The sequence below is a fragment of the Nostoc sp. UCD121 genome (genome assembly GCF_014222285.1).
Taxonomy (GTDB): domain Bacteria; phylum Cyanobacteriota; class Cyanobacteriia; order Cyanobacteriales; family Nostocaceae; genus Nostoc.
The window spans coordinates 1-54354 of sequence record NZ_JACKZS010000030.1 but is presented as its reverse complement, the minus strand read 5'-3'; the positions used below and the strand labels follow the sequence as shown (position 1 = coordinate 54354).

Annotated in this window: 43 protein-coding genes, 1 tRNA gene and 1 pseudogene; 27 read left to right on the top strand and 18 right to left on the bottom strand. The window is 41.4% G+C overall.

Going from position 1 to position 54354, the window contains the following annotated elements; translation table 11 throughout:
- Positions 1-26 precede the first annotated feature (26 nt).
- The 4 genes from GNF10_RS09405 (at position 27) to GNF10_RS09390 (ending at position 5251) form a co-directional block, all read left to right on the top strand.
- Positions 27-3032, top strand: coding sequence for an MFS transporter (locus tag GNF10_RS09405; RefSeq protein ID WP_185580301.1), 3006 nt, complete (start codon positions 27-29; stop codon positions 3030-3032).
- A 303-nt stretch (positions 3033-3335) separates the two neighbouring features.
- Positions 3336-3872: a general stress protein gene (locus tag GNF10_RS09400; protein ID WP_185580302.1), complete on the top strand. Its 537-nt coding sequence runs from the start codon at positions 3336-3338 to the stop codon at positions 3870-3872.
- Between the two features lie 69 nt (positions 3873-3941).
- Positions 3942-4619 (top strand): TrkA family potassium uptake protein, encoded by a 678-nt coding sequence (locus GNF10_RS09395; protein WP_012412607.1) that lies wholly within the window; start codon positions 3942-3944, stop codon positions 4617-4619.
- 74 nt (positions 4620-4693) lie between these two features.
- On the top strand, positions 4694-5251 hold the full coding sequence (locus GNF10_RS09390) for a DUF3124 domain-containing protein (RefSeq protein WP_185580303.1): 558 nt from the start codon (positions 4694-4696) through the stop codon (positions 5249-5251).
- 144 nt (positions 5252-5395) lie between these two features.
- On the opposite strand, the gene GNF10_RS09385 is transcribed toward GNF10_RS09390, so the two are convergent.
- From GNF10_RS09385 to GNF10_RS09375, 3 genes are all read right to left on the bottom strand, one after another.
- Positions 5396-5770 carry a hypothetical protein gene (locus GNF10_RS09385; RefSeq protein WP_185580304.1) on the bottom strand — a complete coding sequence of 125 codons (375 nt, stop codon included), beginning with the start codon at positions 5768-5770 and terminating at the stop codon, positions 5396-5398.
- Positions 5771-7324, bottom strand: a complete 1554-nt coding sequence (locus GNF10_RS09380) for a sodium:proton antiporter (RefSeq protein ID WP_185580305.1) — start codon at positions 7322-7324, stop codon at positions 5771-5773. It lies immediately after the preceding gene.
- 68 nt (positions 7325-7392) lie between these two features.
- The gene (locus GNF10_RS09375; RefSeq protein WP_185580307.1) at positions 7393-8394 is read right to left on the bottom strand and encodes a DUF389 domain-containing protein; all 1002 of its coding nucleotides are present in this window, start codon (positions 8392-8394) and stop codon (positions 7393-7395) included.
- A gap of 111 nt (positions 8395-8505) precedes the next feature.
- Between GNF10_RS09375 and GNF10_RS09370 the strand changes: the two genes are divergently transcribed.
- Together GNF10_RS09370 and GNF10_RS09365 are read left to right on the top strand one after the other, a co-directional pair.
- Positions 8506-10053, top strand: coding sequence for a sodium:proton antiporter (locus GNF10_RS09370; RefSeq protein WP_185580306.1), 1548 nt, complete (start codon positions 8506-8508; stop codon positions 10051-10053).
- Positions 10054-10260: 207 nt separating this feature from the next.
- Positions 10261-11814 carry a hypothetical protein gene (locus GNF10_RS09365; protein ID WP_185592256.1) on the top strand — a complete coding sequence of 518 codons (1554 nt, stop codon included), beginning with the start codon at positions 10261-10263 and terminating at the stop codon, positions 11812-11814.
- A gap of 235 nt (positions 11815-12049) precedes the next feature.
- On the opposite strand, the gene radC is transcribed toward GNF10_RS09365, so the two are convergent.
- Together radC and GNF10_RS09355 are read right to left on the bottom strand one after the other, a co-directional pair.
- Positions 12050-12781 (bottom strand): DNA repair protein RadC, encoded by a 732-nt coding sequence (gene radC, locus GNF10_RS09360; protein WP_185584661.1) that lies wholly within the window; start codon positions 12779-12781, stop codon positions 12050-12052.
- Between the two features lie 217 nt (positions 12782-12998).
- Positions 12999-13937 (bottom strand): phosphoribulokinase, encoded by a 939-nt coding sequence (locus GNF10_RS09355; protein ID WP_185584665.1) that lies wholly within the window; start codon positions 13935-13937, stop codon positions 12999-13001.
- A 656-nt stretch (positions 13938-14593) separates the two neighbouring features.
- Here GNF10_RS09355 and GNF10_RS09350 point away from each other — a divergent pair.
- From GNF10_RS09350 to GNF10_RS09340, 3 genes are all read left to right on the top strand, one after another.
- Complete coding sequence (locus GNF10_RS09350; protein WP_185584663.1) at positions 14594-15256, top strand: class I SAM-dependent methyltransferase; 663 nt, start codon at positions 14594-14596, stop codon at positions 15254-15256.
- A gap of 221 nt (positions 15257-15477) precedes the next feature.
- A complete protein-coding gene (locus tag GNF10_RS09345) occupies positions 15478-16863 on the top strand; it encodes an AAA-like domain-containing protein (protein ID WP_185580713.1) in 1386 nt (461 codons plus the stop codon).
- A 302-nt stretch (positions 16864-17165) separates the two neighbouring features.
- Positions 17166-18728: an AAA-like domain-containing protein gene (locus GNF10_RS09340; protein ID WP_185586799.1), complete on the top strand. Its 1563-nt coding sequence runs from the start codon at positions 17166-17168 to the stop codon at positions 18726-18728.
- Positions 18729-18767: 39 nt separating this feature from the next.
- On the opposite strand, the gene GNF10_RS09335 is transcribed toward GNF10_RS09340, so the two are convergent.
- Complete coding sequence (locus GNF10_RS09335; protein ID WP_185586796.1) at positions 18768-19196, bottom strand: type II toxin-antitoxin system HigA family antitoxin; 429 nt, start codon at positions 19194-19196, stop codon at positions 18768-18770.
- Positions 19180-19317 (bottom strand): annotated as a pseudogene (locus GNF10_RS37825) (type II toxin-antitoxin system HigB family toxin); the annotation flags it as partial. The pseudogene GNF10_RS37825 and the gene GNF10_RS09335, both read right to left, overlap by 17 nt.
- A 113-nt stretch (positions 19318-19430) precedes the next feature.
- On the opposite strand from GNF10_RS37825, the gene recQ reads away from it, so the two are divergent.
- From recQ to GNF10_RS09300, 6 genes are all read left to right on the top strand, one after another.
- Complete coding sequence (gene recQ, locus GNF10_RS09325; RefSeq protein WP_185586794.1) at positions 19431-21590, top strand: DNA helicase RecQ; 2160 nt, start codon at positions 19431-19433, stop codon at positions 21588-21590.
- Between the two features lie 95 nt (positions 21591-21685).
- Positions 21686-22258: a Uma2 family endonuclease gene (locus GNF10_RS09320; protein WP_185586792.1), complete on the top strand. Its 573-nt coding sequence runs from the start codon at positions 21686-21688 to the stop codon at positions 22256-22258.
- A 12-nt stretch (positions 22259-22270) separates the two neighbouring features.
- Positions 22271-23464, top strand: coding sequence for an MFS transporter (locus tag GNF10_RS09315; RefSeq protein WP_185591945.1), 1194 nt, complete (start codon positions 22271-22273; stop codon positions 23462-23464).
- A 752-nt stretch (positions 23465-24216) separates the two neighbouring features.
- The gene (locus GNF10_RS09310; protein ID WP_185587826.1) at positions 24217-24918 is read left to right on the top strand and encodes a hypothetical protein; all 702 of its coding nucleotides are present in this window, start codon (positions 24217-24219) and stop codon (positions 24916-24918) included.
- Between the two features lie 1244 nt (positions 24919-26162).
- Positions 26163-28112 carry a long-chain fatty acid--CoA ligase gene (locus GNF10_RS09305; protein ID WP_185584934.1) on the top strand — a complete coding sequence of 650 codons (1950 nt, stop codon included), beginning with the start codon at positions 26163-26165 and terminating at the stop codon, positions 28110-28112.
- Positions 28113-28154: 42 nt separating this feature from the next.
- The gene (locus GNF10_RS09300) at positions 28155-28604 is read left to right on the top strand and encodes a YlqD family protein (protein WP_012412623.1); all 450 of its coding nucleotides are present in this window, start codon (positions 28155-28157) and stop codon (positions 28602-28604) included.
- Between the two features lie 62 nt (positions 28605-28666).
- On the opposite strand, the gene GNF10_RS09295 is transcribed toward GNF10_RS09300, so the two are convergent.
- The gene (locus tag GNF10_RS09295) at positions 28667-29191 is read right to left on the bottom strand and encodes a hypothetical protein (RefSeq protein WP_185584933.1); all 525 of its coding nucleotides are present in this window, start codon (positions 29189-29191) and stop codon (positions 28667-28669) included.
- A 428-nt stretch (positions 29192-29619) separates the two neighbouring features.
- On the opposite strand from GNF10_RS09295, the gene GNF10_RS09290 reads away from it, so the two are divergent.
- A complete protein-coding gene (locus GNF10_RS09290; RefSeq protein ID WP_185584932.1) occupies positions 29620-30921 on the top strand; it encodes a dihydrolipoamide acetyltransferase family protein in 1302 nt (433 codons plus the stop codon).
- Between the two features lie 160 nt (positions 30922-31081).
- Positions 31082-31960 (top strand): Rpn family recombination-promoting nuclease/putative transposase, encoded by an 879-nt coding sequence (locus GNF10_RS09285; RefSeq protein WP_185584931.1) that lies wholly within the window; start codon positions 31082-31084, stop codon positions 31958-31960.
- A 304-nt stretch (positions 31961-32264) separates the two neighbouring features.
- Here the strand turns inward: GNF10_RS09285 and GNF10_RS09280 are convergent, their stop codons facing one another.
- Together GNF10_RS09280 and GNF10_RS09275 are read right to left on the bottom strand one after the other, a co-directional pair.
- Positions 32265-34211, bottom strand: coding sequence for a calcium-binding protein (locus GNF10_RS09280; protein WP_185584930.1), 1947 nt, complete (start codon positions 34209-34211; stop codon positions 32265-32267).
- A gap of 820 nt (positions 34212-35031) precedes the next feature.
- A complete protein-coding gene (locus GNF10_RS09275) occupies positions 35032-36213 on the bottom strand; it encodes an RtcB family protein (RefSeq protein ID WP_185584929.1) in 1182 nt (393 codons plus the stop codon).
- Between the two features lie 376 nt (positions 36214-36589).
- On the opposite strand from GNF10_RS09275, the gene GNF10_RS09270 reads away from it, so the two are divergent.
- The 6 genes from GNF10_RS09270 to GNF10_RS09245 all read left to right on the top strand — a co-directional run bounded on the left by GNF10_RS09270 (position 36590) and on the right by GNF10_RS09245 (position 42600).
- Positions 36590-37477: a class I SAM-dependent methyltransferase gene (locus GNF10_RS09270; RefSeq protein WP_185584928.1), complete on the top strand. Its 888-nt coding sequence runs from the start codon at positions 36590-36592 to the stop codon at positions 37475-37477.
- On the top strand, positions 37474-38202 hold the full coding sequence (locus tag GNF10_RS09265) for an HAD family phosphatase (RefSeq protein WP_185584927.1): 729 nt from the start codon (positions 37474-37476) through the stop codon (positions 38200-38202). Before GNF10_RS09270 ends, GNF10_RS09265 begins: the two co-directional genes overlap by 4 nt.
- A gap of 65 nt (positions 38203-38267) precedes the next feature.
- A tRNA-Ala gene (locus GNF10_RS09260) sits at positions 38268-38340 on the top strand.
- 149 nt (positions 38341-38489) lie between these two features.
- Positions 38490-39137: a Uma2 family endonuclease gene (locus GNF10_RS09255; protein WP_163936870.1), complete on the top strand. Its 648-nt coding sequence runs from the start codon at positions 38490-38492 to the stop codon at positions 39135-39137.
- A 405-nt stretch (positions 39138-39542) separates the two neighbouring features.
- Positions 39543-41081, top strand: a complete 1539-nt coding sequence (locus tag GNF10_RS09250; RefSeq protein ID WP_185584926.1) for an NAD(P)/FAD-dependent oxidoreductase — start codon at positions 39543-39545, stop codon at positions 41079-41081.
- A gap of 160 nt (positions 41082-41241) precedes the next feature.
- Positions 41242-42600, top strand: a complete 1359-nt coding sequence (locus GNF10_RS09245) for an FAD-dependent oxidoreductase (protein ID WP_185584925.1) — start codon at positions 41242-41244, stop codon at positions 42598-42600.
- A 96-nt stretch (positions 42601-42696) separates the two neighbouring features.
- Here the strand turns inward: GNF10_RS09245 and metX are convergent, their stop codons facing one another.
- The 3 genes from metX to GNF10_RS09230 all read right to left on the bottom strand — a co-directional run bounded on the left by metX (position 42697) and on the right by GNF10_RS09230 (position 46229).
- Positions 42697-43770 (bottom strand): homoserine O-acetyltransferase, encoded by a 1074-nt coding sequence (gene metX / locus GNF10_RS09240; protein ID WP_185584924.1) that lies wholly within the window; start codon positions 43768-43770, stop codon positions 42697-42699.
- Positions 43771-43904: 134 nt separating this feature from the next.
- Entirely contained in the window at positions 43905-45209 is a 1305-nt protein-coding gene (locus tag GNF10_RS09235) for an O-acetylhomoserine aminocarboxypropyltransferase/cysteine synthase family protein (RefSeq protein ID WP_185584923.1), read from the bottom strand.
- Positions 45210-45392: 183 nt separating this feature from the next.
- A complete protein-coding gene (locus tag GNF10_RS09230) occupies positions 45393-46229 on the bottom strand; it encodes an SGNH/GDSL hydrolase family protein (RefSeq protein WP_260446290.1) in 837 nt (278 codons plus the stop codon).
- Between the two features lie 485 nt (positions 46230-46714).
- Between GNF10_RS09230 and GNF10_RS09225 the strand changes: the two genes are divergently transcribed.
- Positions 46715-48349: an alpha-D-glucose phosphate-specific phosphoglucomutase gene (locus GNF10_RS09225; RefSeq protein WP_185584921.1), complete on the top strand. Its 1635-nt coding sequence runs from the start codon at positions 46715-46717 to the stop codon at positions 48347-48349.
- Between the two features lie 301 nt (positions 48350-48650).
- On the opposite strand, the gene GNF10_RS38455 is transcribed toward GNF10_RS09225, so the two are convergent.
- Both GNF10_RS38455 and zwf read right to left on the bottom strand, forming a co-directional pair.
- On the bottom strand, positions 48651-48785 hold the full coding sequence (locus GNF10_RS38455) for a hypothetical protein (protein WP_260445826.1): 135 nt from the start codon (positions 48783-48785) through the stop codon (positions 48651-48653).
- 95 nt (positions 48786-48880) lie between these two features.
- Positions 48881-50260, bottom strand: coding sequence for a glucose-6-phosphate dehydrogenase (zwf, locus tag GNF10_RS09220; protein ID WP_185584920.1), 1380 nt, complete (start codon positions 50258-50260; stop codon positions 48881-48883).
- Between the two features lie 529 nt (positions 50261-50789).
- Here zwf and GNF10_RS09215 point away from each other — a divergent pair.
- Complete coding sequence (locus tag GNF10_RS09215; protein WP_185584919.1) at positions 50790-51209, top strand: hypothetical protein; 420 nt, start codon at positions 50790-50792, stop codon at positions 51207-51209.
- Positions 51210-51532: 323 nt separating this feature from the next.
- Positions 51533-51667 (top strand): hypothetical protein, encoded by a 135-nt coding sequence (locus tag GNF10_RS38450; protein WP_256874564.1) that lies wholly within the window; start codon positions 51533-51535, stop codon positions 51665-51667.
- Positions 51668-51768: 101 nt separating this feature from the next.
- Here the strand turns inward: GNF10_RS38450 and GNF10_RS09210 are convergent, their stop codons facing one another.
- Complete coding sequence (locus GNF10_RS09210) at positions 51769-52335, bottom strand: hypothetical protein (protein WP_185584918.1); 567 nt, start codon at positions 52333-52335, stop codon at positions 51769-51771.
- Positions 52336-52462: 127 nt separating this feature from the next.
- The gene (locus tag GNF10_RS09205) at positions 52463-53743 is read right to left on the bottom strand and encodes an acetyltransferase (RefSeq protein WP_185584917.1); all 1281 of its coding nucleotides are present in this window, start codon (positions 53741-53743) and stop codon (positions 52463-52465) included.
- Here GNF10_RS09205 and GNF10_RS09200 point away from each other — a divergent pair.
- Positions 53742-53900, top strand: a complete 159-nt coding sequence (locus tag GNF10_RS09200) for a hypothetical protein (RefSeq protein ID WP_185584916.1) — start codon at positions 53742-53744, stop codon at positions 53898-53900. The two genes, GNF10_RS09205 and GNF10_RS09200, sit on opposite strands and share 2 nt — an antisense overlap.
- A gap of 33 nt (positions 53901-53933) precedes the next feature.
- Here GNF10_RS09200 and GNF10_RS09195 read toward each other — a convergent pair whose 3' ends face one another.
- The gene (locus GNF10_RS09195) at positions 53934-54161 is read right to left on the bottom strand and encodes a hypothetical protein (protein ID WP_114081550.1); all 228 of its coding nucleotides are present in this window, start codon (positions 54159-54161) and stop codon (positions 53934-53936) included.
- Positions 54162-54354: the final 193 nt, after the last annotated feature.

The window sequence follows — 54354 nt, the reverse complement described above, 5'->3', positions numbered from 1 at the left end:
GTGATACTACCAGAAAATAAAACTGCATGGAACTGAAAAATCACTGGTTTGCTGTAAATAAAGTTGTTTTACCACGACTACTACAGTGGGTGAATCTCCGGCCAGAGGAGAGTGAACGAACACAGCTAATGTTTATTTTTTACACAACTGTATGTGTAGGATTGCGGTGGGCAGAAGACAGTACGGTGGCGCTGTTTTTAGATGAATATGGGACTCATCTATTGCCGTGGATGTATATTGCCAGTGCCGTTATGAGCGCAGCACTGGTTTTTTTATACTCTTGGCTGCAAAGGATTTTTCCCTTACGCCGGGTGATTGTAGCGATCGCACCTTGCATGTTGATGCCATTACTTCTATTAGTTTTATTACGTTGGGGATCTCATGTTTCTTACCTGGTAGTTATTTCGGCCTTTCTGCTGCGGCTATGGGTAGATGCCCTTTATGTAGTCAACGATCTCAACACCTCCATTGTCGCTAACCAAATATTTAACATTCGAGAGATTAAGCGGACTTACCCACTTGTGAGTAGTGGACTTTTGGTAGCAGATGTAATTAGTGGCTTTAGTTTGCCTTGGCTAGTGCAATACACCTCGCTCAATAAGATCATCTTCATCGCCTGTTTAGTGATTTTATTAGGATCGGGGATTTTATTGTATTTAACTAATCACTATCGAGCGGCTTTTCCTGAAACCCCACAAAGACTAATTCCTGAAGAACAAGCTTCACGAGAGCGCTTTATTAAAAGTCCTCTGAAGCGCTATGTTTGGCAATTGTTTGCTTTTGTCGGTCTGTTGCAAGTCATTGGGTTGTTAATAGATTTTCAATATCTGCGCGAACTCCAATCCAATTTGGGCGACCGAGAACTCGCCAGTTTCTTGGGTCTTTTTGGTGGGATGTTGGGACTGTGTGAGTTGTTATTGCAGTGGTTTATTTCCAGCCGACTCATTGAACGGATGGGGGTATTTTTCACAGCGACACTTTTACCAATTACCGTAGGCTTTTCACTACCAGGAGTTCTGGTATTACTGCATTTAATTCCAGCCATCCAATCGCAAAGTTTTTTCTGGGGTCTGATAATTGTCAAATTCTGCGATGAACTTCTGCGCTACACCTTTGTGATGAGTAGCGGCCCCATCCTGTACCAACCGATTCCCGAGGCAATTCGCAGCCGGATGCAGACTTTATCTGGGGGAACAGCTGAAGCGATCGCTACAGGTTTGACAGGAGTACTAATTTTTGCAACTCTATTGTTTTGTAACCGCTTTGTACCCGTATCCCTGCAAAAGTGGGTGTTAGTAGCAGAAACAATGCTGATAGCTAGCACCTGTTTAAAAGTAGTTTGGGAATTGCGATCGCGCTACGTTGAACTGTTAGTCTTGAGTGTGGCACGGGGCCAGTTGAGTGCAACCAATGTCGGCTTACGCTTCTTTAAGCAGGGGGTAGTCAAAGCTTTAGCAGAAAAAGGCAGCGAGGCTGATAAACGCTCTTGTATTGAACTTTTAGCCCAAATTGACCCCCAAGGATGTGCGGAAGTTTTAGCGCCCCTGTTAGTTAAGTTAACCCCAGATTTGCAGCGCCAAAGTTTGGAAGTGATGCTGATAGCAGGTGCCAATCCCGCTTATCTATCCGCCATTCGTCCTTTGTTAGAACAACCCCAAGAAACTAACCCCGAAGTTTTTGCCCTAGCACTACGTTACGTTTGGCTAGCCGAACCAAATCCCAATTTAAGTATTTTAGAAGAATATCTCAACCCCCGCCAAAACTCACTCATCCGCGCTACCGCCGCCGCTTTAGTCTTACGTCAGGGAACGCCCATGCAAAAGGTAGCAGCTACCCAAACTATGCGCCGGATGTTAACTCATAAGAAAGAACGGGAACGGGTGAATGGAGTTAGAGCGCTTAGAGAAGCAGTTTATTTGCAGGCGTTGCGGATTCACATCCCGAATTTATTACAAGATGAGTCGTTACGGGTGCGCTGTGCTGTATTGGAAATGATTGCAGCAACCCATTTAGAAGAGTACTATTCGGCGCTGATTGCAGCACTTTATTACAAATCAACCCGCACTATAGCAATGTCATCCCTAGTGCGACTAGAAAATGAAGCGATAGAGATGCTGTTGCGGTTAGCTACCAATATTTACAAACCAGAAGTAGTGCGAATGTATGCTTGGCGTACCATTGCTCAAATTGGCACTCAGGAAGCATTAGAGACTTTATGGGAAAACTTGGAGGCATCCTGGGGTATAAATAGGGATCATATTCTTCGTAGCTTACTAAAAATACATAAACAACCAGGAATTAGAGGTTTAGTAGATCGGTTTTATGAAAGTCGGGTAGAAAATTTAATTGAGCAGGAATTAAAGTTTTTAGGCGAGATTTATGGTGCATATATAGACTTGAAAATATTAGATGAAAAAGAAAATCATCAATCAAGTGAAAGGATTGTGATTGTCTCTGAGTTACTGCAACGCGCCCTTTTAGAATTGGAATTGGATGTTAAAGAGCGGCTGCTACTGTTGCTCAGATTGCTTTACTCACCAGAAAAGATGCAGGCAGCAGCGTTTAATCTGCGATCGCTCTCAGTGGTAAACTTAGCACGGGGTTTAGAAATCTTAGAGCATACCGTAACTTTGCCTTGCAAGTCTCTATTGCTGAATATTTTAGATAACCGACCGCAATCAGAAAAGTTGCAATATCTTGTAGAAGCCAAGATCGTAGAATATGAGAATATGCTAGTTAGCGATCGCCTCCACAGATTGCTGATGTTGGGTAACTTCCTTTCTGATTGGTGTCTAGCTTGTTGTTTCCATTTTGCTCAAGTAACTCGCATCAGACTTACCAGTTCTGAGATATTAGTAAGTTTGCGTCATCCCACAGGCTTTGTTAGAGAAGCTGCGATCGCATATCTAAATATGGTTTCACATCGCGTTCTTTTGCAAATCTTACCCCAGTTACAAAAAGATCCACATCCTTTGGTAGCCGCTCAAGTTAAAGAGTTACTCGAAAAATACCAATTCAAAAATTACAATTGATATTATCTGTACTGAAATAATACTGTTGTTTACATTACTGGTAAGGTTTTTTAAAAGATATATTTATGTAGGCTGGGTGGAGTTAAACGCAACCCAACATTACCACCTTATTTATGTTGGGTTACGCAAAGCCTTCACCCAACCTACAAAACTGTTGCCTATTGCCTATCGCCTACTTATCGCGCTTGTACCAAACCAGATTGCCTTAACACTTTCTGGTCACATTTGTTGGTCAGACTGTGAATAAGTCAATCACCAGCAAAAGCTGTACAGGTTCATCAATGCTTTTGGGAGGCAAACAAAATGGCTTCTGGACAACTTCAACACGCTATTGGTATATTTCGCGATCGCCAAATTGCACTACAGGCACTCGACGAACTTAGAAGTAGTGGCTTTCCGATGAATGAGATTTCTGTAATCACTAAAACACCCAAGCTCAATGAGCAACTTGACAGTTCTGACACGAGTGAAAGTACTCTCACTCCTGCTGAAGGTGCTAAGGCGGGTGGATTAGCAGGTGCTAGGGCGGGAGGTTTACTTACCTTGGTTGCGGGTTTTGGTATTTTGCTTATTCCTGGTTTTGGCCCAGCACTAGCAGCTGAGTCTGTTTTAGCCACACTTTTAGGAAGTGGAGCTAGTGCAGCAGCTGGCGGTCTTATTGGCGCACTGCGGGGTTGGTTTCTTCCTGAAGAAGCCGCCAAACTCTATAATGACCGAGTATTTCAAGGCAATTATTTAGTGACAATAGAAAGTACAGAAGACAATATCCATCAAGCCGAACCAATTCTGAAGCGTTTTGGTATTCAAGAATGGCGTATTTTTGATATTCCCAGAAGTTGAACGTATATCTCTACTTTCCTAACTTGTAAAGTGGAATAGGAAGATCAAAAAAAAGTAAAAAGAGCAGCTATGTACGTACTAATAGGTGGAGCCGGCTTAGTGGGCTTAAGTTTGGCACAAAAACTCGTAGAGCTAGGACATACTGTTGCTGTAATTGACGTTGACCCTATCGCTTGCCGTTATGCCCGTGAACAAGTAGGAGCAATGGCTTTTGAAGGCAGTGCTGTGAGTACAGAAGTATTGCTAGAAGCTGGGATTCGCAAAGCAGGTTCCTTGGCAGCTGTCTTAAGAAGTGATGCCTTAAACTTGGCAATGGTAACTCTTGCTAAACACTACGGTGTCACCCATATTTTGAGCCGGATGCGTCACCCCGATTTTGCTGAACCACTGCGGATAGCTGGAGCCAACCATATTATCAGTACTGTGGAACTATCAGTTTCAACAATGGTGAATGCCATTGAGTATCCCCAAGTGGAATCAATGATGCATTTTGAGCAAGGACAGATTGAGGTTCTGAAACTTGCCATCCCAAACAATTGCTATGTTGCCGGTCGTAGTGTTGCCGAAATCGCTCAGGATGCCCGATTTCCTAGTGGTTCGCTAATTATTGGTTATCAATCCCATCCCCACGAAGATTTGATGATTCCTAACGGCAGTACAATACTGGAACCTCATTCAACAGTGTTGATTGTGACTAAACCAGGATCTTTACATCAAGTCATTGATTTTATTGAGCAAAGATGTTGAGCGCAATGCCTACCGAAACTCTTGATTAGGTGGGATTAGCTACCGATGTATAAAAATGGGTATAAATAATTTTGATGAAGCCGTATCCATATATTTTAGCGATCGCTGTTATTTTTCTTGTATCTTGTCAATCAACAAATATTTCATCCAAATCACAACCTAACGCCACTCAAGCAACCCCAGTTCAAAAAATAGTAACGCTAGATAAGAATTTTAAGATAGCAAGCGGTCAAACTGTTTATGTTCCTGTCTATTCACATATTTATCATCACAATAAGCAGGAGATTTTCGAGTTAGCGGTTACACTCAGTATTCGGAATACAGATTTGACCAATCCGATCGTTATTACTTCTGTGCGCTACTACAACTCAGAAGGGAAATTAATTAAACAGTATTTGGAGCGTCCTATTCAACTTGATGCGCTAGCTTCGACAGATTTTTTTATAAATAGAAATGATACCAGTGGAGGTTTAGGCGCAAACTTTATTGTCGAGTGGGTAGCTCAAACAGAAATATCCGAACCTATAGTGGAAGCAGTGATGATTGGTACTGACTTCCAACAAGGAATTTCTTTTATCAGTCCTGGTAGAGTAATTAAAAGTCAAAATAACTATAAGCGATCGCCTTCGTAATTCGTAATTCGTAATACTTCGGCTACGCTCAGTACAAGTTCGTAATTCGTAATTAAGTTTTTCTTCGTTTTCATGCTCTGTATAAGAATGCATTCATTGAGTCTCTGACTTAATGTCTTACAGGAAGCAGCAGATTTTAATCAATCAGCAAAAGCTCAGAGGTTCTTCGACAAAGCTCAGAGGTTCACTCGCAAAGCTCAAAGGTTCACTCACAAAGCTCAAAGGTTCACTCACAAAGCTCAGAGGTTCATCGACAAAGCTCAAAGGTTCACTCGCAAAGCTCAAAGGTTCACTCGCAAAGCTCAAAGGTTCACTCACAAAGCTCAAAGGTTCACTCACAAAGATCAGAGGTTCACTCGCAAAGCTCCAAGGTTCACTCGCAAAGCTCCAAGGTTCACTCGCAAAGCTCAGAGGTTCACTAACGAAGCTCAGAGGTTCATCGACAAAGGCCAGACTATTCCCAATTCCCAATACTTCGACTTCGCTCAGTACAAGTTCCCCATTCCCAATTCCCCACATTTAATCATCATCTAACTTCAACAATTGTTCATCAAGATTTTGTATCCGTCCGCGCACAATTTCTTCTGAGAGAATTCGCTTCCGCATCGCCTCATTGAGCGCTCCTTTTTCTGCTAGCAGTAAACGGCGGCGAATGGCATCAAGTTTAACACTGCTGTTACTTTTGCCATCCACATCATCAGGACGACGATTATAAAGTTCCCGCAGTGTCTTTTCTGCACCGGCAATTCGCACTTGATAAGCTGAACGCATCTCTTCATAAACAGCTTTTGGTAATACACCTGATTTCAACAAACTATCTAATTCATCCTGTGCTGCCTTACCCGTCATCAACTGCGCTTGTAACTCTTCAACCTGTTGTTGAGTTTCTGAAAATTTAGATAATTGTAAGCGTTTTACCACCCAAGGCAAACTTAAACCCTGTCCCACTAACGACACTAGCACACTACCAAAAACTAAAGCGATGAGAACATCTCGCCCTGGTAGTGTTTCTGGCAAACTCAACGCCAGAGCCATAGAGAGCGAGCCTTTGATATTACCTAAAAAGAGTAAATGTTGCCAACGTAATGGAATTGGACGGTCAATCAAACGAATCCCTGCTAGCAGAGGATAGACTGTAAGAACTCGCCCAACTTGATAAGCCAAAACTGCAAAGAGAATTGCAGGTAAAGTTCTCCAGAGCGTTACCAGGTCTATTTCTACACCAATTAGCAGAAAAATAAAGGTGTTGACAGTAAAACTGGCATATTCCCAGAAACTCAATAAGGTGATGCGACTAGAAGCAGAAGTATTCTGAGAAAGCCCTAAATTCCCGAAAATTAATCCAGCGACAACTACAGCGACAGCACCCGACACACCGAGAAATTGCCCAACTTGAAAAGTTCCCAATGCAACTGCAACTGTTAGTAATAAGCTGCTAAGGGCATCATCTAAACGGGCGAATACAGGTATGCTCAAGTAGCCCAAGACTAACCCTACTAGGCAGCCTCCTAAAGAGATAAATAGCAGTTGTTGGATTCCCTCTACAAAGGTGAGTGAACCTGTAGAATATACTTGCAAAATTAGGTTGAATGAAACTAGAGCAGCTGCATCATTAAATAAAGTTTCTCCTTCAACGATGGTGGAAAGCCGGGAGGGTACTGGTATTTCCTTAAAGACGGCAATCATGGAAACTGTATCAGTATTTGCCAGAATTACTCCGACAAATAACGCAGGTATCCAACTCAGTCCCAGCCCAAATTTTAACAGGGCGGCAATAATCCCACTCGAAAGCACAGCCCCAGGCCCAGCTAGCAGGGCAATTGGTTTAAACGTGCTGCGTAGACGGCTGACATCTGTATTAATGCCAGCTTCAAAGATGAGAATTGGTAAGAAAAGGTTCAAAACCAAGGTTGGATTTAAACCAATCGGACGAGATAACAATTCAGTGATTGGCAAACCTGCCAATACTAAACCCGTCACATAAGGGATTCGCAACCGCCGGGATAGCAAAGCTACTCCTGTAGCAAGGAGCAAGAGAATAATTGAAACTTTGACTAATTCGGTAACATCCACTATTACGATCTAAAGAGATTTGGACTTCACTGATAGATTCTCACTTTATTGCTACCAAATTAGCAACTTTAGGGCGTGGGTTCAGAACGTCGAATTTCTTCTACTTGACCAACTTCAAAAATTAAAGTGAATGCTTGCCCCATCTCTCGCTTGATAAATTCTTCTAATAATTCTACTTGCCGAGGTGTGACAGGTTCCCTTGCCCGGACACTCAAACGAACTTCTGGGGGATTTGTCAACCAATTAGTATTACTGTTAAGTAACTGCAATCGCCCAAAGGTGACAGTTCGATTCAATAATGCTTTTCGTAAGCTGGTTTCTAGTTGCGCTTGTCGTACAAGTCGGGCAAAGCTTACTCCCAAAGGAATTAGCAGGATAGCTGTCAAAGCCATAGTCCAAATTAGGGGTTGACGTGCCCGCGCCATTGAAGTGTAACCTGCTACCACAAATGTCACCATACAGGAGAGGGCAATACCTAGCAAGTTGGTGAGATAAAGTAGGGTTGCCCCGAAACTGAGTGACCAATTCCCTTGTGCCAAGCCTAAGCCAATCACGCAGACGGGAGGCATGAGGGCAACAGCGATCGCAGTTCCTGCTAAACTACCAGAGATTTTCGTCTCAATTTTGGCGTAACCACTAATACCACCAGCCGCAACCGCAATTCCCAAATCTAACAATGTTGGTCTTGATCGAGCCAGCACTTCACTACCATAACTGGGCAACCCCACCAGCCAACCCAGAGTCCAGGCGATCGCTATTGCTAACAGCGTACCCACTACTACAGCAACTACTCCCTTACGAAACAAAGTAATATCTGCTTGCAAAGCACCAAAAGCTAACCCGCGAATCGGCAACATTAGAGGGGCAATAATCATTGCGCCGATAATTACGGCTGCACTGTTAGATAATAAACCCAAAGTTGCGATCGCACAGGAGCTAATAATCAATATTATGTAAGCTGAGTCTAAGGCTGATTCTGCCAGCAAATCTGTTTGTAGCTGTTGGAGTTGTTCCGGTTGCGAACCCCGGCGACGGAAATTTTTAAATCGGTCTCGAATGTTATTACCCAAGACCTTCCTCCTGAATGTTCGGTTATCTCTAATTAAAGTTTCCCATTGAACCGGTGTCATCTGAAAATAGTCAGATGACGATAAATGTAAAATTATACCAGGAATTTACTTATGGTACTTGAATCAGCGATCGCCGAGGAAGTCATTACAAATAATCTCAAGCAGTTTCTGTTGGTACTTTCGGTATCTTTAGGTGTGGCGACACTACCGCAGGTATTTAGCTGGTTTCGCAATATTCCTTACACCTTACTACTGGTGATTGTTGGGTTAGGTTTGGCGTTTGTTGATGTCCGTTTAGTAACCCTTTCCCCCGAATTAATTTTGTTCATTTTTTTACCACCCCTGTTGTTTGAAGCTGCATGGAATTTGAAATGGCCAGAACTGAAGCGGGATTTAGTGCCGATTTGCCTGTATGCAGTGTTCGGGGTGGTAATTGCGATCGCCGGAGTAGCGATCGCTCTCAATCAATTCATTGGTATTTCTCTAACTACAGCTTTACTCATCGCCGTCAGCCTGTCTGCAACCGATCCTGTTTCTGTCACCGCTTTGTTCCGTCAACTCGGCGTAGGTAGTCGTCTTACCACCTTAATGGAAGGCGAAAGCTTATTCAATGATGGTATGGCTGTAGTTGCCTTTAGTTTTGTGGTGGCCTTATCTTTGGGAACTGTGGAATTGGAATTCCAGCCCATCTTATTGCAGTTATTCACAGTTGTTGGCATCGGTGTAGGGGTGGGGGCTTTCATTGGATTTGGGATTTCCTACCTCACCCAGCGCTTCGATTTGCCCTTAGTAGAACAATCCTTAACCCTAGTTTCTGCTTACGGCACTTACCTAATTATTGAAGACTTAGGTGGTTCTGGGGTAATTGGAGTTGTCACCACAGGTTTGATTTTAGGCAACTTTGGCTCTCGTATCGGCATGAATCCCCGCACCCGGATTATTGTCTCCGAATTTTGGGAATTTTTGGCGTTCTTTGTTAACTCCATTGTCTTCTTGCTGATTGGCGACCAAATCCGCTTTGCTAGTTTGGGCGAAAACTTGCAAATCATTATGGTGACAGTAGCAGCAATGATTTTGATGCGGGCAGTTGCTCTTTTGATTCTCAGCAAATTGAGTACTAGCATCACCAAATCGGATATTTCTTTACCAGAACAAACTATCCTATGGTGGGGCGGGTTACGCGGTTCCGTTTCCATTGCCCTGGCATTGAGCGTATCGACTATACTGCCAGAGCGAGAAAAAATCATCGCTACGGTGTTTGGAGTAGTTTTATTTACTCTTCTTGTTCAGGGATTGACCATCAAACCTTTGCTAGAAAAACTCAATTTGCTAGGTGATGCACCCTTACGTGAGCAATATTTAGAATTAGTTGCCCGTCATATTGCCTTAGAACGCGTTTTGCAACACCTCCAGGCAGACAAACGCCCCGGCATCGACCCAGAATTTCGCCGTTATCAGGAGACACTAATCAAAAGTGAACTTGCAGATTTACGGGCAAAAATTGACAAATTACAAGATGAATATCCCAATCTTCAGAGTTTTACAACAGAACAATTCCGAGGAGAACTGCTGGCAATTGAAGCAGATACTTATGCAGAATTTGTTAAGTCTGGTCGGTTAAATAAAGAATTAGCATCTATGCTTGAGGATGTTTTGTAGAAAGAATAATCAACAATAAGGTTGACCTCTTACCGTCCATCTATAGGCTATTTTTGCTCAGACAATCAAAATTGTCCGTAGGTCAAATTGTCAAATTTTCTTAATATTTAATAAATTATTGGTTAAGTAGCATTGAAAATTTATTTAATTCAGTGGTCAATAAATGTATACAATTTTCATGCGAATAAATTTCAGCTTAAACTAACAATGATAAACAAAAACCTCATCAAATATACTTCGAGACTACCTTTACATTCTCCTTGGTTTATTATCATTGTTTTTTCTGTTCTTGGTTTAATAGGTATTCTCAACCATTCGATGTGGCGAGATGAACTAAATCCTTGGCTTATTGTCAGAGATAGTAAATCTTTTGGAGATTTAATTGCAAATATTCATTATGAGGGTCATCCTGTTCTCTGGTATTTTTCTCTGGCAATTCTGAGAAAAATAGTAGATAATCCTATTATTATGCAAATATTTCATTTAGCAATTACAGTCGCTTCAGTTGTTGTATTTTGCCTATATAGCCCTTTTAACTATAAACAAAAATTTCTGTTTTCCTTTGGGTTTTTCCCTTTTTATGAATATCTTGTAATTTCTCGAAATTATGCCTTCAGTATGTTGTTCGTTTTTACATTCTGTACAATTTTTTCATCCCGAAAAAAAACCTATGCGTATTTGGCAATTTTATTGGCTTTATTAGCAAATAGTAGTGCTTATGGTTTACTCATATCATTTTCTTTATCATTAACTTTGCTAGCTGAATTTTGTTTTGATAGTAAACATCGCCAGCAGTATTTTAGTCAGAGCCAAAAACACGACTTATTTTTAAGTATTTCAATTATTATTTTTTCTTTTATTTTATCCATTTATATTCTTACTCCTCCAATAGATAGTTATCTTCATGGTGGGTTAAATAATGGTTGGATAGTTAAATTAGATATGCGTCATTTTTTGAGGAGCATAGGTAGAATATTTGGTAGCTATTTATTAATTATTCCTGCACACAAAAGATGGATAGATTTAATTGTTTGTGCGCTAATTGCTCTATTTGTTATAGTTTTAACTTTGCTTAAATTGTCTAAAAAGCCGATTCCTATCTTTTTCTACATTTTAGGCAATTGTGTAATATTTGCCTTTACATATTTGAGATTTCTCGGTATGCCTCGGCATTTTGGGCATTTATATTTAGTTTTTATAGCGGCTCTCTGGCTGGGAAGTTATTATCAAGATTCTCCACTTTTACTCAACAAGTTTTATGTTCGCCCAAATTCAATTGCATTTGTAAACAAATGGCATAATATCACTTTAATGCTGATTCTTTATACACAGTTTTTTGGAGGCATTTATAGTTTTTCAAGAGACTTAATTATACCTTTTTCTGCCAGTCGGGAAACAGCTCAATATATTCAAAAATCTGGATTAAGTAATGAGTTTATTGTTGCCAGCAGAGATGCAAACATGGCTCCTTTGTCAGGTTATTTACATCGAAAGTTTTACTATCCTCAGCTTCAAAAAATGGGAAGCTTTACACTATTTAAAAAAGGTCGTAAAGATGTCGAACAAGATGAAGTATTAAGCCAAATTAATTCTTTACTCAAAAATCAAGATGAGCAAAAGAAAATTTTGCTGATTTTAAATAAAAAACTGAACGTCAAACGCAATGATTTAAAGATTGTTCCGATCAAAGATTTTGAGAGAAGCTGGGTGGATGATGAACGATATTATCTTTATTGGGTAGATGATATCAAGTTCAGGTGATTACTTATCATAAAATTTATCAATGTAGGTTGGGTGGAACGGAGTGAAACCCAACACAAGCTTAGATCACATGTTGGGTTTCGTTCTTCACCCAATCTACAGATACTACAGATACTATAAGTGTTTAACCGAACCTGATATGAAGCATAAAGTATAGAAAAATAGACAATAGACAAAGACGTTTGAGATGATCATGATCTCCATCAGGGCAAATGTATCTAAATATTGATAATGATTAATCGCCTTGCGGATGTTCATCCCACAAGGTTGTTATTTCCCGTAAACTCTGATGATTGCCATTACCCAAAATCAGATGATCTAGTACCGGAATGCCCAAAAGCTGCGCCCCTGCTAACAACTGGCGCGTCAATTCTATATCTTCATGGCTAGGTTCAAGGTTCCCAGAAGGGTGATTGTGGGCAACTATTACCCGCGTTGCACCTTGACGAATAACTTCCCGAAAAATATCACGGGGAGAAGCTAAGGTTTCGGTTGCTGTGCCAATGGTAATTACTTGCGTACCTAGTAAGCGATTCTTAACATCTAATAGCACTACTGCAAAACGTTCTTGTGTCTGCCACATCAAATCTTGGCTGAGGGTAGCAGCAGCTGCAAGTGGGCTATCAATCAATGTTCCGTCATTCGGTCGAGATTGAAAAGCGCGTTTGCCTAATTCAATTGCTGCTAATATACTTGTTGCCTTGGCCGGGCCAACACCAGAAATTAGCATCAACTCTGCGGGGCTAACTTCTCGCAAAACCGCCAAAGGATCGCGTTGGTGTTTGCCTAATTCGCTCAAAATAAATTGTCCCAAACCCACAGCAGATAGTTTTCCTGGGCCTTGACCAGTGCCTAGAAGAATTGCGATTAACTCTGCTGTGGCTAAAATTTTGGCACCATGCGTCATTAATCGCTCACGCGGACGCTCATTTGTAGGTAGGTCGGCAATTCTGAGGCAATAGGTCATAAACAAAGAAAATCGTCACCACGCATCAAACTATCCTTAGTTATCCCTTGTTTGCTGTCAAAATCACCTTTATTTGAGAAAATCTTTAACCTTGGTAAGGTTATATGGGTAATTTCATTTGCAACTTTCAAAGAAAAAACTAAAAATAATATGATTTAGGGCGATGCCTACGGCGGTAAACTACGCTATGTTCGTTAAACCCCTCCATATTCCCTGATTATTGATAAATTTGCGTTGCTTTGAGCATGTGGTAGGTAATAATTAGCTGAGTCAGAGCAAGAGGGTAACTTTGCAGTGTTTCCCCGGTTGTACCAGCAATTTTACCCAGTTCGGGATTACTTTCGCGATCGCAAATATTTTGTAGATGGGGCATATCAGAACAAATAATATGCTCTAGCTTATTTACCTGTTCTAAGGTGGCATGACCATCAACTTCTAAGACATCTACCGGCTTACACATATCCCTGTCCAGCCCAAGACGGATGGCTGAGTCAGAATTGCCATAGCTAGAGTTGGTAATTGGAGTGAAATCTGGATGCGGAATTGTCGGACGCAGTACCAGGCGGACATTTAGGTGTCCATTGGTTTCATCATCTTCATCGATGGGTGGATAGAAACTAATGACTATATCAGACCATTGCCGTTGTGGACGGATAAATTGTGCTGAGTCTGGTTCGCGTTTGTCTAGTTCTGCTAGAACCTGTTCAGGTGTGTAACCCCGCTTTTGGGTATCTCGCTTGACTTTCCACTTAGCACGTAATTCTTCAGGTGGCGCAAGGTAGACTTTTACATCGTAACAATCACGGGCGGCACGAGTAGAATAACCGAGTAATCCTTCAATAATGACGAATTTACTTGGCTTGATATACTTAGGTGCCTCAAATGTCCCTGTTTTATGGCTATAAACTGGCTTAAGAATTGGTTGCCCTGTGCGTAGCAGCGACAGGTGTTGCTGCATAATATCCAGATGGTTGCAGTCCGGGTGGAGGGCAGTGATGCCAATTTCTGCACGTTGTTGGCGATCGTAACGGTGGTAATCATCTGTACAGATGATTGTGACATTTTCTGGGCCGAGTGCCTGAGCGATTCCCCGCGTTAGTGTTGTTTTCCCAGCAGCGCTGTCGCCGACAATACCAAGAATTATTGGACGGCTCATCATACCTCCCAGAATAAAAGTAAGTTTATTAATACAATTTCCCTACAATAGTTTTAATTCTAGAAGGGTTTAGGCAAGTAACTCAAGCAAAGCCTTGGTATGCAATATCTCTACATATAAAATATCTATGCGCTGGTTTATCAAGAAAGGCAGAGGGCAGATCGCGCAGCGTGTCGCAGACAAGGCAGGAGTTTCAGTTGGAATACTGTTTTCTGCTCTTTGCCCGTGACCAAAGCGAACTTGCGGTTTAAGACCCCCACCAAATTTTCTTGTTTTGTGGCCCCAATTAAGTATGGTATTGAATCCCCGAATATATTAAACCTTCTCTTCGAGAGGCTTCGCCATCTGCCTCTCAATGCCATCTACATAGCTGATGAGTCAAAAGAGGCAAGGGGGCAGGGGGTTACAGTTTGCCCCTGTGGATCGCAGGGAATCAACGTCCCATTTTGATAAAGCACGACGCTTGCCGGATCGAAGCTATTAACGCCTCCCGATTCTGACGGCGTTGGTGCAGGAAAGTGCCGATCTACAGTCGTCGCTATTGGATCTGTACAGTAGAGAATTTGGTTAGCATTGGCAGCTGCGTAGGGTTTTGAGTTGCGGACTTTAAACAGATAATTAGTGTGGGAGATTTAGGTAAAAGAAAAAGGCACGTTATGACTACTCAAACACTAGGACTCGAACAAAACCTTTATGACTATTTACTATCAGTCTCTCTTCGAGAACCAGAAATTTTAACCCAATTGAGGCAAGAAACAGCCCAGCATCCAGTAGGTAGAATGCAGATTGCTCCTGAACAGGGGCAATTTTTGGCGTTACTCGTGCAGTTGCTGGGAGCAAAAAAAACTCTGGAAGTTGGGGTATTCACAGGTTATAGTTCCCTGGTGGTAGCCTTGGCGTTACCGAGTGACGGCAAGGTGGTAGCCTGTGATGTGAGTGAAGAATTTACAACGATCGCTCGGCGTTATTGGCAGCAAGCGGGAGTGGCAGATAAAATTCAACTGCACATTGCCCCAGCTTTGGAAACTTTGGATCGGTTACTAGCAAAGGGAGAAGCGGAAACCTTTGATTTTGCTTTCATCGATGCAGATAAGAGCAACTATGATGGTTATTATGAGCGATCGCTGCAATTAGTGCGAAGAGGGGGACTGATTGCGATCGATAATGTACTCTGGTCAGGCAGGGTTGCCGACCCCAAAGTACAGGATAATAGAACTAAAAGGATTCGTGCCTTTAATCAAAAGCTGCATCAAGACCAGCGAGTTAGTCTGAGTTTAGTAGCGATCGCAGATGGTTTGACTCTGGCACTGAAAAATTGATGTCTTTCTAACTTTTCAAAACCCAATCCGCTTAGGTTAATACTTGACTTTCCCTAATCTTGCTTAAAAATAAGCAAGCTTTTTGAAGTAAGCAACATTAAATTATAGTTTAAAAAACTGTATTTTTAGAAATTTATTTTTCTTTTTTTAAGTATTTATTCGGTTGTATATTATTAATAGATCAAAATAGATAGCTATATCTAGTAATTGTTTAAATTTTAATGTCCGTGGAAGATATTCTGCAAGCAGTAGAAACAATTCTGCAAGATAAGCCTCTTGCTTCCATTCAGTGCTTTGTGCTGTCTCAGTCGTGGTTGGGCAAAACTTATGGTGAAATGGCAGAGGAATCAGGCTACCGCGACAATTATATCAAGGAAGTTGGCTCTGAGTTGTGGCAAGACCTTTCCATCGCACTTGGGAAAAAAATAACCAAAAAAAATCTGCATTTAGCCTTGAAGAAATACCTGCAAGAAAAAATAGGCGATCGGGAAAATCAGAGCCAACAAAAATTCAGTGAAGAACCTAACTTAGAAATGGTGTCTCCAGACTCGTTTTCAGCAAGCAAGATTGAATTTCCTAGCGGCCCCGTACCACTGGGTTCTCCTCTTTACATCAACCGTCCTCCTCTGGAAGAACTTGTTTGTAACGAGATTTTATACCCTGGTTGCTTAATCCGAATCAAAGCACCTAGAAAGACAGGGAAAAGTTCACTGCTCAACCGGATGATTGCTTATGCTAGAGAGCAAGGTTATCAAATCGTCTATTTGGACTTTCAAGAAGCCGATCAAGACGTTTTTGGTTCTCTTGATAAATTTTTGCGTTGGTTTTGTGTCAATGTCAGCAGACAGTTAAATCTCCTTCCCTCTCTAGATGATTTTTGGGATACGGAAATGGGCAGCAAAGTAAGCTGCAAAATCTATTTTGAAGCATATCTACTGCAATACATTGATAATAGTCCTCTAGTTTTGGCTTTGAATGAAGTCCATCGAGTTTTTGAACATCCCAATATTGCCCAAGATTTTTTGCCAATGCTGCGATTTTGGCACGAACAAGCAAAGCAGGATCAAATCTGGCAAAAACTACGGATGGTGGTAGTTCACACCACAGAAATATATATTCCACTAAAGCTTAACCAATCGCCTTTCAATGTTGGGATCACAATTACGCTCCCACCATTGACTCTCAATCAGGTACAGAATTTAGCATTGTCTTATGGACTAAATTGTGCAGACGGCTCCGAAGGCGCAAAACGCCTTGCACCCCTACAAGCAATGGTAGGAGGACATCCTTATTTGGTGAGCCTTGCGCTTTATCATCTATGTCAAGAGGAAATGACATTAGAGGTATTACTAGAAACTGCATCTACACCAGTGGGAATTTATAGTCAGCATTTACGGGAACTGTTGAGCTTACTGCAAAAAGACCCAAAATTAATGTCAGCTATGCAACAGGTAATTGCAACAGATGAAAAAGTAGAGCTAGACGCGATCGCTGCTTACAAGCTAGAAAGTATGGGTTTGGTTAAACTCAACGGTAATCAAGCTCATGTTATGTGTGAGTTATATCGCCTTTACTTTAGCCAACAGCTTGGAAAGCACTCAGGATAGTAATTGTTCTGGTAGACTGTTGAAAGATAAATAATCAAAATAAGTAATTCTCGTTCTTAAACCTCATCTATGTTGAAACCTAGAGTTTTTTAAAAGATATATTTATGTAGGTTGGGTGGAGTGAAAAGTAACCCAACATTACCACTTTATTTATGCTTATTTATGTTGGGTTACGCTATCACTGTACCCAAGCTACAAAACTACGGTTCTCAAGGTAGACGAGGTTTAATATGAATTTTATCAATTGTTCCGATAGAAATTTATTTATTAAGAACGAGAACTAATTTAAAATTTTAAATCAAATGAACAGTTATCGATATCAAGTTGGTGGCACTTTAACCAGTGACGCTCCTAGCTATGTTGAGCGCAAAGCGGATGTGGAACTTTACGAAGCCTTAAAGCAGGGTGAATTTTGCTACATCTTAAGCAGTAGGCAAATGGGCAAATCTTCACTTATGGTAAAAACCAAACATCGCTTGCAACAAGAAGGCTTTCGATGTGTCACCGTTGATATGACTAATATTGGTTGCGAAAATATAACTCCAGAACAGTGGTATAAGGGAGTTATAGGCGATTTGTGGCTGGGTTTTAAACTGTTAGGAAAAGTCAATTTAAAAACCTGGTGGCAAGAAAAAAGTGATATTTCTTTGGCTCAGAAACTTAGTCGGTTTATTTCAGAAATTCTGTTAGTTCAGTTTCCTAACGAAAGGCTATTCATTTTTATTGATGAAATTGATAGTATTCTCGGTCTCGATTTCTCTGTGGATGATTTTTTTAGCTTGATTCGGTTTTGTTATAACCAACGAGCAATTGATCCAGAGTATGAGCGGATTACATTTGCAATGTTTGGTGTTGCTACACCTTCAGACTTAATTTTATATCAAAATCACATTACAAAGTTTAATTTTGGTAAAGCTATCCGAGTAAATGGCTTTACATTTGAAGAAGCTCAACCACTATCTTTAGGACTGGATATTAAAGACAATCATCCCCAAAAAGTTTTGAAGGAAGTATTAGCTTGGACAAAAGGGCAACCATTTTTGACTCAAAAGCTGTGTCGGTTACTTGTCAGTTTATCTCAAGATGATGTGGGTAGGAAGTTAAAAATCCCCCCTGGTACAGAAGAATTTTGGATAGAAAATGTGGTGCGATCGCACATCATCGATCAATGGGAATCACAAGATGAGCCGGAGCATTTGCGGACAATTCGCGATCGCATCCTCCGAAACGAACAAATTGCCGCCAGATTGCTAGGAATTTATCAGCAAATCCTCCAAGGAGTGGAAGTACCAGCCGATGATAGTCGAGAACAAGTAGAACTATTGCTGTCTGGCTTAGTGGTTAAAAAGCAAGGTTTTCTCCAAATCAAAAACCGAATTTATGAAGAAGTTTTCAATTTAGAATGGGTTGGAAAAAAATTAGCTTACCTGCGCCCCTACTATGAAACCTTCAATGCGTGGATAGCCTCAAAGGAAAATGATGAATCTCGCCTATTGCGCGGACAAGCCTTGATTGATGCCCAAACCTGGGCACATGGCAAAAGCTTGAGCAATTTAGATTATCGATTTTTAGCTGCTAGTGAAGAATTAGATCGGCGAGAAATGCAGCAATCATTAGAAGCCGAACGTGCCAAAGAAGTTGAAGCACGACTTGCAGAACAACAAAAAAGATTAGCTCAACAAAAGAAAACTTCCACAATAGTCACACTCTTGCTAGCGGGTATGACAATCAAGTTGGTGATTTCTATAATGTGGGGAGTCTCGCTTTTACGAAAGATTGATGCTTTAGAATCACAGTTAAAATGCACTCAAGTAAAGCATCAGGGCAAAGTAATAAATGCAAATCCTCGGTTAGGTAGATGCTAACTGAATTGGGATAATCCCAAATGTGTAAAAACATAATCTTCAATTTTCTCGCTGCCCAAAGTCAAGAGCCGTTAGGGAAAGCCCATAATATTGCTCATTAAAAAACTTAGCTAGGGACTCAGCTTCAAATTGGGTAACTTTCCGTTGACCATTAACCACTTCCTTAACAATCTTAACAGAGCCAAAAATTTCGACTAAAGAAGTTGGTTCTACATCAAACTCATGCATCAGGGATTCCAAAGTAGCCACAGGTTTTGATTTACCCATCGAGTAATGATGTTCCTCGTAATTCTCAATTATAAGAACCAACAACTCAAAAAGCGCAGTTTCAGCCTCTGCCAACTCACCAGAAATCATCCCCTCTACTGCTGTTAAGGCTCTGTTATACTCCTGTTCTGTTTTAATGGGTTTAGGCTGATACTGAATCAGCAAATCAGTATAGGTTTTTTGACTAGAAGTAGGGATCATCTTTCCACCTTTCTTTATCGTATTCAGGATGGGTAAGAACGTATTTAATAAAAATTGTCTGGCTGGAATATCTAATATCTACAATCAAACGATATTTATTACCTTTGATGTTAAACACTGTAATACGACGCACTCCAGAAATGCAGCCCTGACCAAAGCAGCCGGTGATGTGAGTTAAAATTCTGATATCTTCAATAACTACTCACGCAGACAGCCCCCGAAAAAGCGATCGCTATGCTTCAGTATCCCCATCTCGAACAAGCGCTAAAATATCACTTCGGTTATGACAGATTCCGCCCCGGACAACGGCAAATTATCGAAGATGCGCTGCAAAATCGAGATTTAATGGTTGTGATGCCGACTGGCGGGGGAAAGTCTCTATGTTTTCAGCTACCAGCATTGTTGAAAAATGGACTAACTGTGGTGGTGTCGCCGTTAATTGCTTTGATGCAAGACCAAGTAGAAGCACTGCGAAATAATAATATTAACGCGACATTTCTCAATAGCAGTTTGAATGCTTACCAAGTGCGATCGCGGGAAGAAGCCATTCTCACAGGTAAAGTCAGATTACTTTATGTCGCCCCGGAACGTCTCCTCAGTGAAAGGTTTCTCCCGTTTCTCGATTTAGTTAAAGAAAAAATCGGTATTTCTAGCTTTGCTATTGATGAAGCGCACTGCGTTTCGGAATGGGGACACGACTTTCGTCCAGAATATCGTCAGTTAAAATCTCTGCGGAAACGCTATCCTGATGTTCCTACTGTTGCCCTCACTGCCACAGCAACCGATCGCGTCCGTAGTGATATCATTCAACAACTAGGACTAAAGCAACCTTGCATTCATCTTGCCAGTTTTAACCGTGAAAATCTTTATTACGAAGTTCGTCCTAAAACTAAATATGCTTACGCTGAATTATTAGAACTAATTCGAGAAACTGAAGGTTCGACAATTATTTATTCTTTAACTCGTAAAAAAGTTGATGAACTCACTTTTAAACTACAAAATGATAAGGTTGGTGTTCTGCCTTATCACGCCGGATTAACTGATGAAGAACGTAGTAGTAATCAAACGCGATTTATTCGAGATGATGTCCGGGTGATGGTAGCAACAGTCGCCTTTGGCATGGGAATTAATAAACCCGATGTGCGGCTGGTAGTTCACTTTGATATGCCCAGAAATATAGAAAGTTATTATCAAGAATCGGGTAGAGCCGGTAGAGATGGAGAACCATCTCGCTGTACAATCTTTTTCAGCTTTGGTGATGTTAAAACAATTGAATGGAGTATCGATCAAAAAACCGATCCTCAAGAACAGTTGATTGCTAAACAACAACTGCGACAAATGATCGATTACGCTGAAGGCACTGATTGCCGGCGAACGATTCAACTGGGTTATTTTGGCGAAAGGTTTCCTGGCAATTGCGGTAACTGTGACAATTGTCGTCATCCCAAACCCATGCAAGATTGGACAATTGAAGCTATGAAGTTTCTATCTTGTGTAGCGCGTTGCAAAGAAAGGTTTGGGATGCTACACATAATTGATGTGTTACGGGGGGCAAAAAAAGACAAAATTCTTCAGTACGAACACGATAAACTTTCTACCTACGGTATTGGTAAAGATAGAACTCTAGATGAATGGCGAATGTTGGGGCGATCGCTTTTACATCAAGGGTTAATAGAACAAACTAGCGATGGTTACTCAGTTTTAAAACTAAATGCCCACAGTTGGGAAGTAATGCGAAAACAACGCACAGTTTCCCTAGCTGTAACCACAGTTCAAAAGATTACCTGGGAACAGGGGAGTGAAAAAGCAGAAGTTGCAGAGATATTATTACAGAAGTTGCGATCGCTACGTAAAGAATTGGCTGATGAGCAATCTGTACCGCCTTACGTCATCTTCCACGATTCCACTTTAAAATTGATGGTACAGGTGCAACCCCAAAACTTAGCTGAATTTGCCAAACTTTCTGGTGTAGGTAGTCACAAACTCGCTCAATATGGCGAAAAGTTCATTACAGAAATTCGCGCCTACCGCCAAGAAAAAGGTTTGCAAAATAAATCTGCTACTTCCGTATCTTCTGCCAAATCATCTTCTTCTTACACCGAATTACAGACATTACAATTGCATCAACAAGGTTTAAATATTGCTCAAATTGCCAAAAAGCGGAACCTTAGTCCGGCAACAGTTAGCAATCATTTAGAAAAATTAATTGAGAAAAATCAGCCAGTTGATTTAAATCAATTAGTACCTTTAGAACATCAACAAAAAATTTGGCAAGTTTTAGAAGTACTCGGTGATATTTCCCTCACTCCTATCAAAGAGCAACTAGGCGAAAGCTACACTTTTGATGAAATTCGCTTAGTGCGGTGTAAGTGGCGGCGCGACAATCGCAAGTGATGATTGAAGAAGAACACAGAATACAGCATCAATTAGTATGAATGATGAATTCTATTTTATTTAAAATACAAAAGCAAGATTAAAGGAGTTACCTAATGAGTCAGATGCTTAATACAGGAGTACGCTGGACAACTCAGGATGTGGAATTATTACCAGAAAATGAAGGGATGCGCTACGAGATAGTTGATGGAGAATTATTTGTCAGTAGGGCATCTCATTTCAAGCATCAGCAAACTTGTGGCAAGATTTTTCTACAACTTGATCTTTGGTCAGATTCTACTGGTTTAGGAGAAGCTGTAATCAACCCCGGCGTTTTGTTTTCAGAATCAGATAATGTGATTCCTGATGTAGTTTGGGCTACTAAGGAAACCTTGGCGGTAATGTTGGATGAACAGGGACATTTAACTGGCGCACCAGATTTAGTAGTCGAAGTTCTGTCTGCTAGCAAGGAAGACCTAAGACGAGATAAAGAAGCTAAACTTAAACTTTATTCTTCCAGAGGAGTAAAAGAATATTGGATTGCTGATTGGCGATCGCGTAAACTAGAGGTCTATCGACGCGAACAAAGTCAACTTAGCTTGGTAGCAACCTTATTTAGTAGTGATAATATAAATTCTCCGCTATTGCCTGGTTTTAGCTGTACTGTAGACCAGTTTTTTCCTGTATAAATTTTAGGTGGAATGGAAAAACAAATCTCAAGTAACGCATTAACTAAACTCCAGGTACTGATTATGGCGATCGCATCTGGTGTCTGTGTTGCTAATGTTTATTATAATCAGCCAATCCTCCAAGATATTGCATCATCTTTTCGAGTCACTGAAGGCGAAGCGGGTAGCATCTCCGTGCTTACGCAAGTTGGTTACGGTTTGGGGATTTTCTTTCTAATCCCCTTGGGCGATAAAATCAATAAGAAAAAATTAATTCTTTCCTTACTGATATGTTTGTTTTGTTTGTTGATAGGCATGACGTTTTCACAAAACATCATCGAAGTTTGGATATTGAGCGTAGCAATTGGAATTACGACAGTCTCGGCTCAGATTATTCTACCTTTAGCAGCAAGTATAGATAGAGTAACTACAGGCCAAACCGTAGGCAACATTTTTACTGGTATATTGATTGGAGTTTTAGGAGCAAGGGTTTTTAGTGGATATATTACTGAATGGTTGAGTTGGCGTTATGTATATGGATTTTCGGCAGTAATGATTTTAATTGTTATTGTTTTGCTAAAAAGATATTTGCCTAATGTAAAAAATGAATTTAATGGTTATTATTTGGAATTATTAAGCTCAACTTTTCAGCAATTAAAACGTTTTCCATTATTAAGAGAAGCGTCTTTAATTAGTGGGTTATTGTTTGGTGTCTTTTGTTCATTTTGGACAACGCTGACTTTCCATTTAAGCGGAGCGCCTTTTAATTTTCAATCTGACACAATTGGGATGTATGGCTTTGTGGCGATCGCAGGTGCATTGATGGCACCAGTTTTTGGTAAACTAGCCGATCGAGGTAACTCGCAACGTTCCTTGACTATTGCTGTATCGCTGGTGATTGCAAGTTTAGTAATTGCTAAAATTGCTTCTAGTTCAGCGATCGCGATCGCTGTTGCTGTATTGTTAGTAGATATAGGTGTACAGGCAGTGCAAGTCACCAATGTTGCAAGAATATACACTCTTGATCCTCAATCGAACAGTCGCATCAACACAGTTTACATGACTACCTATTTTATCGGCGGTTCTGTAGGTACTAGCATTGGTCTATTATGCTGGAATCTTGGTGGCTGGAATTTGGTAACTTGGCAAATGTTAGCTTTTACTTTGCTTGGATTCTTTATTATTGTCAGACCTAAAAAAACTATAACAACAACGAATAAAGAATAACAAATAATCCGCGCCAACAAAGTAAAATTAAGCTGCTATAAATCTTTTTAATAGTAACAATATAATTTATTTTTGGGAAATATGCAAATTCATTTTTCCAAAAAGAGATATATAACTTTCCTTAAGATATCGCCTTGCACCAATAACTAAATTTTCTCCTCATCAAGGCGATATCTAAAGACAATCAGCTTATATTACGAAAAACTGGGCATCTCAGAGTTAGAAACTTCTGATGTTGCAGTCTTTTGCCTTTTCGTAGACAAAATTACTAGCAATTTAGGCAGCGCAAGACAAGCAACAGTATTTAGCAGCGTCAATAATATACCATCGATTAAACTCATGTGCGATCGCCTTTATTTCAAAATGGTGTTTACTATATTTTTAGTTTGCAGCAAAATTAGTACACTTGCTCAAAAACAGCATTTTGATTTCTTTTATTGGATATAAGCTAACTAAATAGATTTTTATAATTTCTAAGACTAGACCTTTCAAGGCGGGTAAAGATTTTAGTCTACAGATTACTATTTAAGCGCTTTTCTCTGCGCCTCTGTGGTTCAATAAATTACTTTTAAACTACTCGTGCGTTCCAGGGGTTCCCCCCGTTGTAGCAACTGACGCAGCCCATAGGATAAAGCAGAGATTTTAAGAGCCACCTTGAAAGTGCTAGCCTTAAATATTATTTTCTTGACAAGCCGGAATTAATTACTATAGTCTACTAATTTACACGTTTTTCAGTAGAACAAATAATAATCATGATCAAAAAAGTTAGCATTTTGCTAGTAGCAGTATTGCTTGCAAATTCTACAGCAGTAAAGCCTTCTAGTGCTACAGAAAAGAATCGTGCTTTCCTTGCTAATAATATTAGCTCTATAGCCTCGACTCCAATTAACATAGCACAAGCTATAGAACCTAGAGTTATAAAGCTTCGTCTAGCAGATTCTGGAGTTTCAGTAGGAAGTGTTTTGTCTTGGGGATTTGCTGGTTTGATTCAAAAAAGATCCACTGATTGGGTTCGTTTAGAAATAACTGATAATCAAGTAAAAGTAGTACATACAACAAGAACAACTAATTGGTTAACTCAGGTTTCTAAATGGTGGGATCATCCTGTTAGAAAAATTGCTTTTAAGCCAGATTCTTGTCAAGTAGGTAATGTGGCAAATCAAGGTGGCTCAAATATAGAAACCCAACTAAGAGATATAAAAAAATTATACGATTCTAAATTAATAACAGAGCAACAATATCAAGAATTACAGCGTAAAGTTATTAACCAAATAACTACAACACCAAATCAACCTTCCACTAGCAACTCTGAATGTGTTTTATTAGGAGAAAATGCAATAGTACAACTGAAAGATATTAGTTTAGTGACTAAAGGAGAGTTTAAAATTGAATATTTAGAAGGTAATGAATGGAAATATGCAGCTTTTAGAGTACCAGAAAAAGAATATCGATAAATAGTCTGCAATCAAGAAAATTTTCCATCTATAAATTGGTATTTAAACTCGGAATATCACCCCCTAGTCACCCTTTTTAAGGGTGGCTTAGTTCCCTGGTTCTTAAGAGGTTGTTTGAAAAGTTTTCTTCTCGGTAACAAAACGTTCTAGATCCCCCTAAATCCCTTTCAAAGCTATCCATTATAAACATCTTTCTTAACAGAAAGATGGGCAAAAAAGAGAATTAGTTATATATGTATTCTAACTTAAATTAGTAATTATACTGAGTTAAGCTCTGGCAAGGAAACCAAGGTATAGTGGAAGCCTAAGAGTTGCAAGTAGTTTTTAGCCTTGCATTTCGAGTCTTGGCGGGCTTAGTAATACTCTTTAGGTTAAGGCAAAAGATGCGATCTATCAAGTTTTTGTAATGTTTATAGCAATCCTGAATCATTTCTGATAAACAAGAGCCCCGGCTTCTTTCAGAAGCCGGGGTTATGTAAGTCGCAATTATTACACTTGAAATAGTGCCCTACTGAACGGCGCGATCGCACTGTGAAATTATGTACGTACTGTTCAATAAGGTTGTGTGAAAATGATAAATGCTTACAGCATAAGAGTTTCAGCAATCATAGTCGAATGAGCGTTAGCGTAGCTCATCGTAGACATCGCTTGCAGAAGTAGACGTATAAACTATCATTTGGAATGCAAAAATATAGGTGTTGGAAAAAAATAAATTTTTCCAAGTTGGCAAACAATCCATCAATTTGGAGAACACTTGGAACAAAAATCAGGACTGAATTTGCAGTATTGACTACCTGTTAATGAGTACGCTGTACAATAAGGAAAACTCGTAAGTCCAATTTTGGCTGTTTGTAATTTTGAACCGTTTCGCGACACCCCATTCGGTTTGGTTTTATCAGCCAGAAAGATTGCTACAAGCTTAGGAAACGCTATGCAAATAGTAATATTGAGCAGCGTTAGCAGTATAGCGTCTATCAAATTCATAGGTAATCATCTCCTGTGAAAAATAGGCGATTGCTGTTTTGAGGTGCAAACATAATATTATGTGTAGGATTGACCTTCAGTCCATCTATTGCTTGCACTCTATGTAAAATAACTTTAACATAAATTTTTGTAAATATAAACGTGGAATTTCTGGAATTATTATACACAGAAGGGAATGTGGATAATAAGGACGGTTATTGTAGCGGGATAACAAAATAAACTGGAAAAACAATTAATTTACAATATTTAGGTAAGGTGTTATGTCAAAAACCCAAACCGCGTCTTCTTTTTTATCTAACATCAGTGAGCAAGAACGTGAGGCATTAAAGCGCTTGGTAGATTACACAAATGTGGAATCGCTACCAGAAATTTGGCCTTTAGCAGCTCAACAATTTGGTAATATTGTCGCCCTCCGTAGCCCTCACGCCAAACCAGAAATTGTGATTACTTATACACAGTTAGCGGAGCAAATACAATTGTTTGCTGCTGGGTTACAGGCGTTAGGAGTGAAGCGAGGCGATCGCATTTCCTTAATTTCTGATAACAGTCCCCGGTGGTTTATTGCCGATCAAGGCATAATGACTGCTGGTGCCGTTGATGCGGTGCGTAGTTCCCAAGCGGAAAAAGAAGAATTGCTGTTTATCATCGCTAATAGCGGTAGCACGGCAATAGTTGTTGAGGATTTAAAGACACTTAAAAAACTGCAAGACCGTCTCAACGATTTACCAATTCAGTTTGTAATCTTAATTTCAGATGAAGCACCACCAACAGGCGAAACTCTAAAGGTGCTGAATTTTGCACAGTTGATCGAAATTGGGAAAAACCATAATTTTGTGCCAGTTAAACAAAATCGTGATGCTTTGGCAACCCTAATTTATACCTCTGGCACTACAGGAAAACCGAAGGGTGTAATGCTGTCTTATAGCAATTTGCTCCACCAAGTGATAACTATGGGGACAGTATTACAACCAAATGGAGGCGACATTGTTCTCAGTATCCTACCTTCGTGGCATAGCTACGAGCGGACTGTTGAATATTACCTTTTATCTCAGGGTTGCACGCAAATTTATACTAACTTGCGCTCCGTGAAAGGAGATTTGAGGCAATTTAAACCCAACTACATGGTGGGTGTACCCCGCCTCTGGGAATCGATTTATGAAGGAGTGCAAAAGCAGTTCCGCGAACAACCAGCCAAAAAACAGCGCCTAATTAACTTTTTGTTGGGCATTAGCGACAAATATATCAAAGCGCGGCGAATTGCTCAGGGATTGGATTTAAATAATCTTCATGCCTCAGCCATCGAACGATTAGCAGCTAAGATCCAAGCATTGGCTTTATTACCCCTCCACGCCTTGGGAAAACGACTAGTTTATGCCAAGGTGCGAGAAGCCACAGGAGGACACGTCAAGCAGATGATTAGCGGTGGCGGTGCGCTTCCTAGACACATCGATAACTTCTTTGAAATTATTGGTGTGCAGATTTTGCAAGGCTATGGTTTGACAGAAACTTCTCCTGTTACCCATGTGCGCCGTCCTTGGCGAAATTTGATTGGTGCATCAGGACTACCACTCCCTGCTACAGAAGCTAAAATCGTAGATCCTGAGACAAAAGCGCCTTTGCCAATAGAGAAGCGAGGCTTAGTATTGTTGAGGGGCCCACAAATTATGCAAGGCTATTACCAAAATCCGGAAGCGACAGCGAAAGCAATTGATGCTGAAGGTTGGTTTGATAGCGGCGATTTGGGCTGGTTGACACCACAAAACGACTTAGTGCTGACTGGCAGAGCAAAGGATACGATTGTATTGACTAACGGGGAAAACATCGAGCCGCAGCCGATCGAAGACGCGTGTTTGCGATCGCCATACATCGATCAAATTATGCTCGTCGGTCAAGATCAGCGCAGCCTGGGAGCCTTAATTGTCCCCAATGTTGAAGCCTTAGAAAAATGGGTGCAGAATAATCCGGCCACTTCTTCACCTAGTCAACAAATTGACTGGGAGAGTAGAATGATCCAGGATTTATTTCGGCAAGAATTGAATCGAGAAGTGCAAAATCGTCCAGGCTATCGACCGGATGACCGCATTGGGACATTCAAACTCATTCTAGAACCGTTTTCTATCGAAAATGGTTTGATGACACAAACACTAAAAGTTCGCCGACATATCGTCACGGAACGTTATCACGATATTATTGACGGCATGTTTGCCTGATAATTCCACCTCCCAACTGTAAAGAGTGAACGTGAAATATTTATGGATGTCTCCAAATCTAATTTGCTTCTGAAGCGCGTCGTTAACGTCAAAGTTATTGTGACTCCCCTGTGGAAAGAGGAAGTACAACAGCAGCTGCAAACCCAGATCAATCAACTCGATCAGCAACTGCAACAGCTAGACGTAGAAGGACAAAGAGCGATCGCGGCAATTCAAAAGCAGAGTCTGCAACCACCCGGGCCCCAAACTCTCCAACAAATTGACAATATCCAACTCCAAGTCAATCAAAAGAAAAGTGAATTTCTAGAACAAAAAAATCAGTTGCTGCAAAATCTCCAGCAAGTGCAGTTTCTTCAACAAGATCAGGAAGTCAACCAATTCCAAATGGAAGGCTTTTTCCGGGTAGAGATAGGAGATAACCTGATTAGCAAAATGCAAGTAGAAATCGTTCTGCGCGACGGCGTTGTAGAAGAGATTCGCGGTGACATTTAAATTTGTCATTTGTCCGTTGTCATTTGTTTTGTGACCAATGACCAATGACTAATGACCAATGACTAATGACAAATATGATTTAACTTAGTGCGGGAGAGGCTCCCAGCCGAACATTCTACCTGGGAGCCAGCCCAAACTATCTGCCAGACTGGAGGAGAGCTAATAAATAGCGATCGCCCGAAGGCTGACATCTCAACTCGATATTTAACTGCACTAACTGCATCATCACCCCGCTTGAATTGGGTAATCGTCACTAAAGCCTGATTTCGTTGTGGATAAGCTACCTCTACCTTTCGCGTTCCTCCCACTGCTGGTATGCTGCCAAAGGCATTCAGAGCGAGGGTAGCTGGATCGCTTCCTTGGAGAGATGAGTTGATATTTTCTAAGGGTATGGTTTTATAGTTAGAGCGGTCTGGGTATGCCACAATCTCTTGAGATTGATGTACTGCTCTCACCTGCTGGGTTTGCCCATAACTAGTCTCAACAATCGGTGCAGATTGCTGGCGCTGGGTAATATATACTCCAGCGCCAGCAGTGGCAAAGATACCTAGTATCAGAATCAAAAAGAATTTTAGCTTTGCCGACATAAAAGTAAACAGGAATTTCAAATAGGTTTATTACCAATTTTGAATTCTAGATTGAACTGCATCCCATATCCTCTATCTATGAGAAGCTCTTGTATCTGAAGCATTCGGTATGAGGAAGTATAAATAGCAATTTCATTTAATCTATAAGAAACTCGTGGTGTTTTTTGCAACTCAACGATTAAAACGAGATCGAGATATTAGCTAACCTTGGGGATAGCCCTGTATTATAGACCTCCAATTCATATTTAGGTTCCTGGGGTTAAGAGACGCGATTAATCGCGTCTGTACAAAAAGGTGAGAGTAGTCTCCCAATTCCCAATTCCCAATCTAAAATATAAAATCTCCAGCCCAAAACTCTCCCGCCAAGATACAATTCGATCTGATGAAAGCTGTTAAAGTCCATAAACCATTGATTTCCAAACCACCCTATGAGCATTCATGAAGTATTTATGCCGGCGCTGAGTTCCACCATGACGGAAGGCAAAATCGTCTCCTGGGTGAAATCGCCAGGGGACAAAGTGGAAAAAGGCGAAACAGTGGTGGTTGTAGAGTCAGATAAGGCAGATATGGATGTAGAAACCTTTTATGAAGGCTTTCTTGCCCATATCATAGTTGAAGCTGGTGAAACTGCCCCGGTAGGATCTGCGATCGCCTTCATAGCCGAAACTGAAGCTGAAATTGAACAGGCGAAATCTCTTGCCAATTCCGGCGGTGCTGCTGCTACTACTACCTCTGCCCCTGAGCCAATCCCCGCCACAGCCTCAGTTGCAACACCTGCCTTAGCGTCTCAAAACGGCTCTAATCACAAAGAAGGCAGACTTGTAGTTTCACCCCGTGCCCGCAAATTAGCCAAAGAACTCAAAGTTGATTTAACTACACTCCAAGGCAGTGGCCCCCACGGTCGTATTGTCGCTGAAGATGTAGAAGCATTGTCCAATAAGGGCAAACAACCCGCTACTGCCCCAGTTGCCCCACCAGCAGCTATACCAACCAGTGCCCCTGTTGCATCCCCAGCACCTCGCACACCAGCACCCGCGCCAGTGGTAGCTGCTGTTCCTGGTCAAATCGTACCTCTAACTACCTTCCAAAATGCCGTAGTGCGGAACATGGTAGCAACCATATCCGTGCCCGTCTTCCGTGTCGGTTATACAATTACCACTGACGGATTAGACAAACTTTATAAACAAATTAAATCCAAAGGCGTGACAATGACAGCGCTACTGGCGAAAGCTGTAGCAGTGACATTGCAAAAACACCCATTGTTAAATGCTAGCTATTCAGACCAGGGTATTGTTTATCATTCTGATATCAACATTTCCGTAGCCGTAGCGATGGATGATGGCGGATTAATTACACCTGTGCTGCAAAACGCAGACGCAGTGGATATTTATTCTCTATCGCGTACTTGGAAGTCTTTGGTAGAACGTGCCAGAGCAAAACAACTACAACCCCAAGAATACAACAGTGGTACTTTTACCCTATCTAATTTGGGGATGTTTGGCGTAGACAAATTTGATGCGATTTTGCCGCCTGGACAAGGTTCAATTTTAGCGATCGGGGCATCGCGTCCGCAAGTAGTAGCAACACCCGACGGTTTATTTGCCGTGCGGCAACAAATGCAAGTTAATATTACTTCTGACCACCGGATTATTTACGGTGCCCATGCTGCGGCGTTCTTGCAAGATTTAGCAAAATTAATTGAGACAAATCCTCAATCTTTGACACTGTAGTTTTGAAAAAACACCAAATTTAAATGTTAGCGCTATGAGCGAGCAGCCTTTTCCGTAGAGTAGCGCTAACAATAAACAACACCTAAACTTAAATTTTTATGAGCAAACCATGTAGCGATATCACGTCTCTATATGAGTTTATGTCCAAACCGATGTTACAGTGACATACGATAACACCCTGAAATATCTGGTTGAGCAGTATCCAGAAGATTTTATTCGCTACTTACTTGCATCTGAGGCAAGGAATATCCAGATTCTCAAAACAGAATTAAATCAAGAACCAATTCGTGCCGACTCAGTAACCTTTTTGCAAACTGCCAATCAAATACTGCATTTAGAGTTTCAAACCTTACCAGCATCGACTCCACCCTTGCCACTGCGGATGTTGGATTATTGGGTGCGGCTATATCGACAATACAATTGTGATATCGAGCAGGTAGTGATTTTTCTTAAACCGACAAATTCAGAAGCTGTATTTGTAGATCAATTTACTGCCCGCAATACTAGCCACCGTTACCGCGTCATCAGAATTTGGGAACAAGATCCAGAACCTTTATTGTTATCTCCTGGTTTATTACCTCTGGCAACTTTGGCGCGAACAGATTCTCCTCAAAGCTTACTGCAACAAGTAGCAGTTCAGGTGAGTATGATTGAAGAAGCAGCCACTAAGCAGAGCATCTCGGTATGTACCCAACTTCTAGCAGGGTTGGTATTCGAGCCAGAACTCATTCGTCAGTTTTTGAGGAGAGAAGATATGAGAGAATCTACCATTTATCAAGAAATTCTCCAAGAAGGGCTCCAAGAAGGTAGACAACGAGGCATTGAGCAAGGTATTGAACAAGGTATTGAACAAGGAAGACAATCAGAACTAAGGCTAGTGATACGTCTATTAACTCGTCGGCTTGGTTCAATTAATTCTCAGTTACAATCTCGCTTGCAAGAGTTGTCCCTAGCTCAGTTAGAAAACTTGGGTGAAGTATTACTAGATTTTGCTAGTGAGGCTGATTTAATGAATTGGCTCAATACAATAGAAAATTAGAGTTTGCTCTAAACATTTCTACCAGTTACAAAAAAAGCCAGATTTTCATACCAAGCACCTTGTTCTGTTGTTTCTACTTTAAGTGCAAAATCTAACCCACCGATGACAAATTGTTCTCGTGTCCGCTCGATGATCGAAATATGGACTCAAATAGTCGAGGCGATCGCTTGATTTGTTTCTCCCTTTGAAGCCATCAAAAAAATGGATGTACTACCAAACATTGTTGCCTTGGCACACTACTAGGGAGAAACAGTTAATTCACGAAAAGCTTGGGTTGCGTTGATGTCAGGAAAACCGAAATGGATTAAACAACTACAAAGTTGCTGACGCTTAGTGAAGATACACCATCCAATTGTGCGAATTTTTTCTGAGCAAATCCACTATTGCTGCCATCTTGGTCGAAGTAAAGCGCCCCTGAGCTACTGTCGAAAATCAATCGCTGATCTTTTGTTGTTGCAGTTGTACCGAGGGTAAATTGACTAGGGAGGATTGAACTTGGTGATAAACCCCCAGCGAAACCCACAGCAGATATTTGAATGTGGTCAATAGTACCGAAGTCGTAGATAACATCAAGCCCTTCATTATAACTATTGAAAACAAAGGTATCTTGATTTGCACCACCAGTCAGGAAATCATTACCACCACCACCGATCAATACATCACTCCCATCACCGCCAATTAGAGTATCATTATCGTTGCCACCGTTGAGAGTACTACTACCGTCAGCACCAAAGGCAGATAAATAATCATTACCATCGCCACCTTTTAGCAAGCTATTCTTATATGAATACTCAACAGTTAAGCGATCGCTACCTGTACCACCATCTAGTATATTAGTACTAAATGAACCGTTAGCATTTAAGGTGTCATTACCTATACCGCCCTTCAAAGTAAAAAACGTGTTATCGAAGTGAAAGACAGCGCCAGTAGCAGATAGATAATCATCTCCATCGCCACCATCTAGTATATTAGTACCAGATGAAGAGTCTGCGTAAATGAAATCGTTACCTGTGCCACCATTCAGGAAGTTACCGCCATAGGTAGCTTTAGCATTTAAGGTGTCATTGCCTACGCCACCATCAAGGGTATTACTCCTGCCAAAGTTGCCGGAGTAGCTATTAGCAATAGATAAATAATCATTGCCATCGCCACCATCTAGTAGGCTCGTTCCACCTGTAGCTTCTGCATATAAAAAGTCGTTACCTGTACCACCATAGACGGTATTATTATTACGTGAATTGTCGTTAACACGTAAGAGATCGTTACCTGCACCGCCTTTGAGGGTATCATTGCCACCATTACCGCCGTTGAGTGTATCGTCGCCATTGCTGCCTACAATATTGTCGTTATATGCTGTACCCTTAACCTCTAATCGTTCGATATTCTTGTAGCGTACTTGATTTGTATCAGCAGTAATGGAACCTTGGTTAGTACTAGGGTCGTATGTTGAGGTGATGCCTGCGATCGCATTACTATAGTCAATGTACAAGTAATCGTTATCTGTGCCTCCATCAACTGTTTGAGTTACCAAAGAATAGACAATATTCTCTGGGCTACTAATATAAAAAGAGTCATCACCACTACCACCATTTAAAGTGTTAGAACCTTGAACTTCATAGGCATAAAAAGTATCTGCTCCGTTTCCACCTGAAACTGTATTCTTGCCTTTCCATTGATAATTAATGTCAAGGGTGTCATTTCCATCACCTCCGTCGAGAACATTATTACCAGCAGACAAATTAGCTCCAATATAATCATTTCCGGTTCCACCCTGGAGGGTATTGTTTCCTACGGCGTAGCGGGCAGAAAGACTATCATCCCCAGAACCACCATCTAAGATATTTTTTCCATAAGAGAAGGAAACATCTAAAATATCATTTCCACTTCCACCTTTGAGAGTGTTACTTCCAGTTGAGCTATAAGCGTAAAGTTCATCATTTCCCGCCCCACCATCTAAAAGGTTGTTCCCAGAAGAGTTGGCGGCATAGAAGGAATCATTACCTGCTTCTCCATAAAGATTATTATTACCCTCTTCTCCGTTTAAATAGTCATTACCTTCACCACCATAGAGGTAATCATTACCTAAGCCTCCATAAAGTTTGTCATTATCATTACCACCATAAAGATAGTCATCACCTAAGCCTCCATAGAGGTTGTCGTCTCCCGCAAGCCCCATGATAATATCATTCTCGTTACCGCCATAGAGAAAATCAAGGTAATTTTTGTCATCTTTACCATTGATAATTGCCATGATTTTGGCTCCCTTTAAATCAAAGTTTTATGCAGTTTTTAATTGGCATTTAGTGCTGTTGTAATGCACTAATGATTAACCGAAAGTTTGCACCATCGGTAGACTTTGTGTCGCTATGAGGCGGCACCAGTTTTTTATGAAATTGACCCAGTTGATGGGCTTACTGGTAATACTTTAATAGTTGTCTAACGTTTTTCAGAAATATCTCTAGCCTTGGAAACTGCACACGTTAGAGCAATAAATCATCTCAGGCTCTTATGAATACTCTTTAGAGCCAATACTAATTTCGCCAAATATGTCAAACAATTAATGGCTGTTAAATTTGCCAGTGAAGTTATAAGACTTCAATTAATAAGTTATCACTCTGTCAGCAGATAGTATTTTCTTTGACACTAAACTTTACTTTCTTCTACCCAAATATTTGCCTCTTTAAAAACTCAAGGTTTCAAAATGGACGATGTTTATATACATGATGAGCTAGACTATCATGTATAACCTGGGATAATAGATCAATATTTAGGCACTAGATAAAAGCCTCAAGTACCACTACGTACAGAAAATGATAAATTTGAAACTGATTATAAAGATTTACCGAAGCGGTTAAGATCGATTTGCCTAATTGATGAAGCAAAGCATGGGAGAAACTATTAGAAATAGCTGAGAAAAATTAAGTAACCAGAAGTGAAGTGATAGAAATTCTTGATTGTGGTGACGAATTGTATTAAGTGTTATCTCTAGGCTACTTAATATCTATGCACTTACCTCAGCGTGCCTCTGCATTTAAAAAATAAAAAAGGTGGGCATTACCCACCCGACAAATTTATCCTTTAACACAAAGAACTTGCTTTAGTGTTGCTACAACTTCAACCAAATCTGCTTGATTTGCCATCACTTGTTCTATCGGCTTATAAGCACCTGGAATTTCATCTAACACGCCCTCATCTTTGCGGCATTCGACACCATTTGTTTGCTCTATCAAATCATCAAGTGTGTAGACATTTTTTGCCTTATTTCTAGACATCAAACGCCCCGCGCCGTGGGAACAAGAACAGAAACTATGAGCATTACCTTTACCCTTAATAATGAAAGACTTTGCTCCCATCGAACCAGGAATAATCCCATAATCTTCAGTCTGAGCCCGAACTGCACCCTTACGAGTAACATATACATCCTCGTCAAAATGCACTTCTTTTTCGGCGTAATTGTGATGACAATTAACTTGCAATAAAGGTTTAGTTGCTTTCCCGCCTACCAGATGTTTTTCAACTATGTGCTTAAAACGCGCCATCATCACATCGCGGTTGACACGCGCATAGTTTTGTGACCATTGTAAATCGTGCCAATATGCCTGGAATTCTGGCGTACCAGCGACAAAGTGAGCCAAATCAGGGTCAGGTAATTTATTACCTGCCATTTTTGCTAATTCTCTGGCTGTGTGAATATGACACTGGGCGAGTTTATTACCGATGTTACGCGAACCAGAATGCAGCATCAGCCAAACTTGATTCTCTGTATCGAGGCACACTTCAATAAAGTGATTTCCTCCACCGAGAGAACCCATCTGTTTCATTGCTTTACCTTGTAGGTCTTGCACACCGCGATGTAAGTCTTTAAAATCATCCCAATGTTGCCAGTTACTGACGGATTTTTCAACGTCTTTGTTTTCGTTAAATCCAGTAGGAATTGCTGCTTCAATATCCAGGCGGATTTTTTTGAGTTTACCTTCGATTTGTTCGGCGGTAAATGCTGTTTTGATAGCACTCATCCCACAACCAATATCCACGCCTACAGCAGCTGGGATAATTGCCTCTTTGGTTGCAATTACAGAACCAACTAAAGCACCTTTACCTAAGTGGACATCTGGCATTAAGGCCACGTGCTTAAACACAAATGGTAATGATGCTACATTTTTTGCCATCTTAGTTTCTTCTGGGCCCAAAGAGTGATTTGCCCAAGATAAAACGGGTGCTGGTGTGGTAATTTCTAACTTTTCGTAGGGCATAATTTATTCTATTTGGGATTTTAAATTTTAGATTTTGGATTAGGTCTACGCCACTGATAATTTATCTAGTACTTTTTTAGTATTTGTAGTAAACACTAAATTTATTACTACTAACTTGCTTACCCATAAATTTAAACTTGACATACTACTTAGTTGTAGCAATTTAAATGTTTATTGTCTTTCATTTAACTTGTTCGGTCTTCATGAAGCTGAAGAACTACTTTTAGGGAGTAGCATATCTATGCTACAAATGTAACTCATGCAATTACAAGCGTCAAGTCCATACCAGAGAGAGAAAACAGATGTTTACTAGATATATTAAAATTTGTAAAGAAAATTGCTCTGTTTAAATAAGCTCTTAAAGTTCTGACACAATATGGCAGTGCGTCAAGATACAATCTGGGAACGTTTTTTATCTCCTGTAGTGCGTCTTTTGATTGATGAAGAAGGGTTACAGCGTTACGCTGATAGTATTGACTGGGAGAAAGAATGCGATCGCTTCCGGCGAGATGATGTGATAATTCCCTCGTACTACAGCAGTCAAAACTTTCACGGAATTACAGGGGGCTATCTCAATGCTGGTGCAGCAGTTAGTTACGATCCGATTACCCAATATGTTGTGCCGCCTAATGAAACTATTGTCCGTCAAGCCTTAATTGATGCCGTCAAAGTAAAACCACGACGCATACTTGACTTAGGTTGTGGCACAGGTTCCACTACTCTAATGTTAAAACGGGCTTTTCCCGAAGCGGAAGTTATTGGTTTGGATTTATCACCTTATATGCTGGTAAGGGCAGAAGATAAAGCTAGAAATGCTGGTTTAGAGATAGTCTGGCGACACGGAAATGCGGAAAAAACCAGTTTCAGAGATGCAACATTTGACTTAGTGACAGCTTCTTTGCTATTCCACGAAACACCAAATGAGGTGTCCCTAGCAATTTTGCAGGAAAGCTTTCGATTGCTAGTAACTGGAGGGCAAGTCCTAATTCTAGATGGGAATCAGAAGACTCTGCGGCAGTTAGAATGGCTTAATGATGTTTTTGAAGAGCCATATATTCGTGAGTATGCTGCTGGTAGTACAGAGGCGAATATGGGTGCGACCGGATTTGAGGCAGTGCGATCGCAGGATGTATGGTGGATAAATCAGGTAACTGGCGGCGTTAAACCGATCGCAACTGAAAATGTCCGTCGTTATACTCCCACATCAGTAGATAATAATGATTTGGAGGGACTTGGATCTCCCGCATTTGGCATAATCGCATGAGTTTAAAGGCAGTTCTCTTTGATTTCAATGGTGTCATCATTAACGATGAGCCAATCCACTTACAACTGATCGATGAGATTCTTATTGAAGAAAATCTCCAACCCCAAAAGGTGAGTGAGCGTCAAGCTTCTCTTGGACGCAGCGATCGCGCTTGTTTTGGGCAACTACTCGCTAATCGTGGTAGAGTCGCTAACGAAAACTACTTGACTCAGTTGTTGTACCGCAAAGCCCAAGCTTATACGGTGGAGTTAGAGAAAATAGAGAAACTGCCTTTATATCCAGGTGTAGAAGACTTAATATATCAGGTGCGATCGCGGAATTTGAAATTAGGATTAGTCAGTGGCGCTCTTCGCCAAGAAATAGAATTGGTACTCCATCGTGCCAAACTAGACCAACATTTTAAAATTATCGTTGCGGGCGATGACATAACCACCAGTAAACCAGAACCTGATGGTTATTTACTGGCAGTAAAATGCCTAAATAAAGAATATCCTGAATTAAACCTTCAACCACAAGAGTGTCTGGCAATTGAAGATACCCCCGCAGGTATTGCCGCAGCAAAGCGATCGCAGATGCAAGTTGTTGGTGTAGCAAATACTTACCCATTTCACATGCTTCAGCGCTGCTGTAACTGGACTGTTGATTATCTCAGTGATTTAGAACTTGAACGGGTGCAGAAGATTTATTCTCAAAAAGAGCCTCAGCCATCGGCAACTGAATGTTAGAATACTCTATGGTGATAGTGTATTGAGTTAATGAGTAATATTACTCTTGACTCAGCAACGATTCAGGGGAATTAGCTCAGTTGGTAGAGCGCTGCGATCGCACCGCAGAGGCCATCGGTTCAAATCCGTTATTCTCCATTTGTACATTCGCAAATTAAAGTTAGATAAAAATGATAAAGGTGCGGTGTGGGAAGGGGAGCGTTGGTCGCCTTTTCCCTAATCCCTTTATTTAATTATTTTAATTATTCTGTTCTGCCTGAGTTTGAATAAAGAGGAGAAAGTTTGGTATGTTACTTGAACTCAATCAACTAATTGTTAGAGCCGGTCATCAGTTGTTGATTAAAGATATCTCCTGGTCGGTATACAAACGTATTTTGGCAGAATTGGGGGACAATCGCAGTTCTAGGATAGGTTACAGTCAAGGAGTGCTGGAAATAATGGCTCCATTACCAGAGCATGAAGTAGCTAAAGTTATTATTGGAGACTTGGTAAAAGTTTTATTAGAAGAACTCGATCTGGAATTTTGGAGTTTGGGATCTACGACTTTTGATAAACAAAGTATGGATGCTGGGGTAGAACCTGATGATTGTTTCTATATCCAAAATGAAGCTAGAATTAGGGGCAAAGATAGAATCAATTTAGAAACTGACCCACCTCCAGATTTGGCTATTGAAATTGATATTACCTCCCGCACTCGTTTCAATAATTATCAAGCGTTGAGAGTACCAGAACTGTGGCGATGGAATGGAAGCAAGTTGGAAATAAACGTGCTGCTCGATGGTAAATATGTAGAATCAAATACCAGTTCTATTTTCCCCAATCTTCCAATTCAGCAAGTAATTCCCGAATATTTGATCCTGAGTAAGACCAATGGAAGGAATGCGACAATGAAAGCATTTCGTGTATGGGCAAGACAGCAAATAGGAGTGATTTAGCTACAATCCAATTGGTATTCCATTGATTCCACTCCTGACGTTGATGGTGAGTCTGGCATTGTGGGCGGAATTGTGGTGTTTGTTGTGAGTCTGTTGGGCTTCGGATCGCTCCTTACCTGGAAATTTGGTAAGGTACAACCGCCGATCTTGGGGTAACTCAATTGACGTTCCCCATCCTGTAGAGGGATGAGATATTACGGTAATTTAAGATAAAGTCGTCGAAATAGTGTAAATGGAAGCAAGATCGATATCAACCTGCTTCACTGAATTCGCAATGACGAATATATATTTTATTTTGTTTGCCGAACCATTTAGATTAGCATCAAACCATTGTGATAGAGCGGGTTGAAGCATAGAGAAAATTGTTATCGATCGAAAGACGTTTATTGTTTGAGGAAACCTCCTATGAAACCGGATTACCTAATTCTAGGCAGTGGTTTATCAGCATTGGTCTTTGGCGCTTTGATGGCAAACTCCGGCAAGATCGTGCAAATACTCGAAGCTCATGAGCATCCGGGCGGCTTTGGTCACACGTTTACGATGGCTAAAAAATACACGTTTAATGCCCAATTCCACTATGTTTGGGATTGTGGTGAAGGACAAACGGTTAATCGGGTACTCAAGAAATTGGGCTTGGATCGGGAAGTGACTTTTGAGCGGTACGACCCGGATGGCTTTGACCACATGCGAATGCCGGGGTATGCGTTAGATATTCCTTCGGAACCAGAGGAACTGATCCAGCGATTATCAGCGCTGTTTCCTGCATATAGTGATCGCATTCGCCAATTTGTTAACGATGTTGAAAAAACGAGCGCAGGTTTAAAAAGACTTGCTCCCCCAGTTAAGCCAATTGAACTGCTCAAACATACAAATGAAGTGGTTTGTACCGTTCAATATCTCAACAGTACACTTCAGGATGTATTCGATAAATTTCAGCTACCCCAAGCTGCCCAAACCCTATTAGCTCTGCAATGGCCTGATTTTTTGCTGCCTCCAAATCAACTCTCGTTTTATGCCTGGGTCGCTTTATTCAAAGGCTATCAAGCAGGTGCATTTTACCCAACTCAGCATTTTGAGTATGTTATCAATTCGTTAGTCAAAGTGATTGAATCACACGGAGGGCAAGTACTGCTCAACCATGAAGTCACGAATTTTAGAGTCATAGACAAGACGGTTACGGGCGTTGAGGCGATGGATTTAAACACCCATCAAACTCACGAATTTACAGGTGACACCGTGATTTGTAACATTGACCCCAAAAAAGCCGCCAAAATGATTGGTGAGTCAAAGTTCTCTAAAACCGTGCGCCGAAAACTCAACTATGAGTATTCTGCATCCAACTACATGGCTTATTGCGTCGTTAAAGACCTCGACCTGCGAGACTATGGATTTGGCAAGTGGAATCTTTTCCACACTGGTCATCAGGATTTGAATGAAGCCTTTGCTCAGATGTATGAACACAATGACTTTTCCAATCCCAGCTTTGCCATAACAACACCCACTTTATTGACACAAGCAAGTCGGGATTGTCCAGAGGATTGCCAGATTGTCGAATTCCTTACTGTTGCTAATTACGACTACTTTAAGCAATTGCGACAGAGCGAACGTAAAGCTTACAACCAAAAAAAGCAAGAAATCTTCGACTCTATCCTGGATGTTGTGGAAAAAGAATATGTGCCGAACTTTAGAAAGCATCTGGTTTTTCATATCACCGGCAGTCCCACCACCAATGAACGTTATTGCTGGTGTCCCAACGGAAATTCCTACGGTTCTAGTCTCACGCCGCGCAACATGGGTCTGGGACGCTTGAATCACGAAACCTCACTCAACCATTTCTATTTCTGCAATGCTTCATCAGGCTATCCGGGCTTTGCTCCCACATTCTGGACTGGAGCATTGCTGTATCAGCGATTATCTGGCGATGTGCTTTTAGGCAATAGCTAAACAGATAACTCGCACATATAAAACTCCTATTTGATTTTTGAACAAGACTCAATACGGATGTATTCTTCTTCCCAATTCCCAATTCCCAATCCACGCAAGTAAATTCAGGAATCAAACCGGATTCCTATATTATTCATATTCAACAACTGAGAGGTCAGTTATGAGAATTGCAATTATCGGTGGTGGAGGCAGTGGTATGGCTACAGCTTACCTGCTTGATAAACAAGGGCATCATGTCACCGTGTTTGAACGGCAGGCGATGTTGGGGGGGCATATTCGGACACTTAACAAGAATGTGAAACCCAACCAATCTGATTGCAATGAAATGTTGGAAAGTGGAGTGCTAGAATTTCCTACCGTATTTCACAGCTTTGTTGCTCTTATGCAAGAGCTAGGAGTGGAACTAGAACCCATCCGTGTTGGTTCAGCTTTATTCCCCAAAGATGGCAGTCCCTTTTTCTCAAAGGTCACAATTGAGAACAACTATACAGGCATTAAAGGCTTCATTGAATATCTGCGGTTCGATACCATCCATACCCGTTCCCTTGGATTATGGCTAAAAACGCGATTTGCCCAGATGGAAGATTTTTACAATCAGCCACTGTCTCAATATGTAAACAACAAAAGTATAAGCAATACCTGGCTAAAGTTGCTGACGATGTATAGCTACTCAATGCCCTTTGAACTCATTGATAACTTTCCCGCAGAGATGGGAATTCCGATGTTACGCGACTACCTCGCAGTCAAATGGCTCAGGATTAAAGGCGGTGTATATTCCTATATTGAAAAAATTCTGGAGCGATTTCAAGGGGAAGTTTTGTTGAATGTGGAGATTGCTAATATTTCTAGAAGTCCAGATGGTGTGATAATCCAGCGATCTGCCTCTGGCGGCAGCGCTTCGCTATCGCAGGCTGATATCCAGGAGTTTGATAAAGTCGTATTTGCTACGCCACCCGACCAAGTGATAGCACTGTTAGCTGACCCAACCGAGGCTGAAATTAAACGCTTCTCAGATTGGAAAGCCAATTATGCAACCACTACAATTCATACTGATACTTCTATGTATGATAATCATCACATCCATCACGCCTCGGAATTTGATTTTTTCCAGACAGACACCCGATGGGGATATAACAGTTACTTGAATCAGCTTTGCGGCATCTCATCGCCACAGAATTATTTTTTATCGTTTCAACTAGAAGAATTGATTGCCAAAGATCGGATTATTCACACTCAAAAACATCACACTCCGTTGTATACCACTGAATCTTTTCGATATCGAGACGAAGTAGTTGCTACCAATGGAGAAAATCATACTTACTATGCGGGAGCTTATCTAGGAGATGGATTGCATGAAGGAGCGATCGCGTCTGCCTTTCGAGTTGCTCAACTCATCGGTTCACCCTTACCTGTCTCCATTTCTGGGTTCAAGGACAGAAACCTAGACACGGTAGAGATAGCGGCGGATACGGCGGGCATTGGGAAATATTTAACTCATCCCCGTTCCCATCGGTCTTGAGATTCTAGTTATAAACCAATACGCTTGGGTTAAGGGCCACTGGCAAAAATTTTGGGTTTTTGAGACGCGATAAATCGCCGTCTCTACAAGTTTTACCTAATGTGATATTTCGTTTCTATGGTTCTGTTGAATAATTTCATTCAAGGCAGCCATATCAATTAAAAATGCGTCATGTCCGTGGGTTGACTTTAACCACGACAGTTGAGCATTAGGAATTAAATTTGCTAATTCTTGTTGTTCTACTGGCGGATAGAGAATATCAGAATCAATGGCGACAACTAGAGTTGGTTGCTGGATGCTTCCGAGAACAGATTCATAATCTGATAAATTAGGAGCCGTGCGATCGCGTGCAATATCGTGGCCATCCATTGCATGGGTGAGGGTAATATAAGTATTGGCATCAAATCGTTCTGTCAGCTTTTGACCTTGATGCTGTAAGTAACTCGCTATAGCAAACTTCTCAGATGGATCATACTGCCGTCCAAAGCGGGTTGTAAAACTATCCCAAGAACGGTAAGTAGACATCGCCATCATTCTCGCCACTGCTAGCCCTTGGTTTGGAGGCGCATCCAGCGTGTAGTTTCCTCTTTGCCAATTTGGATCGGCATAAATTGCCTGTCTTTGGGCTTCACTTAATCCAATACACCAAGCGGAATGTCTGCCAGAAACAGCGATAGGTGCAATACTTTTTACCTTGTCGGGATATAATAACGCCCACTCCAGTGATTGCATTCCACCGAGCGAACCACCAATTACGAACTGCAGAGATTGAACACCCAGATATTCTAGTAGTACAGCTTGTAGGCGAACCATATCTCGGATTGTAATTTTAGGGAAGGATACACCATAAGGCTTTCCCGTTGTTGGGTTGATAGTAGTTGGCCCTGTTGTACCGTAACAACTTCCCAAAATGTTGCTGCACACAATAAAATCGCGATCGGGATTGAAGGCTTTCCCTGAACCAAACAAAGGTTCCCACCAATCATCAGCATCAGCCGAACCAGTTAAGGCATGACAAATTAGTACTCCATTATCGCCTTGAGCATTTAACTCTCCCCAGCTGCGATAAGCAATCTGAACTCCAATTAATACTTCGCCGCTTTCAAGTTGAAATGGCACTGTAAGCTGGTAAAACTGGGTTTGTGGTGAGATGAAATCTGAGTAGATCATATCTAGAAGTGGGGAGATGGGAGGCAGGGGGGCAGGGAGCAGAGGGCAGGGAGCAGGAGGAGAATAATTATTAATTATTGATTATTGCCCAATTCCCAATTTCCAATTCCCAATGCCCAATTCCCAATTAAGAATTAAATCTTAACTTGCCCAAATGCCTGCTGAAAATCCTCTTTAATATCGTCAATATGTTCAATTCCCACTGATACGCGCACTAAATCGGGCGTTACACCTGCTGAAAGCTGTTCTTCATCACTTAGCTGTTGATGAGTTGTGGAAGCGGGATGAATCACGAGGGTTTTAGCATCACCAACATTTGCTAAATGACTCGCCAATTTCACATGATTAATAAAAGCTTTACCTGCCTCCAATCCACCTTTGATGCCAAAGTTTAAAACTCCCCCAAAGCCATGCCGGAGATATTTTTTCGCTCGTTCATGATAAGGGTGATTAGGAAGTCCGGGATAATTAACCCATAATACTTGCTCTTGCTGCTCTAACCACCGAGCCAATTCTAAGGCATTGCTGACATGCCGATCTACACGTAAAGAAAGAGTCTCTAATCCTTGCAGTAAAAGAAAGGCGTTAAATGGACTCAAAGACGGGCCAAAATCCCGTAACCCCTCGACTCTAGCGCGGATAATAAAAGCAATGTTGCCAAAGGAACCGCTAGGCCCAAACACTTCTTGAAAATTCAGCCCATGATAGCCAGGTGCTGGCTCAGTAAATAGGGGAAACTTGCCGTTACCCCAGTCAAATTTACCCGAATCGACTATTACACCACCAATAGAAGTACCATGTCCACCAATCCATTTAGTTGCAGATTCCACTACAATGTCTGCACCATGTTCAATTGGTCGAGCTAGATATCCACCAGCACCAAAGGTATTATCCACAATTAAAGGAATGCCGTTTTCGTGGGCAATATGAGCTAAAGCTGCAAAGTCGGGAATGTTGAATTGAGGATTGCCAATAGTTTCAACGTATAACGCTTTGGTGCGATCGTCGATCGCCTGACGAAAACTTTCTGGATCGTCTCCCTCGACAAACTTGACTTTAATACCTAAACGTGGTAATGATACTTTAAACTGGTTATATGTTCCTCCATACAAAAAACTAGTGGAAACGATATTATCCCCAGCCTGAGCGATCGTACTGATTGCCAAGAATTGCGCCGCCTGGCCACTAGCGGTTGCTAATGCTGCTACACCCCCTTCTAGTGCAGCAATCCGCTTTTCAAATACATCCGTCGTCGGGTTCATGATTCGGGTATAAATGTTACCAAATTCCTGGAGAGCAAATAACCGCGCTCCGTGTTCGGTGTCGTCAAAAACGTAGGAAGTCGTTTGGTAAATTGGTACAGCACGGGCGTTAGTTCCGGGAGCCGGCTCTTGTCCAGCATGAACTTGCAGAGTTTCAAAACGATATTGTTCAGACATCAGCAGTTATTTTGGTTTCGAATTATATAAATAAGTAATGTGCTACTTGAGCGTTAGGCTAGATTAATCAACGGTAATTCTTAAGGCTTACCGTATTTTACAGTTATTTTTAGTAAATTAAATCATAGTGTAAGGGCGCACAGTTGTGCGCCCCTATCGTTGATTTTTGGCTGATTAAGTAAGTTAGGGAACCAACATTGAACGAGAATTAATCATCCCTGCCTCTTGAATCGTTGAAAAAGCAGTTTCCCCGATGATGCGATGAGCCGCAGCCGTTGGATGAATGCCGTCCCAGAACAAAAACTGATCTGGGTTACTACAGGTGCGATGCCTGCGGCTGGCATCGCCTACGCCAGATAGACATGGATTGATAACATTGGTAAAGTTAAAGGCTGCGGGATTTGCGATCGCATCTCGATACAGCGCGTTGGCATCTAATTGCACAATCTCAAGATCGGAATGCTGTTGACTTAGTACTTTTAGCGATCGCCTCAAGCCTTGATTATGTGCTTGTGTTAATCCACTGAGGTTCACAGAATTTGGACTGTTTGTAGTAGCAGGTAACTGTCCTAAATCTGGTAAATTTCCTACCAGAATCTTCTTAGCACCCACCTCAGTTAGAGAGTTGATTGCCGTCGTCACATTTTTAACAGGAATAGTTGCACTGTTTACTCCTTGCAAATAATCATTTGCGCCTGCCCACAGCACATATAAAGCATCTGAATTCGTCTGTTGATGTGTCTGCGTAAAAGATTGCACTTGATTTAGCAAGCTAGGTACATAGCTGTTGCCAACGCTGCCAGTAGTTGCTCCTCCATAAGCAAAATTATTAGTTTGCTTTGAGGAAAAATTGAGATATCCTGCAAGATACTCAATCCAAACCCGACCATTCGAGTAACGCCCTTGAAAGTAAGTTGGGTTCGGTGGGTACATTCCTCCTGTCGCCCGGAATACCATCCCTGTATCCGAAAGACTGTCTCCAAATACATAAAGTTCTGAGATGGGATGAGTTTTATCCATAAATTTTGCCGCTACAACCATAATAAAAATAAGGAGAGCAAGTCCTGTTCTTAAAAGCCACTTTTTTCTTTGCATTAAACTTTTCTGCAAACCCTAAAGACTACAGATGTTGATGATTATTTTGTGATTAAAGATTGAGCTTGCAATTCAATACTTCTCTAACTTAACAAGCTAGCTTGAGGGCTAGTGAGCAAAACCGGATACTTTCAGGTGTGGATTTTGCTAATTGTTTTAATGCCACGCTGTTGTGTTTTGTTCACAATGGAAGCATAGCCCTTCTCTACGAGAGGCTGCGTTCAGGAACCACCTGTTGTAGACATCGCAACAAAAAACCGATCAAAATACTTATGTTTGCATAAAGGCGATCGCCTGCTTGAAGAGTTGTAGAAAGAGCCTGCCATTCGGCACATGATACGTGACAATTTTTTGTAACAAACTTATGTAAAGCTGTAAAAAGAAAATGCCTTGTTAAAAAAACAGTATCTATGAACATACGTAAAGTCTCTACTACTCCCTTAAGCGACCAAAAGCCCGGTACTTCTGGGCTGCGGAAATCAGTTAAGGTTTTTCAGCAGCCCCATTACCTGGAAAATTTTATCCAATCCATCTTCGATTCTGTAGGGGACTTGCACTCTCAAACTTTAGTCTTGGGTGGTGATGGTCGTTATTACAATCGCCAAGCTATTCAAATTATTTTGAAAATGGCTGCGGCCAATGGTATTGGGCGGATTAAAGTTGGTCAATGGGGAATTTTGTCTACTCCTGCGACCTCCGCGATTATTCGCAAGTATCAGGCTATTGGTGGCATCATCTTGTCTGCTAGCCATAATCCGGGCGGTCCAAATGGTGACTTTGGCGTGAAATATAACATTAGCAATGGTGGCCCAGCACCGGAAAAGGTGACAGAGGCAATCTATGATCGCAGTAAAGTCATTGATAGCTACCAAATCCTGGAAGCACCAGATGTAGATTTAGAAACTTTAGGTGAATCACATTTGGGAGAGACGGTAGTTGAGGTGATTGACTCCGTACAGGATTATCAAGAGTTAATGGAGTCCCTGTTTGATTTTGAGCGGATTCAGCAACTGTTGACAAGAGGAAATTTTCGGTTCAGCATTGATGCCTTACATGCGGTAGCTGGCCCTTATGCCCATGCCATTTTTGAGCAACGTTTGGGCGCACCAGTGGGAACTGTGCAAAATGGTATACCCCTGGAAGACTTTGGGGGCGGACATCCTGACCCAAATCTTGTTTATGCTCATGATTTGGTAGATATTTTGTATGGAGAGAATGCGCCAGACTTTGGGGCAGCTTTTGATGGAGATGGCGATCGCAATATGATCTTAGGGCGTAAGTTCTTTGTCACCCCTAGCGATAGTCTTGCAGTGTTAGCCGCAAACGCCAAGCTAGTCCCTGGTTATAGTGAGGGTTTAGCTGGGGTAGCGCGATCGATGCCTACTAGCCAAGCAGTAGATCGAGTTGCTGCTCAGATTGGGATTAAATCTTACGAAACACCCACTGGCTGGAAGTTTTTCGGCAACCTCTTAGACGCGGGTAAAGCAACTCTGTGCGGTGAAGAAAGTTTTGGTACCGGTTCTAACCATATCCGCGAAAAAGATGGGCTATGGGCTGTGCTGTTCTGGCTGAATATCCTAGCAGTCCGGCAACAATCTGTTGAACAGATTGTACGGGAACACTGGCAGACTTATGGACGCAATTATTACTCCCGCCATGACTATGAAGAGATACAGACAGAGCAAGGCAACACTTTAATCGAAAGACTGCGTTCTTTATTGCCAAACCTTAAAGGCAAGCAATTCGGTAACTATCAAGTTGAATACAGTGATGACTTTAGTTATACCGATCCTGTTGATGGTAGCATTAGCGAGCAACAAGGTGTTCGCATTGGCTTTACCGATGGCTCCCGCATTGTAGTGCGACTTTCTGGTACGGGTACTCAAGGTGCAACCCTAAGAGTTTATCTAGAAAGCTACGAGCCAGATCCCGCCAAACATGACCTCGATCCACAGCAAGCACTTGCTTCTTTAATCACTATTGTCCAAGAGGTCGCCCAGATCCGCGAACTGACAGGACGGGAACAGCCAACTGTGATTACCTAATATAGCCCTCTTTTGTCACTTTAGGAGAATCCAATCGCTCAAACGGTTACGGGACTTTAATTTCTACTTTTTGTCTATAAATTTTAGTTTCTGTTAGAAAATAAAGCCTCAAACCTGGATTAAATCAAAGTCTCAGAATTTGGCTGAGATTATTGTTTTCCGAGAGTGACAAAAGAGGGATAGTTTTGAGCTTTGTAGTAAGGACTAAAGTTCTTACTACAAAATTGTTACCATTGCCATTACAGCGCTTCCGGCTATTATGCAATATAATTTTCTCCTTGCCCCTCTCCTATCATCGCTTTCAGCTTTTAGGATGTACCTCATAGCTGGCGGAAGTGCTGTAATTGGTGAAGCCCCGATATGATATTGCCAAGTCTGCGAGGAATATATCCCAATACAGCCGTTGCTGATTCCATGCATGAAAATGATTTTGCATAATACCAAAACACTTGTAGAGACAGCGATTTATCGCGTCTCAAAAACCCAAAATTTTTGCCAGTAGCCCTTAATTGAACCATATTGTAATATATCCTACTCTCTAGCTAAGGGATTATACCAATGATCACTTGGTGAGAGCAGTTTATCTGACTCAGGTGGGCCCCATGTATTTGGCTCATACTCGTAAACGGGTGTGACGTTATCAAGAATTGGCTGGACAATGCGCCATTCCTCTTCTACCGTATCTTCTCGTACAAACAAGGTAGGATCGCCCCGCATGGCATCACCCAATAGACGCTCATAGGGTTCCATCTCGTCGCCACCTCCGTAAAAGGCCAGGAGTTCAACCGCAGAGCCGCTCATATCTTCTCCAGGGATTTTAGTGCGAGCGCCCAATCCCACAATTACCTCTGGATCTAATAGAAAACGAACATAATTAGCGTTTTCTTTTCTTTCCTCCTGGAACACATTTAAAGGTGGACACTTGAGCTTGACCATCACCTCAGTAGTTTTAACAGGTAATTTCTTCCCAGCCCGGATGTAGATGGGAACTCCTGACCACCGCCACGTATTAATAAATAAGCGCACGGCAACAAATGTTTCTACTTGGGAGTCAGGAGAAACACCTTCTTCATTGCGGTAATCAGAAAATTGACCGCGAATAATATCATCAGGTTGCAGTGAAGGTATAGCTTTGAGAATACGTTCTTTTTCATCTCGAATCGAATCGCCAGCAGTACTGGCGGGAGCATCCATGCACACTGAAGCCAATATTTGCAGCATGTGGTTTTCCACCACATCCCGAATTGCGCCAGTCTCTTCATAGAAGCGTCCCCTTCCTTGGATGCCAAAGTCCTCTGCCATCACAATCTGGATGCTTTCAACATAGTTGCGATTCCAAATAGGTTCCAGAAAAGAGTTACCAAACCGAAAATAGAGTAAATTCAGCAGTGGTTCTTTGCCCAGGTAATGGTCGATGCGATAGATAGATGATTCGGGAAAAACTGATGCCAGAATTTGATTTAACTCACGTGCTGATTTCAAATCCCGTCCAAATGGTTTTTCAATTACCACCCGCGCATTTTTACCACAGCCTGATTCACCCAATCCTGAGACTACTTGTGCAAACAGGCTCGGTGGAATTGCCAAATAGTACAGAGGATGAGTGGCATCACCAAGGGTTTGACGTAATTTTTCGTAAGTTTCTGGTTTGTTGTAGTCACCAGCAACATACTGGAGTAGACCAGAAAGTTTCTCAAATGCGGCTTGATCTATACCACCATTTTGTTCTAGGCTATCACGTGCCCTTTCCCTAAGTTGGTCAGTCGTCCAAGGTCGTCCGGCAACCCCAATTACTGGGATATTAAGATTGCCCCGCCGTACCATTGCCTGAAGGCTGGGGAAGATTTTCTTGTAGGCCAAGTCACCTGTTGCCCCAAAAAATACCAGTGCGTCTGAATCAGGAGTTCCCATGACTAACCTCTCTAAGAATTAGCTTTTTAAAGTTGTGACTTCTGAATTCTTGCTTGTGGATTCTTTTGCAATTGGTATCAGAAAGCGCGACACTGATCAGGATTATACTCAGGGATTTCCGAAAAATAAATCATACCAATTTGGGATTTTAAATGAAAAATCCTTGCAAATTCTCAAAAATCTTAAAAATAACACTCCAGTAGATATAGGAATCCGGTTTGATTACTGAAATCATTTGCGTAGGTAGGCAATAGGATTTCAGAAGATTACGCTCCACCTAGCGAAACGATAGCTCTTTGAGGAAAAACTTTTTGGTTTACTATTTTTTAGTTAATGTGTCAGTTTAATTATTGTCCACTCAGTAAATACAACAAGCTTTGGGCTAAAATTACGTTTTAGTGTGTGTAATCATCCAAGTATCCTTATTTTAGATAACATTGCTATTGTCTAAAAATTAGAAATACGAGGATTAGCGATCGCACTGAAATTTGATTGTTCACCAATCGTAAGATTTTTAGAGGGTACTACCATGCAATATCTGCTAAAACGCGCATTCCTACCTGGCTTGATGGCTGCTACTTTAGCTGGTACTAGCTTAATCCCAGTTCAACCTGCTTCTGCTGATGACCGAGTTATTAATAATGCAGCCATTGGAGCCGGGGCAGGTGTATTAAGTGGAGTTGTAACAAATTGTGGTTCCGTATTAGACAATGCTTTTAAAGGTGCTGCTGCTGGTGCTGCTGTTAATGCTGCCAATGGTGCAAGAAGCAACAGAGCCAGAAGAAGAAACGGACGTTTACCTGTTCAAGATATTGCTGTAGGTGCTGGTGCTGGTGTATTGGCAGGTGCAATTTCTGGTGGTTGTAGAACTACCTGGAAAAATGGTGTCAATGGTGCTGCTGCTGGTGCTGCGGTTAATTTATTAGATAGAAGATCCAGAAGAAGATAAGAAGATCAACAACAACCAGAAGATTAATGAGAGTTCGTTTCCTCCATGTCTTGTTCTCCCTATGGGGGAAATTGGTCAGAGGACTGTTGTTGTACTTCACCCGCAATTCATATCACATCTCACCCGGAGGGGAGTGTGAGATGAATTGCGGTTTCAGCTAAATATTCAAGCGACCCTGGAGTAAACATTAGATACGTTTGCCCTACTACGGATAGAGAGATCGCTGCTACTGTTTTTGATTCTTTCTGATAGGCGCAGAAACTGACCCCGTTTTTAATTGGAGTAGGCGCTGAGTCAGGTCGGATTGAGTCAGCAAATGTAATATGGCTGGAGTACAACAAGGACAAAACAATGGTTCAAGGGGAAGCATGACTATTACTGTCTCAGATTTGTATATTGAGTTAGGCATTCATGGTGTATGTACTAACGACACCAGTATATGTGACGAACTAATTTAAGGGACTCTTATCAATCTTCTCGTTTTTCATGATGAGTTTAACGATTAGAAAAACTCACTCCCGGTGCTATTGTTATTACCACAACCGCTATCACAGGTGTTTTAGGTACCATTCAATTCAGAGTTAGTAGTTGCACCGACTGCCATTACTTGAGACCATTCACTGACGCGGTTGTTATCTAAGACGGCTCGCACTCGATAACCAAGCTGAATTTTATGCATTAGCAAGATCAAATCACGGTTGAGTAATCCTTGTGATTTTTCGTTTTCATTAGATGCAGCTTGTATACGAAAGCAGCGATCGCTTTGTCGTTTGAACTTGGGAGACTTGCCTTCCATCAGCACCGTTTGCAGTTCGTATGCTTCAGCTTCAGGATATGCTTCCCAGCAAAGTTGCCAGTAAGTCGACCAGCGAATTAGCTGGGCTGGTAATTCCTCGACTTCATCCGACAATGTAGACACAAGTCCGGTGACTGAAGGTTGTACCACTTGAGGCTGACTGGAGGTGATATCAGCAGTTACAGGGTTTATAAATCCTGGTTGCCCAACCTTCTGTGCAGCTATAGATGAACTATCATCAACAATTAGTATCAGCCCGAATATCAAAGTTAACAGCAGCATCAATCGTAGGCATTGTAATTGCACTAACGACAAGATTTTCAGATTCATAATTATGCAAAAGTTAATTGCTTAGGCACAAGCCAAGAAAAAAGATACCAGCCGTCATAAAAGAGATCCACGCTACACAACGAGCAGCTAAAAATACGGCTGGTATAGGAGTGAAAGCTGTCTCCCCTTACCACTCTACAGATGAAATCAGACTACCGTTGTCGGCATAAATTACTCTAGAACGGACATGGGTTTTGGGAGCCAATGTAGAATTGAAAACGGCGCTTCTTTGTCCAACTGCTGATTTTTCGCCGATAACTGAGCGGAATACAACAGAGTTTGGCCCTAGCCCGACTTTATCACCTATGCTGGTTTCCGGGCCATTAGCAACACCATTGACAACCTGCCTACCGCCATGAACTAGAGCGCGAGGCCCATAACCAACTCCATTACCAAGAGTCAAACTAGTGGTTTCTAATGCGTGAAAGACAACATCGTTTGCCATCCCAGCAATTGACCCAACATTAAAAGGTTCACCCTCATCAGCACGTAGCGAAATTCTATTAGCTATTTTGTTGTTGAGAGTTGCTAAAGAATCTTGGAAAGTAAGATTACCGATAATGCGGTTACGGAAGTTTGGATCACGAGTTTGACTTCCACCTATCTGCGGCAGACTTCCAGAATTAAAGAAGGTGAAGGGAGCATAATTAATTCCTGTGACGTTTGTCAAGTCTGCCCTAGCTAAATCTGTGTAACCTTTGGCAAATGCTTCATTGACTTCAATAATGCCTTCCATTAATGCAACGTCTGCTTGTGTCAGGTTGACTACTTTCCCCAAACTGCCACTACTAGCTTGTAGGTTAGTTGTGACGTTTTTACCGGGCAAAACAACTTTACCAGCAGGTAAGGTAACACCAGGGCCAATCCGTGCCAGAAAGTTGACTACTGTGTTTCTTTCTATAGTTGCACCATCTATTTCACAGTTGAAGGCGAGAAATGTCTCTGGAATAGTATTACTAAACTGAGTATTGGTAACTGGGTCAGTAAAAGGCCCGGTTAAGCCTTGAGTACCGATTTTAGCTGCACCTTTGATCGTGGCCATGTGTGCCAGAATGACACGCTCGCCAATCTCCACTCCCGTTCCTGAAGCTGTGATTTTCACTTGGTCTTGGGCATTAGAATCTGCTGCAATACTAATAGGAGCATCAGTAGCATCTAACTGGGCAAATGGAGCGACGTAGACTTTTTCGCCCAAGGTAATATATGTGGGATTGGTGATTGTTGCTGTTGGGTCAACAAAACTAGCTGACTCGGAAGGTGCGGTACTTGGGCATATAGGTAGGTTTCCCACAGTTGGATTACACGTTCCTCCAGCAGCTACTGCGGGTTGTATATATATCTGCGTGCTGATGGCAAACGCTAGGATAATTGCAATTAAAGCACTAAAAATTCGGCGAGGTTTGAACATGGAAAGAAAACTCCTCACGGTTTTTGGAATATTTGGCTATGGGATAATCTGCGCTCTTCACGTAAGAGATATAGTCAAGCAATTGCGTACAGTGGGCGAAACGCGATCGCCACCGCAGAAATTACTCAAAAATTACATTGCACTCGTCTGTATTTAGGCTCTTTTTCTGTTTGAGTATGAGAAATGCGGGTTAACCACCCCAATAACCTGCCAATCTGAAGACTACTTGCAAGATAGATGATAATAAGGAGTTCAAAAGTGGAACTGTAATTATCGTTGTTGCCCCAGCAGCCGCCTCATTGTAGACACTTTCCCAAGCTTCTGGCCCGCTAGTAGATTGTCCATGAACTTGTGTACTAACAGCTAACGTTAAGCCAAACGCAGCTAAACCAACTAGTATTGTGCGACGTTTCAACATTCTTTCTTGATACCTTATAGTTCACCAAGTTTATTGGGTAAGGTAAAGCGAAAAGGTACACGACATACTTAAACTTTTCGCTTTACTTTACCTAATAGCTTTCAAATTTAATTGAATCAAGTACAAATTGCTACATCCAGCAATTAACAATTAATTGTAGTCTTATTTGCTGTTTAAAACTAGAGTTTTAGAT

Bases quoted from the DNA above. Each gene is read 5' to 3' on its own strand.
- GNF10_RS09405 (WP_185580301.1), top strand. From the start codon at position 27: ATGGAACTGAAAAATCACTGGTTTGCTGTAAATAAAGTTGTTTTACCA.
- GNF10_RS09400 (WP_185580302.1), top strand. From the start codon at position 3,336: ATGGCTTCTGGACAACTTCAACACGCTATTGGTATATTTCGCGATCGC.
- GNF10_RS09395 (WP_012412607.1), top strand. From the start codon at position 3,942: ATGTACGTACTAATAGGTGGAGCCGGCTTAGTGGGCTTAAGTTTGGCA.
- GNF10_RS09390 (WP_185580303.1), top strand. From the start codon at position 4,694: ATGAAGCCGTATCCATATATTTTAGCGATCGCTGTTATTTTTCTTGTA.
- GNF10_RS09385 (WP_185580304.1), bottom strand. From the start codon at position 5,770: ATGTGGGGAATTGGGAATGGGGAACTTGTACTGAGCGAAGTCGAAGTA.
- GNF10_RS09370 (WP_185580306.1), top strand. From the start codon at position 8,506: ATGGTACTTGAATCAGCGATCGCCGAGGAAGTCATTACAAATAATCTC.
- GNF10_RS09365 (WP_185592256.1), top strand. From the start codon at position 10,261: ATGATAAACAAAAACCTCATCAAATATACTTCGAGACTACCTTTACAT.
- radC (WP_185584661.1), bottom strand. From the start codon at position 12,781: ATGACCTATTGCCTCAGAATTGCCGACCTACCTACAAATGAGCGTCCG.
- GNF10_RS09355 (WP_185584665.1), bottom strand. From the start codon at position 13,937: ATGAGCCGTCCAATAATTCTTGGTATTGTCGGCGACAGCGCTGCTGGG.
- GNF10_RS09350 (WP_185584663.1), top strand. From the start codon at position 14,594: ATGACTACTCAAACACTAGGACTCGAACAAAACCTTTATGACTATTTA.
- GNF10_RS09345 (WP_185580713.1), top strand. From the start codon at position 15,478: ATGTCCGTGGAAGATATTCTGCAAGCAGTAGAAACAATTCTGCAAGAT.
- GNF10_RS09340 (WP_185586799.1), top strand. From the start codon at position 17,166: ATGAACAGTTATCGATATCAAGTTGGTGGCACTTTAACCAGTGACGCT.
- GNF10_RS09335 (WP_185586796.1), bottom strand. From the start codon at position 19,196: ATGATCCCTACTTCTAGTCAAAAAACCTATACTGATTTGCTGATTCAG.
- recQ (WP_185586794.1), top strand. From the start codon at position 19,431: ATGCTTCAGTATCCCCATCTCGAACAAGCGCTAAAATATCACTTCGGT.
- GNF10_RS09320 (WP_185586792.1), top strand. From the start codon at position 21,686: ATGAGTCAGATGCTTAATACAGGAGTACGCTGGACAACTCAGGATGTG.
- GNF10_RS09315 (WP_185591945.1), top strand. From the start codon at position 22,271: ATGGAAAAACAAATCTCAAGTAACGCATTAACTAAACTCCAGGTACTG.
- GNF10_RS09310 (WP_185587826.1), top strand. From the start codon at position 24,217: ATGATCAAAAAAGTTAGCATTTTGCTAGTAGCAGTATTGCTTGCAAAT.
- GNF10_RS09305 (WP_185584934.1), top strand. From the start codon at position 26,163: ATGTCAAAAACCCAAACCGCGTCTTCTTTTTTATCTAACATCAGTGAG.
- GNF10_RS09300 (WP_012412623.1), top strand. From the start codon at position 28,155: ATGGATGTCTCCAAATCTAATTTGCTTCTGAAGCGCGTCGTTAACGTC.
- GNF10_RS09295 (WP_185584933.1), bottom strand. From the start codon at position 29,191: ATGTCGGCAAAGCTAAAATTCTTTTTGATTCTGATACTAGGTATCTTT.
- GNF10_RS09290 (WP_185584932.1), top strand. From the start codon at position 29,620: ATGAGCATTCATGAAGTATTTATGCCGGCGCTGAGTTCCACCATGACG.
- GNF10_RS09280 (WP_185584930.1), bottom strand. From the start codon at position 34,211: ATGGCAATTATCAATGGTAAAGATGACAAAAATTACCTTGATTTTCTC.
- GNF10_RS09275 (WP_185584929.1), bottom strand. From the start codon at position 36,213: ATGCCCTACGAAAAGTTAGAAATTACCACACCAGCACCCGTTTTATCT.
- GNF10_RS09270 (WP_185584928.1), top strand. From the start codon at position 36,590: ATGGCAGTGCGTCAAGATACAATCTGGGAACGTTTTTTATCTCCTGTA.
- GNF10_RS09265 (WP_185584927.1), top strand. From the start codon at position 37,474: ATGAGTTTAAAGGCAGTTCTCTTTGATTTCAATGGTGTCATCATTAAC.
- GNF10_RS09255 (WP_163936870.1), top strand. From the start codon at position 38,490: ATGTTACTTGAACTCAATCAACTAATTGTTAGAGCCGGTCATCAGTTG.
- GNF10_RS09250 (WP_185584926.1), top strand. From the start codon at position 39,543: ATGAAACCGGATTACCTAATTCTAGGCAGTGGTTTATCAGCATTGGTC.
- GNF10_RS09245 (WP_185584925.1), top strand. From the start codon at position 41,242: ATGAGAATTGCAATTATCGGTGGTGGAGGCAGTGGTATGGCTACAGCT.
- metX (WP_185584924.1), bottom strand. From the start codon at position 43,770: ATGATCTACTCAGATTTCATCTCACCACAAACCCAGTTTTACCAGCTT.
- GNF10_RS09235 (WP_185584923.1), bottom strand. From the start codon at position 45,209: ATGTCTGAACAATATCGTTTTGAAACTCTGCAAGTTCATGCTGGACAA.
- GNF10_RS09230 (WP_260446290.1), bottom strand. From the start codon at position 46,229: ATGGATAAAACTCATCCCATCTCAGAACTTTATGTATTTGGAGACAGT.
- GNF10_RS09225 (WP_185584921.1), top strand. From the start codon at position 46,715: ATGAACATACGTAAAGTCTCTACTACTCCCTTAAGCGACCAAAAGCCC.
- GNF10_RS38455 (WP_260445826.1), bottom strand. From the start codon at position 48,785: ATGCAAAATCATTTTCATGCATGGAATCAGCAACGGCTGTATTGGGAT.
- zwf (WP_185584920.1), bottom strand. From the start codon at position 50,260: ATGGGAACTCCTGATTCAGACGCACTGGTATTTTTTGGGGCAACAGGT.
- GNF10_RS09215 (WP_185584919.1), top strand. From the start codon at position 50,790: ATGCAATATCTGCTAAAACGCGCATTCCTACCTGGCTTGATGGCTGCT.
- GNF10_RS38450 (WP_256874564.1), top strand. From the start codon at position 51,533: ATGGCTGGAGTACAACAAGGACAAAACAATGGTTCAAGGGGAAGCATG.
- GNF10_RS09210 (WP_185584918.1), bottom strand. From the start codon at position 52,335: ATGAATCTGAAAATCTTGTCGTTAGTGCAATTACAATGCCTACGATTG.
- GNF10_RS09200 (WP_185584916.1), top strand. From the start codon at position 53,742: ATGGAAAGAAAACTCCTCACGGTTTTTGGAATATTTGGCTATGGGATA.
- GNF10_RS09205 (WP_185584917.1), bottom strand. From the start codon at position 53,743: ATGTTCAAACCTCGCCGAATTTTTAGTGCTTTAATTGCAATTATCCTA.
- GNF10_RS09195 (WP_114081550.1), bottom strand. From the start codon at position 54,161: ATGTTGAAACGTCGCACAATACTAGTTGGTTTAGCTGCGTTTGGCTTA.